The sequence below is a fragment of the Streptomyces sp. NPDC059452 genome (genome assembly GCF_042750035.1).
In the GTDB taxonomy this organism is placed as follows: domain Bacteria; phylum Actinomycetota; class Actinomycetes; order Streptomycetales; family Streptomycetaceae; genus Streptomyces.
The window spans coordinates 1-55,518 of record NZ_JBHYVE010000019.1 but is presented as its reverse complement, the minus strand read 5'-3'; the positions used below and the strand labels follow the sequence as shown (position 1 = coordinate 55,518).

The window sequence follows — 55,518 nt, the reverse complement described above, 5'->3', positions numbered from 1 at the left end:
GGCCCCGGGCGACCCCGGCGCCACCGGCCTCCTCCAAGCCGTACGCAACTCCACCGCCGGACACCTGGACACCGCGCTCACCGCCGGAGCCGCCGACGGCCACGCGGCGGGCGCGACCCAGGTCATCCCGCTCCTGGAGGAGACGCAGCCCAACCCCGTACTCACCGCACCGCAGCAGCCCGGCCGCACCGGCCCCCTCCTGCCGCCCATGCGCCAGGCCGTCGGCGCGTACGACTCCGTCGACGACGAGCCGGACGGCCCCGGCGCGGACGACGACGGCTACGAGGAGAGCCCCGAGACCCGCGCCCGCCGCCACGGCAACGACCCCGTCCGGCACGCGTACTACCCCGGCCACCGGATGAACCTCGGCGTCGTCCTGCTCCCGATGCGGGTCCTGCTCGGCTTCATCTCCATCTACGCGGGCATGGGCAAGCTCTGCGACCCCGTCTACTTCGACGGCGGCGAGCGCGGCTCCATGGTCACGTGGCTGACCTCGCTGCAGCCCTGGGCACTGGCCGAACCGCTCCGCGACTTCGCCCTCGCCCACCCGGTCGGCGCCGGACTGACCGTCGCCTTCCTCCAGGTCGTCGTCGGCGTTCTCACCGTCCTCGGCCTCTGGCAGCGCGTCGCCGCCTCCGTCGGCGCCCTGCTCTCCGCAGCCCTCCTGGTGACGGTCAGCTGGCGCACGGTCGCCGTCTACGACGCCCCCGACATCATCCTCCTGGCCGCCTGGAGCCCGCTGATCATCGCGGGCGCTCCCGTCTACTCCGTGGACGGGCGGCTCGCCGGAGAGGCCTGGCGCACGCTCGGCCCCCGCTCCGAGCTCTGGGACCTCCGCCGCCGCGTCCTGCGCCGCGGAACGGTCGTGGCCTCCGTGGTCATCGGCCTCACCCTCCTCATCGGCTCCGTCCTCGGCGGCGCCGTACGCTCCACCGAGGTCGTCACCGTCCCCGGCCGGAACGACTACCCCACCAACCGCCTCCCCGGGATGCCGCTGCCCCAGGAGTCCACCGGCGAAAGCCAGGCCTCCCGTACCCCCCAGGAGCAGGAGCGCCGCCCCGAGCCCACCAGCTCCGGCGAGGCCACCACCCCCGTCACCGGCCAGGTCACCCCCGGCGCCACCCGCGACTCCGGCGGCGGCCAGAGCGCCGGGGCGGGCACCCAGCCCAGCGAGACCCAGGGCACCGGCCAGGCGCCCCCGCAGCAGACCACCCCCCAGCAGCAACAGCCCCCGCCCGCCGCCACCAGCGCCGGCCCCACCTCCTCCGGCTCGACCGGCGGCGACGGCTCCACCGGCGGCGGCTCGGAGCCGGAAGCCCCGCCCACCTCCGGCGGCGGCGAGGGCACGCCCCCGGGCGGCTCCACCGGCGGCGGCGCCCGCAACCCCATCGGCGGCCTCCTCGGCTGACGCCGACCGGCACCGGACGGAGAAACGGAGAGGGCGGCCCCCACCCGGCATCGGGTGGGGGCCGCCCCTCTGTCTGACCTGCCTGACCTGCCTGGTCTGTCTGGCTTCTCTCTGTCCGGCGCCTCTGCGGGGCAGCTTCTCCGGCGGGTTGTCAGCCCGCCTGAGCGCCCAGTTCGCGCGCCGCCTCGGTCAGGTCCTTCGCGGTGTCGATCGCCCGCCAGTACGCCCCGTGGGGCAGCGGGTAGCCGGCCAGCCGCCGCTCCCGGGCCAGCCGGGGGAAGGTGGTGCGCTCGTGGTCGCCCCGGTCCGGCAGCATCGCCGTGAAGGCGGGGGAGAACACGTACACCCCCGCATTGATCAGATACGGCGAGGGCGGTGACTCGATGAAGTCCGTGATGTGCCCGAACGCGTCCGTCTCCACGGCGCCCCACGGGATACGGGGCCGGGCGAGGGCCAGAGTGGCGGTGGCATCGCGCTCCGCGTGGAACGCGGCCATCTCACGCAACGAGAAACGCGTCCAGATGTCCCCGTTGGTCGCATACCAGGGCTGCTCCGGATCGGGCAGCCGCCCGGCCGCGTACTTCAGCCCGCCGCCACGGCCCAGCGGCTCCGTCTCCACCACGGTGGTGACCCGCAGCGGCAGCACGGCGGACTCCAGCCACTCCTGGAGCACCTCGGCGAGATGGCCGCACGAGACCACGGCGTCGGTGACGCCCTCGGCGGCCAGCCAGGAAAGCTGATGGCCGATGATCGGGGTCCCGGTCCCCGGGATCTCGACCATCGGCTTGGGGCGGTCATCGGTGTACGGCCGCAGCCGCGACCCCTGACCACCGGCGAGGATCACGGCCTGCGTCGGATACGTATGCATGGCAGGCACGATATGCGGTGCCCGCGCGGGGCGGCTTCCGACGCCGGCTCCGTACGGTTCGGGTCAGCTGAACTGCGCGACCCCCGAGGCGAACGAGGTGTCGCAGACGGGACGGGAGAAGCGCTGCGCGCGGGTCGGACCGTACTGCTCGACGGCGGCCTTGCCGAGCGCCTTCGCGATCGACATGCAGTGCTTGGCCAGCGACGGACGCTGCTCCACCGCACGCTGGAGGCCCGTCAGGGCGGTGCCCGGGTCCTTCTCCTGGAGCTCGACAAGCAGCTTGTCGCGCAGGACGTCTTGGGCGGCGCGGGGCTTCGCGGGCTTGGACACGGTCTCCGAGGAGGCGGCCAGCAGCGTGGAGTCGTTGTCCGCCGCCGCCCACTGGACGCTGGAGACCGCGAGGGTCCCGGAGAGCACCATGACGACGGGCAGGACGAGGGCGAGGGATCGGCCGATGCGCCGAGCGGTGTGGGTCACGCAGCGAGCGTAGCGGTCAGTGATGGCTCGGCGACATTTCGTCACTCTCGTGGGTGACGGTTTGACGCGTCCTTTCGCATGCCGGGTTGACGAACCAGGGGGAAATGCCCTGTGTGCCGGGGTATTTGACGCGACCCGGCACCGAAACCCAAACCTGCCGCGCGCCACGCAAACGGCCCCGCGCCGCCCTTGGAAGGGGGCACGGGGCCGAAAACGTACGACAGGCTTCGTCAGTCGGCGAGGCTCAGTCGGTGAGGCGCTCGCAGGTGACGGGGCTCAGTTGGTGAGGCGCTCGCAGGCGACGGGGCTCAGCCGGTGAGGCGCTCGCCGGTCGAGGTGGCGAAGACGTGCAGCTCGTCCGGGCGCGGGACGACGTGCAGCTCGGTGCCCTTCTCCGGCACCTCGCGGCCGCCGACCCGGACGACCAGGTCCTTGTGCTCGCCGGCGACCTGCGCGGCGCCGTAGACGAAGGCGTCGGCGCCGAGCTCCTCCACGACGTTCACGCCGACGGCGAGACCGGCCGGCTCGTCCGAGGAGTCCTTGGAGAGGGACTTCGCGGCGGCGCCACCGTGCTCGACGATGTCGAAGTGCTCGGGGCGGATGCCGACCGTGACGGTCGTGTCACCGCGGTCCGCGGCGGCGGACAGCGCCTCACGGGAGACCGGGACGACGCTGTTGCCGAACTTCACGCCACCGTCGGTGATCGGGACCTCGACCAGGTTCATCGCGGGCGAGCCGATGAAGCCGGCGACGAAGAGGTTGGCCGGGCGGTCGTACATGTTGCGCGGCGAGTCGACCTGCTGGAGCAGCCCGTCCTTCAGCACCGCGACCCGGTCGCCCATGGTGAGGGCCTCGACCTGGTCGTGGGTGACGTAGACGGTGGTGATGCCGAGGCGGCGCTGGAGCGAGGCGATCTGCGTACGGGTGGAGACACGGAGCTTGGCGTCGAGGTTCGACAGCGGCTCGTCCATGAGGAAGACCTGCGGCTCCCGCACGATGGCCCGGCCCATCGCCACACGCTGACGCTGACCACCGGAGAGCGCCTTCGGCTTGCGGTCCAGGTAGTCGGTGAGGTCCAGCATCTTGGCGGCCTCTTCGACCTTCGCCCGGATGTCGGTCTTGTTCACACCGGCGATCTTCAGCGCGAAGCCCATGTTGTCCGCGACGGACATGTGCGGGTACAGCGCGTAGTTCTGGAACACCATGGCGATGTCCCGGTCCTTCGGCGGCAGGTGCGTGACATCGCGGTCACCGATGCGGATCGCACCGCCGTTGACGTCCTCAAGACCCGCGAGCATGCGCAGGGAGGTCGACTTGCCACAACCGGAAGGACCGACGAGGACGAGGAACTCACCGTCCGCGATGTCGATCTCAAGCTGGTCCACGGCCGGCTTCGTGGAGCCGGGGTAGACGCGGGACGCCTTGTCGAACGTGACACTGGCCATGCTGAATCTTCTCCTCAACCGGCAGGAACGTGCCGGACGATCCGAGTAGGGAGTGGTCTGGTCCACTCAGGTGAACCTGCGGTGACGTTACCTGGCGTTCATGTGTCCTGTCAGTAGCCCAGGGCACATGGAAATCGCGAACGGTCCAGGTGCATGGTTGGTTACACTGCTCCGGCACGCCTCCTTAGCTCAGCTGGCCAGAGCAACGCACTTGTAATGCGTAGGTCGTCGGTTCGAATCCGACAGGGGGCCCAGCGTGAAGCCCAGGTCGGATCCTGTCCGACCTGGGCTTCTTCCGTTGGGAAGGGGCGAGGGTGAGGGGAGGGTCAGGGGGTGGTTAAGGCGCTCCTAAGGATCGGGCGACGGGGCTCTCACCGGGTGGCGGCGCGGCTACGTTGATCACCGCCCGGAGCGGTCCTCGGTGTCGTGCGCGGACGCCTGCTTCGGGGGGTGAGAGAGAAGCCCGTCGCAGGTGTGAGAGAAGCCCGTCGCAGGGAGTGCCGTTGTGATCAAGCCGTCCTTTTCCGGTATCGGTCGTCCTGCCGCCGCTGTCGACGCTCTGCCGGACGGCCTCGTGTTCGTCGACGGCAACGGCACGGTGGTCGGCGCCAATGCCAGGGCCCTTGCCCTGTTCGAGGTGTCCGGTGCGGCGGCGGTCGTCGGGCTTGGGCTGCTGGACCTGCTGCCCGACTTCGACTGGCGCGATGCCCCCGGCCCTGGCTCCGGTTCCGGGCCGGGGCCCGTGCGGCGGATGAGTGGGCGGCGTACGGACGGTGGTGTGTTCGGGGCGGAGGTCGTCGCCGTCTGCCTTCCGGGGGCCGAGGCCTCCGACCCGTACGGCCCTGGTGACACCGGGCACCTGCTCATGCTCGTCGTCCGGGACCTCGGTGGGGTCCTGGACGCGGAGTCGGCGCTCGCCGATGCGCGGCGGCAGACCGAGGCCGTGCTGCGGGCCGTGGGGGAGGGGGTGGTCGGTACGGATGCCGAGGGCCGGATCGTCCTGGTCAACCCGGCCGCCGCGCAGCTGATCGGTCACCGCGCGAGCGGGCTCGGGGGCAGGGAGCTCCATCCGCTCGTCCTGCACACCCGTGGTGATGGTGAGCCGTATCCGTTCGACGAGTCGCCGCTCGCGGATACGCTCCGCACCGGCCGCAGACACCGGGTCCAGGGGCAGGTGCTGTGGGCCCGGGACGGGGATCGGCTTCTGGTGGACATGACCACCGCGCCGGTCTGCGAGGGGGAGCGGGTCGTCGGGGCCGTCGTCACGTTCCTCGACCGCGGACCCGACCGGCGGCTCGCGCACCGGCACGCGGCCGAGGTCACCGCCCAGGCCGAGCGCCACGGAGCCGAGCTGCGCCGCCTTGAGCAGCGGTACGAGGAGCTGGCCGGGCGCCACCGGCAGCTGGCCGGGGCCGTCGTCGGCGCCCGGCGGGGGCATCTGGAGGAGCTGCGTACCGAGCTGGTGGCCGTGGCGGCCGACGACGCCTGTCATCTGTGGCCGGAGGCCGGGCGGCTGCTGGGGCGGCTGGCCACCGGGTACACGCGGATGGCCGTGCTGCTCGACGACGTGCTCGATCAGCAGCGGATCGCCGCCGGGGAGGAGGAGCTGCGGCGGGAGGTGGTGGATGTCGGGCGGGTCGTGGACGAGGGGGTGCGGCGGTCGGTGGAGCTTCTGGGGCATGGGCGTACGAGGTTCGCGCTGCGCTGTCCCGGGGTCGAGGCCGAGGTGGACCCGGGGCGGCTGGCGGTGGCCCTCGCTCATCTGCTTGCCGATGTCGCGGGTGGGGACGCCGTCGCGGAGGTGGATGCGTTGACGACCGTGGTGGTGGCCGGGGAGGGGAGCGGCGCCGTCCGTATCGAGGTGCGCGGCCCGTACGCCGGGGGCGACCCCCTTCACCAGTCGGTCGTGAGCGGGATCGTGGGTGCTCATGGCGGGGTGGTGCAGCGGTACGAGGCGCCGGGGGTGGGCGGTGCTGGTGTTGGTGTTGGTGTGGGTGGTGGCGCTGGTGTGGGTGTGTACGTCGTTGAGCTGCCGGGCCGGGACGTGAGCGGCGCGGCGGAGCTGCTGCCCTGCGCGGATGCTCTGCCGGGTGCGGGTGCGGGTGCGGGTGCGGGTGCGGGTGCGGTGCTGTCGTCGGGGCGCCGTCGACGGCGCGCTCGGCATGCGCTGCCCGGCCCCGGGCTCTGAGCGGGCGTCGTGGGTCGGTGTCGGTGTCGGTGCCGGTGCTTGGGTTTGGGCTGGTGGCGGTGCCCGGGTCTGGGCTCTGAGTGGGCGCTGCGGGCCGGGGCCGGGGCTGGGGCCTGGGCCTGGGTCTGGGGCGGTACTTGGGGTTGTGTCGTGCGGGGGTCAGCTTGATGTGACGCCGGGGCGTCTGCGGCGTCGGGTCGGTCTGCGGTCGCGGAGGGTGGGCTGTTCCTCCGGCCGGGCGTTCAGCTGGATCCACACCCGGATCTCCGCCCCGCCGTACATCGAGTGGCCGATGCGTACGTCGCCGCCCGTGGCTTCCGCCATCCGCCGCACGATGTCCAGGCCCAGCCCCGTCGAGCCGTCCCTGTCGCCGTCGTTGCCCCGGGCGAGTGCGGCTTCGGGGTCGGGGATTCCCGGTCCGGCGTCGGAGACGAGGATGATCACGGCCTCCTGGCTGTGGTGCATGTCCAGGGAGAAGGCGGTTCCTTCCGGGGTGTGCTGGAAGATGTTGCCGAGCAGGGCGTCGAGCGCGGCCACCATCTCGGCGCGCGGGACGGGCACGCGTACGGGGGCGTTGACACCGGCGACGCTGATGGGACGCTTCTCGTCCTCGGCGAGGGCCGCCCAGAAGTTCATGCGTTCGTGGATGACCTCGGAGGCGTCGCAGCCGGTGCCCACGGCGGGCCCGGACGTCTGCGGCCGGGCGTCGCGGGCCGCGCGGATGATGGTGTCCACCTCGCGTTCCAGGTGGGCGACGGCGGCCCGGGTCTGGTCGGCGGCGGTGCCCTCGCCGAGTGAGGCCGCGTTGAGCCGCAGCACGGTCAGCGGGGTGCGCAGGCGGTGGGAGAGGTCGGCGGCCAGTTCCCTTTCGTTGGCGAGGAGCTGGACCACCTGGCCGGCCATGGCGTTGAAGGCCACGGCGGCCCGCTGCAACTCCCGGGGCCCCTCCTCGGGGACCCGTACCCCCAGGCTTCCCCGGCCGAGCTGCTGGGCGGCTCCGGCCAGGCGCTGGGCCGGCTGGGTCATCCGTACGCCGAGCCGGTCCGCGACGACGACCGAGCCGGTGATCAGGGCGATGCCGACACCGGCCAGCACCAGCCAGGCCAGGGCCACGCCGCGGCTGAGCTCGTCCTCCGGTACGAACACCTCGACGATGCAGATCTTCCCGGCGCCCAGGGCGAAGGGCTGGAGGAACGCCGAGCCGCCGGGCACCGCGGTGATCCCGGCGTGCCCGAGGTCGCGGGTGACCTCCACCGCTTCGTGGCTCACCCGCACGCGGCCCATCTCCAGCTCCGAGCCGCCCCCGGAGACGGGGAGGTGGAGGGCCATGCGTCCGGCCGCTCCGGCTTCGGTGGACAGGACGGCCTGGAGCAGCTGTTCCCGGTCGGTGGTGATGGAGAGGGTCGGGCCGAGTGCGTTGGCCTGCCGTTCGGCCTGGGAGAAGGCCCGGTCGGAGGCCATCTCCTTGACGACCAGGGCGAGCGGTACGGCGAAGGCGAGGACGACCATGCCGGTGACCGCGAGGCAGACCTTGATCAGGGCCCATCTCACCGCGGTGGTTCCAGTTTGACGCCGACGCCCCGGTAGGTGTGCAGGTAGCGGGGGCTTGCCGCGGACTCGCCCAGTTTCCGCCGCAGCCAGGAGAGATGGACGTCCACGGTCTTGTCGGCGCCGTAGGGCTGGTTCCACACCCGGGCCAGCAGGTCCTTGCGCGAGACGACGGTGCCGGGGCGCCCGGCGAGGTAGGCGAGCAGGTCGAACTCCCTGCGGGTCAGGTCGAGTTCGATGCCGTCCAGGGTGGCGGCGCGGCGCTGCGGGTCGACGGATATCCCGCCGACGCGGATGACCTCGGGTATCGAGGTGTGAGCGGTGCCGCTGCCGACGCCGCCGATGCCGCCCGTACCGGAGCCGGAGCGGGAGCCGGAGCGCCTGAGTACGGCGGCGATGCGGGCGGTGAGGTGCTCGGCGGAGAACGGCTTGGTCAGGTAGTCGTCGGCGCCGTCGTTGAGCAGACGTACGATGCCGGCCTCGTCGTCCCGGGCCGTGGCGATGATGACGGGGACGTCGGCGATGCCGCGGAGCATCTTCAGTGCCTTGGAGCCGTCGAGGTCGGGCAGTCCCAGGTCCAATATGACCACGTCGAAATGGAGTTGGGAGATCTCGCGCAACGCCTCCAGTGCCGTGCCCACACTCCGCACGCTGTGGGAGGCGTCGGTGAGGTGCCTAATGAGGGCAGCGCGAACGAAGTGGTCGTCCTCGACCAGGAGCACACTAGCCATGAGCGGAACCGTACGCTATTCAATGAAACGTTCTGCAGCCACTTCGGCGAAGAATCCTCACCGGTCCATGGACCACGATGCGACGGCTCACGATGCGACGGCTACTGAAACGACTGCCACTGAAACAGGTAATTGCCTGGACGCTGTCCACGGTGGCGGCGGGCATGTTGTCGTGGTGGGGCGTCCATACCGTGATGGAGGCCACCGCCTATCCTCCGCCGGTCGCGGTCGCCCTGACGGAGGAACGGGTGGATGCGGAGTCCCGGTCCACGCCCAGGCCTTCCTACAGCTATCGGCCGAACACCCCGGCGGACTCCCCCGATCCGGCCCCGGCCGGTGAGGAGAGCGAGCCTTCGGGGCGGCCGGAGTCGAAGCCCTCGGAACCCTCAGAGCCTTCAGGGCCCTCAGGACCCTCGGCGGACGCCGGGGCGCCCCCGGTGCCGGAGCGCGGCGGGGCTTCCCCGTCGGGCGGGCCGAGCGGGGGCGCGGTGGCGGACGGGGCGCCGGGGGGCGGGTCCGGGAGCGCCTCGGGGGAGGTCAAGGGCTATGCCGTCGACGGCGGGCGGGTCACCTTCGACATGGGGCGGGACAGCGCGGAGCTGGTCTCGGCGACTCCGAACGCGGGGTGGCGGATGCAGGTTTGGCACCACCCCCAGTGGATTCGGGTGACCTTCACCCGGGGCGAGCGCGAGATCAATGTCTTCTGCAGCTGGCACGAGCATCCGCCGCTCGTGGAGATCGAGGGGCAGTGATGGGGGCCGCAGCCCGTATGGGCGGCGGCGGGCCGCGCGGGCGGCTTCCGGTGCGGCTCCATGCGCGGCCCCCGGCTTGGCTCCTGGTGTGGTGTCGGCTCCCCGCGTCCGTAACGATCCGGAGTCGGCGGCGTTAACCGGGCCTCGTCCGCGTCGAACGGGCCTCGGATCCGGCGGAGGCCTCCGCCATCAGCGGGACTTGTGCCCGTGCATGGCCCGACGCCGTCGTCGGACGTGTCGTGGGGCATGCCGTCGGGTCGCCTCTCTCCCCGCCTTATCGCTCTCTTAACCGGCCGATGAGATCGCGTTAGTAATTCCTTGAAAAGGGCGCCGAAGGCAATGCGAACGCACCCCCTTGTGCGGGGTCGCTCCGCTGCTATGGTCGGCGCCGTGCGCAAGCGAGAAATTACATTCAGAAGAGCAGGCATGGCAGCCGCATTGGCGCTGTCGATCGGTCTCATGGGCGGCGGAACAATAGTTTCTGCCGGTCCTGCATTTGCTGCGGGTGCGTCGAAATCGTGCCCCGCTCCTGGGGAAATTCCGGGCATCGGTCATGCCCCGACTTTCACGGACAACAATATCGCCCTCTTCGCCGGTGGCGATTACACCGTCAAGGGCGGATCGGCGGAGGCCGAGGGGCTTCTCGTCGTCGGCGGGGACGCCCGGTTCGCCAAGAACGGCGGGATCTTCAACATCGGCCGGGTCGGGGCCGGTTCGGGCATCATCCCCGCGTCCGGTGCGGTGATGCTCGCCGTCGGGGGCGATCTGTCGATCGCCGAGGGAGTGACGGTCGATGTCGGACACGGCCTCACCTCCGGTCCCGGGTACGGGGGTTCGGTCCGGGTGGGCGGTGAGCTCGCGGTCCGGGGCAAGCTGGAGACGAACGGCGGCGGCAGCTCGGGCGGGCTGGGCCGGGAGGCGGCTCTGCGCCCGCACGACGGGTTCGGCGGGACCGTCAAGAAGGAGTCGGCCGCCCTGGGCGCGCTGAAGGCGACGGGGACGACGACGGTGAAGGGCGGCTCGGCCACGTTCCGCAGTACGGGGCCGAGCCGGGGCGATCTCCAGGTCTTCGAGATTGCTGCCGCCGACATCGACGGGGTCTCGTCCTTCTCGTTCGAGTCCATACCGGCCGGTTCGTCCGTCGTGGTCAATGTGACCGGTTCCCAGGCCGTCCGGATTTCTCCCATGGCGGTCGGTTTCAATGGCGACCGGGCCGACGTCTACAGCTCGTCGAAATTTGGTGAAGCCGCTTCACGTATTCTCTACAACTTCCAGGACTCCGCCTCGCTGACCCTGGGGGGCGGCGGGAACTTCATGGGCTCGGTTCTGGCCCCCGAGGCGTCCGCGGACATCACCGCCAGCACCAATGGGCGGCTGTACGTCGGCGGGGACCTGACGACCCACGGCACGGGCAACGAGAGCCACAACTACCCCTGGAACGGCACCCCGCCCTTCTCCTGCACCCCGCAGACACCGCCCGCCCCGTCCCCGACCCCCGACCGGCCGGACGAGCCCACGACCCCGGACGAGCCCGCGACGCCGGGTACCCCCGAGACCCCGGGCACGCCCGAGAACCCGCCCGGGACGACCCCGCCGGAGCGGACGGCCCCGCCGACCCCGCCGGCCGGGCAGACCCCGCCCGCCGAGCCCCCGGTGCCGACCGAGCCGCCGTCCCCGTCCCCGTCCGCGTCGACCCCGGGCGGCGGTGGCGGCGACCTCGCCCTCACGGGCGCGGGCCCGACGGTGGCCGTCGCCGTGGCGGCCGCCCTGGTGATCGCCGCGGGTGCGGCCATCACCCTCGTGACGCGCCGCCGCCGTAGCCGCGTCTGACGCGTCGGAGTGGCTGAGCGGCTGAACTGCTCGGGGGCGGGGCGGCGCGCATCGGCGCTGCCCCGCCCTTCCGGGCGAGGCACCCCATGATCGGAGGCACAGTCCCATGACTTCCCGGCATCATCTGCGGACCGACGACAGGCAAGGGCGTCCGGGCGCGCCGCCGCAGGGCACTGTCTGTTTCGCGGCGAGCCCCGTGTTCGGGCATCTCACGCCGCCGGACAGGACCGAGGACACCCTTGAGCAGGAGGTTCTCAACCTCTTCGCGGAGCCGACGCCCCCCGGGGCCCCGCTGCCGTCACCCCGTACCGCCGGGGCCGAGGCCCGTGGTTCTCATCGCCCCCGCCGTCCCCGTCGCGCCTGGTCCGGCAGGCTCGCGGGGCTCCTCGTGTGCGCCGTGGCGGCCGGTGCCGGTTCGCTGGCCGTGCTGTACGGGGTACCCGGCGCCCAGGACTCCGACCGGCTCGTGGCCGTCGACGGGGAGCGGGTGGTGGCCCCGGTGCCGTCGGCGGCCGGGATGTCCGAAGCTCCCGCGCCGGAGCCGACCCCCACCGTCTCCGTCCCCGCGCCACCGCCCACGACGGCCCCGCCCGCCGTACGCGCGCAGAGCCCGAGTGCCTCGCCCGGCGCGGTCACCCCCGCGCCCCCGGCGTCCCCGAGCACCCCTCCGCCCCCGCCGCCACCGTCCTCACCCCCGCCCCCGACTCCGCCCCCGCCCTCGCCGCCGGTCCGGCAGCCGGACATCCCGCCCGTACTGACGCTCGGCAGCACGGGCCCCGAAGTGGCCGAGCTGCAACGCAGGCTGGAGCGGCTGCACCTGTACCACGGGGCGTACGACGGTGAGTACGACCAGGACGTGGCCGTCGCCGTGCACCGGTTCCAGTGGATACGGAACATCGACGAGCCCGCCGGTGTGTACGGCCCCGCCACCCGGGCGGCCCTCCGGGCGGAGACGGGTACCGCGCGGAGGTCCGCATGACCCTCGGCGCGGTGGACCGGGGGGAGGGGCAACGGCCCGTGCGGGGTGCGTGTGAGCTCTGCGGTTCCGTGCTCGCCGCGGGGCCCGCCACCGACCGGCCCCGGAAGTTCTGCGGGGAGGCCTGCCGTCAGACCGCCCACCGCCGCCGCCTGTGCGCGACCCCGACCGCCCAGCCCGCCGCCCCGCGCCCCACACCGACCGGTAGCGCGTCAACCGGCTGCGCGGTGACGGACATCGCGGGGACCGGTAGCGCGGTGACCGGCGTCGCGTCGGCCTGCGTCGTGGGCGAGCGGCGGTTCGTGGCGCCGTTCCGAGGGCCGTCCGAGGAGTCCGTCGCGGAGCTGGCCAGGAGCGTTCGGGAGCACGCTCACGATCTCGTACGCCGACTGCCTTCCGTCGACGACGAGGAGGCTCTGCGCCGGGTTGCCCAACTACGGGAACAGCTCGACGGGCTGACGGCGGCGGTCATCGGGCGGGCCTGCGGGTTCTCCGCCGCCGGGCGTTCAGTCGTCCCGCGCCCCGGGGGTCAGCACGCGCTGCGTGAACTCCGCGAGCCGGGAACGTAGTTGCCCGCGGGGCAGGCCCTCCCGGCCGGTCAGGTGCTCCACCAGGTCGGCGCGGGTGGCGGCCAGGAGGGCGTGGGCGGTCAAGCCGGGGCCGGGGGTGGCGACGGGGGAGCTCAGGCCTTGGCCTCCGACGGCGCGGGAGCCGCAGAGGCCGTCGGAGCCGCAGGACCCCCAGGAGCCGCGGGACCCCCAGGGGCCGTCGGAGATGCAGGAGTTGCCGTAGCTGCCGTAGCAGTCGTAGCCGCCGTAGCTGCCGGAGCTGCCCCTGCAGGCTGAAGCGGTGTCGTCTGTGCGCGTACGGGGATGAGCGCGGCGACCACCGCCGCCGCCAGGCCCACCCCGCAGCCGATCAGCATCGCGACGCGGAAGCCGTTCTCGGAGGCCAGCGGGAAGCCGCCGAAGTCCGTGGTCATCCGGGCCAGGACCACGCCGATCACCGCCGCCGCGAACGACGTGCCGATCGAGCGCATCAGGGCGTTGAAGCTGTTGGCCGACGCGGTCTCCGACTGGGGCACCGCGCTCATGATGAGGGCGGGCATCGCCCCGTAGGCGAAGCCCACACCGGAGTTGCAGACGAGGGTGACCAGCAGCAGGCTCCACGGGGAGCCGGAGCCGATCAGCGGTACGGAGAGGCCGTAGCCGGCGGCGATGAGCAGGCTGCCGACGGCGAGGGTGACCTTGGGGCCCTTGGCGGCGGACAGCTTGGCGCCGAGCGGGGACATCGCCATCATCATCAGCCCGGCCGGGGCCATCCACAGGCCCATCGCCAGCATCGACTGGCCCAGGCCGTAGCCGGTGGCCTCGGGGAGCTGGAGCAACTGGGGGACGACGAGGGACTGCGCGTACATCGCGAAGCCGACCAGGATCGAGGCCGTGTTCGTCATCAGGACCTGGGGGCGGGCGGTGACGCGCAGGTCGACGAGGGGGTCGCGCAGGCGCAGCTCCCACCAGCCCCAGGCGGGGAGGAGGACGAGAGCGGCGGCGAAGAGGGTGAGCGTCGTGGCGCTGCCCCAGCCCCAGTCGGCGCCCTTGGAGACGGCGAGCAGCAGGGCGACCAGGGCGGCGCCGAGGCCGATGGCGCCGGGCAGGTCGAAGCTGCTGCTCCTGCCGGAGGGGCGGTCGGCGGGCACCAGGGCGCGGATCAGGGCGCCGACCGCGAGGGCGAGTACGGCGACCACCCAGAACAGCACACGCCAGCTGGTGTTCTCCGCGATGGCGGCGGCGAACGGCAGGCCCAGCGCGCCGCCCACGCCCATCGACGCGCTCATGATCGCGATGGACGGGCCGAGCCTCTCGGCCGGGACGACGTCCCGCAGCAGGCTGATACCGAGCGGCACCACGCCCATGCCGAGGCCCTGGAGGCCGCGTCCGGCGATCATCGGGACGACCGAGGAGGACAGGGCGCAGACGACCGAGCCGAGGACCAGCGGTACGAGTGAGACGAGCAGCATCCGCCGCTTGCCGTACATGTCGCCGAGCCGTCCGGCGACGGGCGTGGAGACCGCCGCGGCCAGCAGGGTGGCGGTGATGACCCAGGAGGCGTTGGACGCGGAGGTGTCGAACATCGCGGGGAGCTGCGCGATCAGCGGCACCACGAGGGTCTGCGTGAGCGCCGCCACGATGCCGGCGAAGGCGAGGATGCCGACGATTCCTCCGGGGCGGGCCGCGGGTTCCCCCGGGTGGGCCGTTGGTTCTCCCGGGCCCGGGAGGGTCGCTGCGGGTGGTGAACTCTCCACGGGGTGTCTCCTTCTCGCCCTTGCGGGCCTGCCTGCTGTGCCGGTTCTGTCCGAGCGTCATGTCCGACGTCCAGCTGTGCAAGATACATGGAATGTGCATCATGCACACCTTATGTATCGTGCATATCCATCGTGATATACCTGTACGCGTGGACATGCCCCTCGACCGGATCGAACGCGAGACCATGCTGCTCGGCCGCTACATGCACCTGCTCGCCCCGCGCGAGGAGTGGCGGCTCGACCGCAGCGCCTACATCCTGCTGAGCCGGATCGAGGTGGAGGGCCCCATGTCCATCAGCCAGCTCAGCGAGGCCTTCGGGCTGGACGCCTCCACCCTCAACCGGCAGACCGCCGCGATGCTCCGCGCCGGGGTCGTCGAGCGCATCCCGGACCCCGACGGGGGCATCGCCCGCAAGTTCGCCATCACCGACGAGGGCGCGCGCCGCCTCGACAGCGACCGCAACCGGAACGTGGCGGGTCTGGCGAAGGTCATGGCTGACTGGACGCCCGAGGAGGCGGAGCAGCTCGCCGTCTCGCTCGGCCGCCTCAACCTCTCCATCGAGCGCCTCGACGGGCGGCCCTGGCCCCGCGACTGACGCCTCCTGCGCTCCCGGCCGGGTCCTGGTGTACTGGAAGTGCTGGAGGTAGTGCCCCGGGACAGGGATGGGGGATGGATGCTCATGAGCCGCCGCCGCCGCTGCCGCCGTCTTCTTATGCGTACGCGTCTTCTTATGCGTACGCGTGCGCTTCCCAAGGCTTTCGCCTGTGCCGGTGCCGCCGTCCTGCTGACCGTGGGAGCGGCCGCCGCCCCCGCCGACCGCACCGAACCCCGTACCGAGACCGCCGTCCTCGCGATCCCCGCCATCGGCGTCGAGGACCTGGACGTCGTCCCGTACGAGGGGACCACGGACGACCGCCCCGGCAGCCGCATCCAGGACCGGGGCGTCGCCTCCAGTCCGTACGGGGAGGAGGGCGGGGTCGGGCCGGGAGATGTCGGCAACTACCTCGTCACCGCGCACCGGCTGAGCGCGGGCGGTGTGCTGCGGGATCTGCCGGATCTCGGCAAGGGCGACCCCGTGTACGTGACGGAGGACGGCACCCGGTACACGTACAGGATCACCGAGACCCGGAAGACCTCCTTCCGCAGCGAGCGCTCGCTGGCCGAGCAGCGGGCGGAGGTGCCGGGGCGGCCCGGCGTCGAGCCGACCCGGGCGATGATCACGATCTCCACCTGTGCGACGCCCGAGGACGACGCGGCCGGGAACTTCTGGCGGGACGGCCTCGGCAATCCGGAGCACCGGATCGACAAGGTGGGTGTGCTGGTGGCGGAGGAGTCCTCTTAGCCGAGGAGTCTTCTTGAGGGTCAGTGGCGGCCCGCGATGCGGTCCGCCGCCTTCGCGATGGGGTCGGTGCCGGGGCGCGGTGAGGTCGTCTCGCGGCGGTCGGCGGCGCGGTAGGCCGCGTACAGGCCGTGGACGCCGAGCCAGCGGAAGGGTTCCGGTTCCCAGCGGCGGACCTTGTGGTTGACCCAGGGGAGCGTCGTCAGGTCGGTGGGGCCCGCCTGGCCGGAGTCCTGCTGGATCAGGTCGCGCAGGGTGCGGGCGGCGAGGTTGGCGGTGGCGACGCCGGAGCCGACGTACCCGCCCGCCCAGCCGAGCCCCGTGGAGCGGTCCAGGGTGACGGTGGCGCACCAGTCGCGGGGGACGCCGAGGACCCCGGACCAGGCGTGGTCGATGCGTACGCCCGCCGTGGTGGGGAAGAGGCGGACCAGCAGATCGCGCAGGGCGGCGATGGTGGCGGGCTGGGTGCGGCCGTCGTGGTCGGTGGCGGAGCCGTAGCGGTAGGGGTAGCCGCGGCCGCCGATGGCGATGCGGTCGTCGGCGGTGCGCTGGGCGTAGAGGTAGGCGTGGGCCATGTCGCCGAGGGTCTCGCGGCCCTCCCAGCCGATGGTGTCCCAGACGCGGGCGGGGAGCGGTTCGGTGGCGATCATGGAGGAGTTCATCGGGAGCCAGGTCCGCTTGAGCCCCTTGAGGCCCGCCGTGAAGCCCTCGGTGCAGCGCAGGATGTAGGGGGCGCGGACCGTGCCGTACGGGGTGACGGCGTGCTTGGGCTTGATCTCGGTGACCGGCGTCGACTCGTGGATCGTGACGCCGAGCGCCTCCACGGCGTCGGCCAGCCCCTTGACCAGCTTGGCCGGGTGCAGCCGGGCGCCGTGCGGGGTCCAGGTCGAGCCGACGGCCCCGGTGACATGGACGCGCTCGGCGGTCTCGCGGGCGCCGCGCAGGACCCGGTCACTCTCCCCGAAGGCGATCTCGACGCTGTGGAAGTCCTTGAGCCGGGCGAGCTGCGCCGGGGTGTGGGCGATCTCCAGGACGCCGCCCTGGTGGATGTCGGCCTCGATCTTCTCCTCGGCGGCGGCCCGGACGACCTCGCCGACGGTCTCGTTCATCGCCTTCTGGAGCCGTACGGCGGCCTCGTGGCCGTGCAGCTTCGCGTACCGCTCGCGGCCCGCGATGCCGTTGTAGAGCCAGCCACCGTTACGGCCGGAGGCCCCGTAACCGCAGAACTTGGCCTCCAGCACGGTGATGTTGAGGAAGGGGACGGCCTTCTTCAGGTAGTACGCCGTCCAGAGCCCGGTGTAGCCGCCGCCGACGATGCAGACGTCGGCGCTCGTGTCACCGGGGAGGGGTTCGCGGGGGGCGGGGGTGCCCTCCTGCGCGTACCAGAACGATATGCCGCCGTTGACCGTGCCGGCGTTGCTGACGGTGCTCATGATGCCCCTGGGGTCCCTGTCCGGTGTGATGCCGAGCGTACGTGTGGCGGGACGTTACTGCGCGGCGGACCGTTTCGTCCTGCCCGTCTTGCTCGCCTTACTCGTCCTGCTCGTCTTGTGGATGGTGCGGGTGAGGGGGTAGCAGGCCAGGCCGGTCAGTACGGCGGTGAAGTGGCCCAGGTCGGTGAAGGTGCGGCCGTCGGCGATCAGGGGGACGCCGTAGAAGACGAGGACGGCGAAGAGGTAGACGTACCGCCAAGGGTGCGGCACCCGGTGGACGAGGACGGCGACCACCCCGGCGAGGGCGTAACTCACCCCGATGTCCAGCGTGTTCGTGGCGGACTGCGGTGCGTGGCCGTGCCGGACGGCCCAGCCGAGGACCCCTTCGCCGGCCAGGGTGGCCACGACGTGTGCGGCGACCGCGACGGCGAGCCAGCGCAGGGTGCCGAGCCAGTGTTCGGCGGTGGCGTGGAAGACGGTGAACAGGACGGCGTACGGGAGCCAGCGCGCGCCGTCGATCCACAGGGCGCTGGAGAACAGGACGCGGACGGGGTTCTGCGAGAGCTCGTGGAGGTTGGTGGAGCGCTGCCGCAGGAACTCCTCCGCGAAGGCGGGCGACATCCGGTGCAGGAGGACGGTGGTGACGAGGAGGACCGCCAGCCAGATGTACGTGCCGGGGGCGGTGGCGATCCAGTGGCGTACGGCGGTGATCCAGGCGCTTTCGCGGAGGTGGTGGCGGAGGCGGTGGTGGTTGTTGTGGCGGTGGTCGCGGTCGCGGTGGGTGGTGCGGCCCGGCTGATTTCGGGGCATGGTCCGATTGACGCACGTGCCTAGGATCGGTGGCGTGATTGACATCCCGGACGAACTGATCGCCACTCAGTACGCAGACAACGGGGCGGCCGGGCGGGCGTTCGTCGCCGCGCTGCCGGGTCTCGCCGGGCGGTTCCTGGAGGAGTGGGGGCTGCGGCGGGACGGGGCCGCGATGTACGGCCGGTGCGCGCTGGTCCTGCCGGTGGTGCGGGAGGCGGACGGGGTGCCTGCCGCGCTGAAGCTCCAGTTGGTGGACGAGGAGACGGTGGGCGAGCCGGTCGCGCTGCGGGCCTGGGGTGCGGCGGGGGCCGGGGCGGTCGAGGTGCTCGGGCATGACGCGGGGACGGGGGCTCTGCTGCTGGAACGGCTGGATGAGGGGCGGCCGTTGGGTGGGGTGGTGGCCGGGGTCGCCAAGGCTGGTGGGATGGCCGGTGGCGCGGTTGATGTGGCTGGGGCGCGGGACGCGGTCGGCGTGCTCGGTGAGGTGCTGGCCCGGCTGGTGGCGGTGCCCGCGCCGGACGGGCTGCGGACCCTGGGCGATGCGGTGGAGCGGATGCTGGTGGCGGCCCCGGAGGCGGCGGGGCGGCTGGCGGACGCCTCGGAGCGGCGGTTGCTCGCGGACTGCGCGGCGGCGGTGCGGGAGGTGGCGGGCGAGCCGGGGGACCGGCTGCTCCACTGGGATCTGCACTACGACAACGTCCTGGCCGGACGGGCGGACGCGGGGCGTGCGGGGGAGTGGGTGGCGCTCGACCCCAAGCCCCTGGTGGGGGACCCGGGGTTCGAGCTGTTCCCGGCGCTGGTCAACCTGTTCGACGCCGGGGAGGTGGTGTGGCGGTTCGACGCGTTGACGGAGGCGTTGAGCCTGGAGCGGGACCGGGGGAGGGCACGGGCCTGGACGCTGGGGCGGGTGCTCCAGAACGCGGTGTGGGCGGTCGGGGGCGGGGAGCGCGAACTGGCCCCGGAGCACGCGGAGATCGCGCGGCGGTTGCTGGCGGCGCGGTGACCGCACCGGCCACGGCAAGGCGCTGCTCTGCTCTGCTCGCGGAGCTGGCGCGGCTGGGGGCGGTGGGCGGCCGGGTGGGGGTCTGAGGTTCGGCGGCGTGACGACGTGACGGTTTCACGGTTTCACGGTTTCACGGCGTCACGGCGTCATGGCTCCAGCACCACCTTCCCGATCGTGCCGCGCGTCTCCAGTGCGCGGTGGGCGGCGGCCGCTTCGGCGAGCGGGTAACGCTGGACGGCGGGGCGGAGCCGCCCGGCGGCTGCCTCGGCGAGGGCGCGGCTCTCCAGGGTGCGCAGGCCGCCGCCCCGCTCGACCAGCTGCGGCCCGAGGACGGAGGCGGAGGTGATGGCGCGTTCGGCGAGCTCCTCCGGGGTGAAGGTGAGGGGCTGCCCGTCGTGGAGGCCCTCGCCGGACCAGCCGTAGACGATGTGCTGCCCGCCCTTGCCGAGGAGGTCGACGGCGCTGTGGGCGGTGGTTCCGCCGACGGAGTCGTAGACGACGGTGGCCCACAGGCCGTTCGCGTCGAGGAAGGCGCGGGCCTGGTCGGGCCAGTCGGGGAGGGTGTAGTCGAGGGCGAGGTCGGCGCCGTTCGCCTCCGCCCGGGCGGCCTTGGCGAGGCCTCCGGCCAGGGCGATGACGGTGGCCCCGGCGTTCTTGGCGTACTGGACGAGGAGGGTGCCGATCCCGCCCGCCGCCGCCGTGACGACGGCCACGGAGGTGGGGCCGAGGTCGGTGAAGGAGAGGACGCCGAGGGTGGTGCGGCCGGTGCCGATCATGGCGACGGCTTCGGCGGCGCCGAGGTCGTTGGGGAGCTCGTGGAGCCTGTCGGCCTCGGTGACGGTGAGTTCGGCGTAGCCGCCGGGGGCCATGCCGATGTGGGCGACGACGCGCTTGCCGAGCCAGGCGGGGTCGGTGCCCTCGCCGAGCGACTCGACGGTTCCGGCGACCTCGCGGCCGGGGATGGTGGGGAGTTCGGCGGGGGCGGGGAAGGGGCCGGTGCGGCCTTCCCGCAGGGCGGTGTCCAGGAGGTGCACGCCGGCTGCCGCGACGGCGATGCGGACCTGGCCGGGGCCGGGGACGGGGTCCTCGGTCCGTTCGTACGTGAGGTTCTCGGCGGGGCCGAAGGTGTGGAGGCGGATGGCGCGCATGGGCGGTCTCCCGGGCTGGTGGGACGGGCGGTCGCTCCGACCCTCGTACCTCAGGTGCACTTGAGGTCAACCCCGGTGTTTGTCAGTGGTGTGCGTCACGATGGGGTCATGGCAGCGAGTGCGGGCAGGACGACGAGAAGCAAGAAGGACACCAAGGGCTCCAAGGCCTCCAAGGGCTCCACGGGCTCCATCGCGGCGGCTCGGCGCCCGGAGGTGCGGCTGCCGCCGCTCGTTCCGTACGGGGGCAAGGGCCTGGAGCCGGACGGGGACTACGACGGGGTGCGGTTCGACGGGGCGGACCTGACGGACGAGTCGGGGCCGGGCGCCCGGTTCATGGACTGCGCGCTGGACGGCTGCGCCCTCGACCGTACGGAGCTGGCGCGGGCCCGCTTCATCGACTCGGTGCTGACGGGCGTACGGGGCGTGGGCACCGACCTCGCGGGGGCGTCGCTGCGGGACGTGGAGGTGGTGGACGCGCGGCTGGGCGGGGTGCAGCTGCACGGGGCGGTGCTGGAGCGGGTGGTGGTGCGGGGCGGGAAGATCGACTACCTGAATCTGCGGAAGGCCCGGCTGAAGGACGTGGTCTTCGAGGGCTGCGTGCTCTCCGAGCCCGATTTCGGGGACGCGCACCTGGTGCGGGTGGAGTTCCGGGACTGTGTGCTGAAGCGGGCCGACTTCAGCGCGGTGCGGATGGAGTCGGTGGACCTGCGGACGGTGGCCGAGCTGGACATCGCGCGCGGGGTGGACCGGCTGGCGGGCGCGGTGATCAGTCCGGCACAGCTGATGGAACTGGCTCCGGCGTTCGCGGCACAGATCGGGGTGCGGGTGGAGGGGTGAGGGGGCCGGTCCCGGTCAGAGCCGGGGGAAGCGGGCCTGGAGGTCCCAGATCACGGGGTTGTCGGCGAGGCCGTCGTGCATGTCGGCCAGGTCGGCGATCAGGTCGTGCAGGAAGTCGCGGGCCTCGCGGCGCAGCAGGGAGTGGCCGAAGGTGAGCGGGGGCTCGTCGCCGGGCATCCAGTCCGCCTCGACGTCGACCCAGCCGAAGCGCCGCTCGAAGATCATGACGTCCGAGGACTCGGTGAAGTCCAGCTCCGCGTACTGCCGCCGGTGCGAGCGGTTGCCGCGGGGGTCCTGGTCGATCTGCTCGACGATGTCGCACAGCGCCCACGCGAAGTCGAGCACCGGAACCCATCCCCAGGCTGTGGACACCTCGCGGTCCGCCTTGGTGTCCGCGAGGTAGACGTCACCGGAGAACAGATCGTGCCGCAGCGCGCGGACGTCCGCGCGGCGGTAGTCGGTCTGCGGGGGATCGGGGAAGCGCCGGGAGAGGGAGTAGCCGATGTCGAGCACGGATCGATGGTGTCATGCCCGGTCATGGGGGGCCGACACGAACGGGTGAAGGAGACCCGTTATGCCTTGGGCCTACTACCCCGCCCACCTCTACGCGAAGTTCCGGTACCCGCCGGTGCTGCTGGTCGTCTGCCGGGACAAGGGGACGGCGGAATGGGCGGCCGAGCCCATCCGTACATACTGGAAGCGCTCGCCGAGGCCCTCCGGGCCACGGATGCCGACGCCGCGGCGGTCTTCGCCGAATTCACCGAAGCGGGCCTGGGCGCCACCCCGGCCCGTGAGATCTGGAGGAACCTGATGGGCACTGGTCTCAGTCACTTCCGTGGCATCGTCGCCGAAACCTTCCGTGACGAGGGGCGCGACGAAGGCCGGGTCGCGGGCCGGGTCGAGGACATCCTGCGGATTCTTGAGGTGCGCGGTGTCGCGGTGCCCGAGGACGCGCGGCAGCGGATCACCGCCTGCACGGACCTTCCGGTGCTCGATGTGTGGTTCGAGCGGGCCGTTACGGCGATGACCGCCGACGCGGTGTTCGAGGAGAGCTGACCGCCGGGTTCGCCGCAGGGCCCGTGGTCAGTCGGCCATGGCTTCGATGAGGGTGAACGGGGCGGCCGCCGTGAGCGGGGTGACCTCCGTGAGGGTCAGGCCCGCGCGGTGGCACACGGTCGCGAAGTCCTTGCGGGTGCGCTCTCTGCCGCCCACGTTCACCAGCATGTTGAGGTCGCTCAGGTAGGTGGCTCCGCCGTCGGCGGCGTCGGCCGTGATGTCGACGACCTCGGGGAGCACGGGCTCCACGATGAGGACGAGGCCCCCGGGCGGCAGGGCCTTGCGGCAGTTGCTCAGGATCGTGACCGCCTGGTCGTCCGTCCAGTCGTGCAGCACGCTCTTCAGGAGGTAGAGATCCGACCCTGCGGGGACCGCCTCGAAGAAGTCCCCGGCGATCAGGGAGCACCGCCCCTCCAACCCGCGCCGCGCCAATGTGTCCGGCGCCTCGGCCAGCCCCTCCGCCGTGTCGAGAACCACTCCGGTGAGCCCCGGATGCGCGGCGAGCACACCGGCCAGCAACGTTCCGTCGCCCCCGCCCACGTCCGTGACCGACGTGTACCGGCCGAAGTCGAAGGCGTACGGCAGCGCGGCCGCGGTCTCCGAGGTGGCCTGGCTCATCGCCGCGTTGAACGCGGCCGACAGCTCGGGGTGCCGACCCAGGTGGCTGAAGAAATCCGTGCCGAAGACGGTGTCGAACGCGATCTCGCCGGTACGGACGCTGTCGTCCAGGTGCTCCCACGCCCGTACGATCGCGGGCTCGGTGAACATGCTCACGAACGAGGCGAGCGAGTCGGGGCGGCCGGGGTGCAGGAGCGCTCCCGCCGGGGTCACCGTGAAGAAGTCGGGGTCGTGCTCCCGCAGCAGGCCGAGCCCGGTCAGGGCGCGCAGCAGCCGCGTCATGGGCTGGGGTTCGGCCCCGGCGTCGGCGGCCACATCGGCGGCCCGGCGCGGCGTATCGCCCAGCAGCTCGACCACCCCCAGCCGGACCGCCGCGCGCAGGGTCTGCGCTGCCATGCTGCCGAACGCGAGCCGGCCGATCAGATCGCGGTCGGCTGCGTCCGCTGCTGGAGCTTCGGTGTGTGTCACGGGTGATTCCCTCTCTGGACGCTGCTTGTTGTCTTGGTGGGGTTCGGTTTGTTCCGGGGGCTTCCCGCGCGCGGTCAGCCGGCGGATGTGGTTCGGGTGGCCAGCGCGCCCGGTGTGCATCCGGCCAGGGCCAGGACATCGCGGTGGAGGTGCGGCTGGTCGGCGTATCCGCATGTCAGAGCGGTGTCGGCGGCGGAGTTGCCCGCGTGGAGGGCCCGGGCGGCGTGGTCGAAGCGGACGAGTACGGCGGCGCGCTTGGGGGTGAGGCCGATCTGGTCGGTGAACCTGGACCACAGCCGCTTGCGGCTCCACCCGAAGGACGCGGCGAGGTCGTCGACCCGGATCCGGCCCCGGCGGGCCACGATGGTGTCCCAGGCGGCGGCGACCTCGGGCGACATCGACGGTGCCCCCGCAGCCCGCCTCGCGAGGAACGCGTCCGTCAGCGCGAGGCGTTCCTGCCACGTCGTGGCGTCGGTCAGCCGCTCGCGGAGGAGGCGCGCGTGCCGCCCCCAGAGGTCCTCAAGTACGGTGACGGAACCGTCCAGTTCGCGCGGAGGGACCCCCAGCAGCGCATGGGCCGCCCGGGGTGACAGGCACACCTCGACGCACGCGACCCGCTCGCCCCGGATGTGCGCCGGACCGGGCGACAACGGGGCGACGAAGCTCCTCATGGGCCGGGGCCCGGTGGCGCTCTCCACCGTGACGGGGGCGTCCCCGAGCCCGATGACGACGACCACGGCGGGCTGGGGGAGCACCTGCATGTCCAGCCCGACGGCCGCGCGGTCACGGAAGCCGGCCATACGGACCCCGTCGAGCGAGGGGCCCCCGACGAGGTGGGCGACCTCCCAGCCGTCCTCGGTGTCCCGGTCCGGGGGTTCGGGCCCCCTCTGCTGTCTGCGCATGCCTCTACCGTCGCGGACTTCGGCGCGCCTGTCTTGGACGAATGTTCCGTCAGCCCGTCAGCCCGTCAGCCCGTGCCGTCGGCGTCTACGGCGTTTATGGCAGCAGCCGTTGTTCCTTCGCGACCGATACCGCCCCCGCCCGCGTGTCCACGCCGAGCTTGTCGTAGATCCGGCCCAGGTGCGTCTTGACCGTGGCCTCGCTGATGAACAGGGCGCGGGCGATGTCGCGGTTGCCGAGGCCCTGGGAGAGCTGGGCCAGGATGTCGCGTTCCCGGTCGGTGAGGGTGGGGCGGGGGCTGCGCATCCGGGCCATGACCCGGCTGGCCACGGGGGCCGAGAGCGTGGTGCGGCCCTGGGCGGCGGAGCGGATGGCGGCGAAGAGCTCCTCGGGGCGTTCCGCCTTCAGCAGGTAGCCGGTGGCCCCGGCCTCGATGGCGCGGGTGATGTCGGCGTCGGTGTCGTACGTGGTCAGCACCAGGACGTGGACCGTGCCGTCGGCCGCGATGCGGCGGGTCGCCTCGACGCCGTCGATGCCCTCGCCGAGCTGGAGGTCCATGAGGACGACGTCCGGGGTGAGCCGGGCGGCGAGCACCACGGCCTCCTCGCCGCTGCCCGCCTCGCCGACGACCTCGATGTCCGGTTCGCTGCCGAGGAGGGCCAGCAGTCCGGCGCGGACGACCACGTGGTCGTCACAGAGCAGGATGCGTACGGGGGCGGGCGCGGGGGACGGGGTTGCCTCGCCGGTCATGTGGGGTCCTCCGTGGGGTTCTCCGTGGGGTTCTCCGTGGTGGTGGGCGCGAGCGGGATCTCGGCCGAGAGCACCGTGCCCTCGCCCGGGGCCGACTCGATCGTCAGTCTTCCGCCGAGCTGGTGCACGCGGGCCCGGATCGCGGGGAGCCCATGACCTCGTACGGCGTGTTCCTCGCGTGAGCCGGCCCGCTCCACCGTGAAGCCGCGGCCGTTGTCGCCGATGTCCAGGACCACCCGGTCGCCCAGGTGCGTCAGGGTCAGCCCGGCGGCGGTGGCGTCGGCGTGTTCCCGTACGTTGGCGAGGGCCCCCTGGGCGATCCGCAGCAACGCCGACTGAACCCGGTCCGGCAGGGGCGCGTACGGTGTGCCCTCCACGTGGCAGCGGACGGTCAGGACCCCGTGCGCCTGGGCCGTCTCGCGGGCCGCCAACGCGTGCAGGGCCGCTTCCAGGCCGCCGCCCTCCGCGAGGTCGGCCGGGGCCAGGTCGTGGACGAAGCGGCGGGCCTCGGCGAGGTTGCGTTCCGCGATGCCGGTGGCCGTACGGACGTGGCGGCGGGCGGCGTCCGGGTCGGCGTCCCACGTGCGGTCGGCCGCCTGGAGCAGCATCTGCTGGCTGGACAGGCCCTGGGCCAGCGTGTCGTGGATCTCCATGGAGAGCCGCTGACGTTCGGCGAGGGTCCCCTCGCGCCGCTCGGTGGCGGCCAGTTCGCGCCGGGTGCGCAGCAGGTCGTCGATCAGCTCGCGCTGACGGGCGGCCAGTTCCCGTTGGCGTACGGCCTGACGCTGCATATGGACGAATACGGCGGTGGCGACGGCCGCCACGGCGGGCGGGGCGAGCACCAGGTTCGGGTCGAACCCGGTGGCCAGGCGCAGTTGCGCGGCCACCACGAACGCGGTGAGCAGGGCGACCAGGGCGAGGGCCGCGCGCGGCGGCAGGATGCGCAGCCCGGTGTAGAAGAGCGGCACCGCACACCACGCGAAGCTCGGCGCGAGCACGACCAGCACCATCCAGACGGCGACCAGCACCCCGAGCCAGGCCACCCGGCGCGGGGTGGGGCGCGAGCCGAGGACGGGGCCCAGGAGGTAGAGCACGGCCAGGGTGATCGACAGGGCGATGATCCACGGCGTACGGGCCTCGCCCGGGTGCCGCATCAGGAACCGGGTCAGCGAGGCGCCGAGCAGCAGGAAGAAGGCGGCGTGGATGAGGAGCGCGAGCCACCGGGCGTCGGGGTCGGGGCCGGGGCCGACGGCCGTACCGTCCCTCTCCGCGTCCCGCGCACCGTCCCATTCCGTGTCCCGTGCACCGGCCCTCTCCGTGTCCCGTGCACCGGCTCTCCCCAGCTCCCGCGCCCCGGCCCTCCCCGGCTCCCGCGCACCGCTCCAGTACTCCACCCCGTACCTCCTCACATTCCCTCGCTGACCAGCACAGATCCCTCCATGGTGACCCCGTCGGACCACCCGCGCATCAACCGATCGGCCGACAGAGACATCGACCGTCCCGCGCCCCGCTTCCAGCCGGTACGCCGACCGTACGGGGCCGGATCCGCCCGGAGGATCGATGGCAGAGAACGAAACGCCGGGGCCGTCATCGGGACGGCCCGGAAACCACCAGGGAGTCACCATGAAGAAGCTGTCGCTGCGTGCCCGTGTCCTCACCGGTACCGTCGCCGTCGCCGCCCTCGGAGCCGGGACCTTCGGCGCCGTCTCCGCGAACGCCTCCGCCCCGGCCGCCGCCCCCGCCGCCGCCGTCAAGGCCGACACCCACAACCGCAACCTCCAGCAGAGCACCCACCTCACCGTGGCCGCCGCGACCAAGGCCGCGCAGGCCACGCTGGACGCCGCGAAGAAGGAGAACCAGCGCGTCTCGGTCGCGGTCGTCGACCGCAACGGCAACACCATCGTGACGCTGCGCGGCGACGGCGCGGGCCCGCAGTCCCCCGAGTCCGCCGTGAAGAAGGCGTTCACCGCCGTCTCCTGGAACGCCCCCACCTCCGAGCTGGTCAAGCGCCTGGAGCAGGCCCCCAACCTGAAGGACATCCCCGGCACACTGTTCCTCGGGGGCGGCGCCCCGGTCCAGGTCAAGGGCGCCCCGGTGGCGGGCATCGGCGTGGCGGGAGCGCCCAGCGGCGACCTCGACGAGAAGTTCGCCCAGGCGGGCGTCGCCGCCCTCGCCCGGTAGCCACCCCCGTACAACCGCCCGCCCGCCCGGCCTCACACACGCACGCCCGCACGGAAACGGAGAGGTCCATGATCCGCCGGACACCCCCGACGGCCCGCCGCCTCGCGCTCGGCCTCGTCGCGGTCGCCGTGCTCGCCGGGTGCGCGTCCGGCACCCCAAGAGCGCACCCGGAAGCGCACCCAGAAGTGCACCAGGAAGCGGCCCCGCAGGCGGACCCGGCCCCGGAGGCGTCCGCCGCGCCCGGCACCGTACGCACCGCCGACCCCTCCCGTACCCCCACCGGCCGCACCCCCGAAGGCACCCTCCTCGTCGCCGACTTCGGCAGCGACACCGTGACCTTCGTCGACCCCGGCAAGGGCGGCAGCGGCAGGGGCGGCAGCGGCAGGGGCGGCAGCGGCGGAGGCGGTGCTCCCATCGCCTCCGTCGAGGTCGGCACCGCCCCCTACGGGCTGGTCGTCGGCGAGGACGGGCGCGCCTGGGTCGCCACCGCCGAAGGTGTCGCCGTCGTGGACACGCGGCGGCGCACCCGGCTCGCGCTGATCCCGTACGAGACGGAGACCGGCCCGGTCACCACCGGCGAGTACCGGGGCGGCGGCATGGGCATCGCCCTGGCCCCCGACGGCCGGCACGTCTACGTCGGGGTCAACGTGCCCGGCGGCGACGGCACGGTGGAGGTCGTCGACACCGCGACCCGCGAGGTCACCGGTACCGCGCCCGTCGGCCGCCGCCCCTTCGACGTGGACGTCTCGCCGGACGGCCGAGAGGTGTACGCCACCGGCCACGACTCCTTCGACGTGACGGCGGTCGACGCCCGGACGCTGAAGACCCGGCGCATGGAGGTCGCTCCGTACGGCACCGAGGGCGGGCTCGGCTCCTGGCTGAAGCCGCACTACGCCGTCGTACGCCCCCAGGACGGCATGCTGCTCCTGCCGTTCGAGGGGGAGCGGCTCGCGGTCCTCGACCCGCGTACCGGCAGGGTGACGGTCGAGCGGATGACCGCCGACACCCACCAGCACGGTGCGGCGCTCACCCCCGACGGCACCCTCCTCGTCGTCGGCACCGGCCCGATCGGTGCGGCCGACCAGGGCCCCTCGCTCACCGTCCGCACCCCGGACGGCAGGGAGCGTCTCGTCCCGCTGGACGGGCCGCACGAGGACGTGGCGGTGTCGGCGGACGGCCGAACGGCTTACGTGACCGGTGGGTTCACCCGCGACGGGTACTGGAACGGGATCACGGTCGTCGACCTGAACGACGGTGAGAAGAGTCGACCGATCCGCCTCCCCGCAGGCAACCGACCCCTCGGTATCGCCATCCTCTGAGTCGGGAGCCGTCCGCCCGTCCCCCGGGGCGGGCGGCTCCTTCCCGTCCACGGAGTTCGTTCCCCGGGGCGGGCGGCTCTTTCCCGTCCACGGAGCCCGTCCCTCCCGGGGGGCTTCTTCCCGTCCACGGAGCTCGTCCCCCGGGGCGGCGGCTCCCTCCCGCCCAAGGAACTCAAAACCCGGCCCCCGGACCCGGCGCCTAGGATCGACCGGTGAACCTCCGAACCCCGGCCGCCGTCCCCCTCCTGCTCGCCCTCGCCCTCCTCGGCGCGGGCTGCTCCGGCGGGGTCGAGGGCACCCCGGGGGCGGTCGGGCTCCGCGACCCGTACTTCCCGGGGCTCGGCAACGGCGGTTACGACGTCACCCACTACGGCCTGAAGCTCGACCTCGGCCCGTCCGCCGATGAGCTGAGTGGCCCGTCCACCGACGGACCGAGCGGTCCCGCCGCCGACCGGCTGCGCGGTACGGCCACGATCACCGCCCGCGCCACCCAGGACCTCAGCGCCTTCCACCTCGACCTCGCCGGGCTCGACGTGGAGGGCGCCACCGTGGAGGGGCGTCCGGCGGCCGTGAACCGGGCGGGCAAGGAGCTGACGATCCGTCCGGCGGCCGCGGTGGAGGACCGGCTGCGCAAGGGGCGCACGTTCACCACCGTCGTGCGTTACTCCGGCTCCCCGCAGGCCATCACGGACGCGGGCGGCGACAAGGAGGGCTGGCTGCGGACGGCGGACGGCGCGGTCGCCCTCGGTGAGCCGACCGGCTCCATGGCCTGGTTCCCCGGCAACCACCACCCGAGCGACAAGGCCACGTACGACATCGAGGTCACCGTCCCCGATCCGCTGACGGCCGTCTCCAACGGGGAGCTGGTCTCCCGCCGTACGGAGAACGGCCGCACCGCCTACCTCTGGCGCACCACCGAACCGATGGCGAGCTATCTCGCGACCGTCGCCGTCGGCCGCTTCACCACGCACCAGTCGCGCACGCCCGAGGGCATCCGGCTGTTCACCGCCGTGGACCCGGAGTCGGCCGCCGGAAGCCGGGACGTGCTGGCGGAGATCCCGGCGGTGCTCGCGTGGTCGGCGGAGAGGTTCGGCCCGTACCCGTTCCGTTCGGCGGGGGCGATCGTGGAGCGGACGGGCGACTCGACGTACGCCCTGGAGACCCAGAACCGGCCCGTCTTCCCCGGCCCGCCCGACACCGCACTCCTCGTCCACGAGCTGGCCCACCAGTGGTTCGGGAACTCCGTCACCCCCGCGACCTGGCGGGACCTGTGGCTGAGCGAGGGCTTCGCCACGTACGCGGAGTGGCTCTGGGCCGCCGACCACGACGGCGTACCGATCGGGAAGAGCTTCGAGGAGGCGTACGCCGACGATGCCAACTGGGCCTTCCCGCCCGCCGGTCCGCCCGCCGCCGGGGACCTCTTCTCCTCGCCGGTGTACGGGCGCGGGGCCATGGTCGTGCACCGCATCCGGCTGGCCGTGGACGACGACCGGGCGTTCTTCGCGCTGGTCCGGGGGTGGACGAAGGCGCACCGGCACCGGAACGCCGCCACCGAGGACTTCACCGCGTACGTCGAGGAGAGGACGGGCCAGGACCTGACGGAGCTGTGGGACACCTGGCTGTACGGCGAAAGCCGGCCGCCCAAGGAGGGCTGACCGGCTTCCGTAAGTCCTCTCTGGGGCGGCTGCTTGACGTTGACCCGGTCCAGGTGGCCGAGACCGCCTTCAGTTCCTCGCTGTCCGCGCCGAACAGGTCGGTCGGTCGCCGCCTTTTCGGTCGCGACGCGCGCGCCCGCTGGTGCGATTTTGCTGCACAGGGCACACGTGTTGACGGCGCATCACGCACGGGAGCCCCCGGCCGCGTGGATGGCGGCCGGGGGCTCCTGTGGAACAGTCGTGCGCTCGGGTCAGAGGTTGACGCCGAAGTCGCGGGCGATGCCGGTCAGGCCGGAGGCGTAACCCTGGCCGACCGCGCGGAACTTCCACTCGGCACCGTTGCGGTAGAGCTCGCCGAAGACCATGGCGGTCTCGGTGGCGGCGTCCTCGCTCAGGTCGTAGCGGGCGATCTCGGCGCCGCCGGCCTGGTTGAGGATGCGGATGAACGCGTTGCGGACCTGGCCGAAGTTCTGGCTGCGGTTCTCGGCGTCGTAGATGGAGACCGGGAAGACGATCTTGTCCACGTCGGCCGGCAGGCCCGCCAGGTTGACGTTGATCTGCTCGTCGTCGCCCTCGCCCTCACCCGTGACGTTGTCACCGGTGTGCACGATGGTCTGGTCCGGCGTCGACTTGTTGTTGAAGAAGACGAAGTGGCCGTCGGAGACGACCTTGCCCGCCGCGTTGACCGCGATCGCCGAGGCGTCGAGGTCGAAGTCGGTGCCGGTGGTGGTGCGGACGTCCCAGCCGAGGCCGACCGTGACGGCGGTCAGGCCCGGGGCCTCCTTGGTGAGCGAGACGTTGCCGCCCTTGGACAGGCTTACAGCCATGGGAAGTCCCTTTCCTCGTCGTGTGCGGGCATTCGTGCCATCACGAAAGCTACCGCCACCCGTCATAACGCAACCAGCAGACCATGAGGTTCCTGCTCCCTTTACTTTCTTTGCCGAACTTCCTCCTGAAGGGGTCTCAGGGGCAAAAGAAGGTGACGGGACGGGCAGGGAGCGGGGAACATGGGTGACATGTCCGGGCCCTATGTCATCCGCGGCTCGGTCTCCCTGCCGGAGGCCGAGCTCATGTGGCGTTTCTCGCGCTCCTCCGGGCCCGGCGGCCAGCACGTCAACACCAGCGACTCCCAGGTGGAGCTGCGCTTCGACCTCGCGGCGACCGACGCGCTCCCCGAGGTGTGGAAGGCGCGGGCGCTGGAGCGGCTCGCGGGCAGACTGGTGGGCGGAGTCGTCTCCGTACGGGCGTCCGAGCACCGCTCCCAGTGGCGCAACCGCGAGACGGCCGCCGTCCGGCTCGCCGCCCTCCTGGCCGAGGCCACGGCGCCGCCGCCCAAGCCGCGGATCAAGCGCAAGATCCCGCGCGGGATCAACGAGCGCAGGCTGCGCGAGAAGAAGCAGCGCGGCGACACCAAGCGCGGCCGCTCGGGCCGGGACTGGTAGACCCGCCGCCTCCTGTGACGGCGGCCCTCACCCCAGCTGCCGGTAGCGCCCCTTGAAGTACGTCAGCGGGTCCCCGTCCGGGCTCGGCAGTCCGGCCGTCAGCACGCGGCCGATCACCAGGGTGTGGTCGCCCGCCACCACGCGCTGCTCGGTACGGCACTCCAGCGTCGCCAGCGCCCCGCCGATCAGGGGCGCCGCCGTCACCTCGCCCCGTACGTACGCCAGGTCCTGGAACAGCAGCCGGTCGCTGATACGGCCCTTCATGGCGAACCGGCCCGCGATCTGCCGCTGGCCCGCCGCCAGGACGGAGACGGCCCACAGGGGCTGCTCGGAGAGCAGGTCGTCCATCCGGGAGTCGTTGCGCAGACTCACCATCACCAGGGGCGGGTCCAGGGACACGGACATGAAGGCGGTGGCCGTCATCCCGACGTCCTCGCCGCGGCCCTCCTCGTCGAGCGGCGGCTCCTGGGCGGTGACCAGCACCACTCCGGCGGCCAGCCGCGCGAGTGCTGCGCGGAACTCGTCGTTGCTCACCCCCTCAGCATGGGGGATGGGCTCGGGGCGCGGGATGGCGGAAGTCTTCTGCAGCACACCGGAACGCTAACCGCGCGCGCCCGGCCGCCGCATCGGGCCAGGGGACCAGACAGGTCCTAGGACTCCGGTCCGACGGGCGAGGCCGTGGCCGAATGTGTATGGCCGGATTTGCGTTCAGGAAAACGACAGAACGCCCGAAGAGTCACCTCTGACGCAGGGTCATCTGTTGTGACTTGGGTCACAGAGTCCATTTTCTGCTGACCCTGTGTACCGGGTGCACAGCTCACTGTGATTCAGTGGCCGTGACACTACAACAAGTACGTCGATATGAAACCTGGAGTTGCTGTCGAGGTCTCGGGGAGTGCGAGCGATGGAGGCCGAGTCGGAACCCTACGTCCGCCTTGCGACCATGCGGCAGCTGCACCAGGCCGTCGCCGATCTCAACACGGCGCGGAGTCTGGCGGACACGCTGCAGACCGTGGCGGACGGCATCGTCACCGGTCTCGGCTACGAGCTGGGCTGCGTCAACCTGGTCCGGCCCGACGGTGACCTCGTCATCGCCGCCTTCGCGGGCAACGCCGCCGCCGAGGCCCTGATCACCGGCCGGGTCGGCTCCCGCGCCTCCTGGGAGCGCCGGCTCTCCATGGGTGAGGCCTGGGACCAGCTGCGGTTCATCCCGCACACCGAGGGCTGGGTCCTGCTCGACGACGACGTACCGCAGTGGCACACCGAGGGCCCCGAGCCCCGGTTCGAGGACGAGTGGCACCCGCTGGACCGGCTCTACGCCCCGATGTACGCCTCCGGGGGCGGCCGGGACCTCCTCGGGGTCATATCCGTCGACCGGCCGCGCAACGGGCGCCGCCCCGGCGCATGGGGGCGTGAAGCGCTCCAGATGTACGCGTCCCAGGCCGCCATTGCGATCAGCAACGCTCGCTTGCGAGCAAACATGCAACGCGCACTGGTCAGGCTCGAACGGGAACAGCAGGCGCTGCGGGCCAGCGAGGAGTCCTTCCGGCAGGCCTTCGAGTACGCGCCCAGCGGGATGGCCATCGCCGAGATGGGCGGCGACCAGCACGGCCGGCTCCTGCGCACCAACGACGCCCTGTGCCGACTGCTCGGCCGCCCCGCCTCCGTACTGCGCCGCTACTCCTTCGCCGACCTGGTCCACCCCGAGGACATCGGCACCCTCCTGCGCACCTCCGCCGAGGGCGGCCGGGCCGAGCTGCGGCTCGGGCGGCGGGACGGGACGTACCTCTGGGTCTCCCTGCGCAACTCGGTCGTCGCCGACACCGCCGACGGGCCGCGCTTCCTCCTCACCCACGTCGAGGACATAGAGGAGCGCAAGCGCCACGAGCTGAACCTCGCCCACCGCGCCTCGCACGACGCGCTCACCGGCCTCCCCAACAGCGCCGAGCTGAAGTCCCGCCTCAGCGCCCGGATCTGCGAGCGGCCGAACTCCCCGGCCGCGACCGCGATCGAGGCGCTGGACGCGGCGTACGGAGACGTCGAGTCGTCCCTCACCCACGGTTACCAGGCCGACGGGTACGAGGGGGAGGCGGCGCCCGGCGGCGGGCCCTACGACCACCACGTGCACACGGTCGCCCCCGACACGGAGCACGACGACGGCACGAAGGGGCTCGCGGTCCTCTTCTGCGACCTCGACGGCTTCAAGTCCATCAACGACCGCTTCGGCCACCACACAGGTGACGCGGTGCTCATAGAGGTCGCGCGGCGGCTCTCCACCTGCGTCCGGGACGGCGACACGGTCGCGCGGCTCGGAGGTGACGAATTCGTCGTTCTCGCGGACGGCCTCGGGGCAGCGGACGCCGCTGACCTGGCCGTACGTCTGAGAAATGCCATCATTCCGCCCATAAGGGTCGACGGGCGCGCCGTCCGGGTCGGGGCGAGCTTCGGCATCGGCTGGGCCGAGTGCGGGATGAGCGTGGAAGAGGTCCTGCGCTCCGCCGACCAGCGGATGTACGTCGAAAAGCGGTCCCGGTCGAAGGTCCACCGCAGGGCCGGCTGACGTTCATGAACGCTTCCTTCCCCTACCCCGTACCCGTTCCGCCGGGTCCGCCCGGTCCGTGATCGCAATTCGGACTCTGCTCCGTTCGAGGTAGGCTCGGCCGGTCGGCGACGGCTGGCGACATGGTGAGGAGTGACCCAGGGATGACGGCCGGAAACAACGGCGCGAGCAAGCCCGAGGACGACGATCCGTTCGGCTATCTGTACGCGGACGGACAAGCGGCAGGCGCCCAGCCGCCCGGCCAGGGCGGCTACGGCTACCCGGGTCCGGCCGCGCAGCCGGGCGTACCCAGGACGTCGTACAACCAGGTGCGGACCGTCGGCGAGCGGCAGTACGGGCAGCACCAGGCGCCGCCGCAGCAGCAGGGGTACGGCTACCCGCCCCAGCAGCACGGCCAGCAGCCTCCGCCGCAGTACAACCGGCCGAACCCGCAGTACGCGGCCCCCGAGACCTACCCCGGTGGCGCGCCCGCCGCGCAGCACGGCTCGGTGCCGGGCGGCGGCGGTCCCGGCCGGGGCGGCCCGAACACCAAGGCGCTGCTGATCGGGGCGGTCGCCGTGGTCGCGGTCGTCCTCATCGGCATCGGCGTCGCGCTGCTCTCGAACGGCGACGGCGACAAGGACGCCAAGAAGAACAACGAGGCGGTGTCCACGGGCGGCCCCGCCGAGAAGCCCGAGGAGTCCGAGAAGCCGGAGAAGAAGCCGGAGGAGTCCGAGAAGCCGGCCGAGCTCCCGAAGCAGGACGCCGCGACGCTGTCGCTGGGCGGTCCGGCCGGGGTGGAGAGCTCGATCAAGGGGGCCCAGGGGGTCAACGGCTCGTACGTCACCGGGTTCAACAACGTGGGTTCGTCCGTGACCTGGCGGGCCGACATGGAGGACGGCGGCGCCTACCGCCTCGCGGTGCGCTACGCGATCCCGGCCAAGGACGCCGACGCCACCCTGACGGTCAACGGCAAGGCGAACAGCCAGCCGATCGGCCTGAAGAACTTCATCAAGTCCTCCGACGAGGACTGGGAGAAGAACTGGCAGACCACCTGGGCGCCGGTCACCCTCCAGCCCGGACAGAACGAGATCAAGATCTCGTGCGAGGACGGCAATCAGTGTGACGTGATCCTCGACTGGCTTGAGGTCACGCGCGCCACGTCCTGAAGCGGCCCTGACGGCCTTGACCGGCCCTGACGGCCCTGACGAAAAGCCCCTGCCCCCGGAAGCTCGTCCGGGGGCAGGGGCTTTTTCGACCTCAGGGCGTTCGGCCTCAAGGCGTTGGACCTCAGGATGCCCGGCCTCAGGATGCCCGGCTTCAGGGCGCCGGAACGTGCGGTTCCACCCTCACCCGCGGCAGCAGCTCCGCATAGGCCGCCGCGTCGAACTCCCCGGCCGCCGGGGCCAGCACCGTCGCCGTCGACAGGGCCACCGCCCGGGCCAGCCGCTCCGGCCAGTCGAGCCCCTCGGCCAGGCCGGAGAGCAGCCCGGCCACCGCGGAGTCGCCCGCTCCGGTCGGGTTGCCGCGTACGGGGGCGGGCGGGGCGGCCCGCCAGGTGCCCTGCGGGGTGACGGCGAGGACGCCCTCGGGCCCCAGCGAGGCGACCACCGTATGGGCCCCGCGGCGGCGGGCGTCCCCGGCGGCGCGCAGCGGTTCGCGGAAGCCGGTCAGCCGGGCCAGCTCCTCCGCGTTCGGCTTGACCAGGTCGGGGCGGGCGGCCACGCCCCGGCGCAGGGGCTCGCCGCTGGTGTCCAGGAGCACGGGTACGGAGGCGGCGCGGGCGGTCCGGACCAGCTCGGCGTAGGCGCCGACGTGGATGCCGGGCGGCAGGGAGCCGCAGAGGGCGACCGCGTCGGCCGAGGCGACGAGCTCTTCGTACGTGCGCAGGAAGGCGGCCCATTCGGCGGGGCCGACCTGCGGTCCGGGCTCGTTGAGCTGGGTGGTGTCGCCGGTCGAGCGGTCGGTGATCGCGAGGGTGCGGCGGGTGTTCCCGGCGACCGGGACGAGGGCGTCGCGCGGCGGGAGCGGGGCGAGGAGGCCGCGCAGGACGTCTCCGGTGGCCCCGCCGACGAAGCCGGTGACCACGCTCTCGTGGCCCAGCGCGCCCAGCACCCGGGCGACGTTCAGCCCCTTGCCGCCGGGGCGTTCGGTGACCTCGCCGACCCGGTGGCTGGTGTGCGGGACGAGTGCGTCGACGGTGTACGTCACGTCCAGCGCGGCGTTCAGAGTGACGGTCAGGATCACCTGGTCCGCCCCCTCCCTCGATTCCCTCGAACCCCTGACTCTCAGCGGCCCGCGTGACCTTCTTATGGTGACGCGTGCTCAGTCAAGGTGACGCGTGATGCTGGTGATCATGCCAAAGGGAGGGCGGCCGGGCCCAGTCCCGGGCTCCGACCGCCATCTCTTCGTTACGTGCTCAGCAGGAACAGAGGGAGGTGCTCAGGCCGTCTTCGGCTCGATGATCCACTCGCCCTTGCGCATGACGCCCGCCAGGACGAAGTCCTCGTCGAGCACCACCAGGTCCGCGTCCTTGCCCGGCTCCAGCGAACCGACCCGGTCGTCGACGCCCAGGAGGCGGGCGGGGTTGGCCGAGATGGACCGTACGACGTCCTCCACCGGGATCCGGTCGATGGTGACGGCCCGGCGGAACGCGGTGTCCAGGGTGAGGGTGGAGCCCGCGATGGAGCCGCCCTCCACCAGCCGGGCCACCCCGTCGGTGACCTCGACGGCGAGCGGGCCCAGGTCGTACAGCCCGTCGCCGAAGCCCGCCGCGTCCATCGCGTCGGTGATCAGTGCGACCCGGCCCGCGCCCTTGTGGTGGTAGGCCAGCTCCAGGATCGCCGGGTGCAGATGCGTACCGTCGTTGATCAGCTCGACGGTGATCCGGTCGTCCTCCAGGAGCGCGGTGATCGGGCCGGGCTCGCGGTGGGCGATGGGGGGCATCGCGTTGAACAGGTGCGTGGCGACGGTGGCGCCCGCGTCGATCGCCTCGACGGTCTGCGCGTACGTGGCGTCGGTGTGGCCGATCGCGGCGATCACCCCGAGGTCCGCGAGCAGCCGTACGGAGTCGAGTCCGCCGGGCAGCTCGGTGGCGAGGGTCACCATCCGGGCGGCACCGCGCCCGGCGTCGACCAGCTTGCGGACCTCGGCCGGGTCCGGGTCGCGCAGCAGCGCCTCGCTGTGGGCGCCCTTGCGGCAGGGCGAGATGAAGGGGCCCTCGAAGTGGATACCGGCCAGGTCGCCCTGTTCGACGAGCTCGGAGAGGATCCCGGCGCGGCGGGCGAGGAAGTCCATCTCGCCGGTGACCGTGGAGGCGACCAGCGTGGTGGTGCCGTGCTCGCGGTGCGTACGGATGCCGTGGAGGACCTCGTCCACGGTGCCGGAGGTGAAGGAGGCCCCGCCGCCGCCGTGGTTGTGCATGTCCACGAAGCCGGGGACCACCCAGTGGCCGGTGAGGTCGACGATCCGGGCGCCCTCCGGCGCGGAGCCGGAGATCCGGGTGGACTCGACGGCCACCCGGCCGTCCTCGACGGTGCCGGTGGGAAGGACCACCCGGGCACCCGCGAGGACCGTGCTGTCTGCTGCGCGTCCGGCCATCAGGCGGATACCTCCGTGGCGAGTAGATCCCAGGCGAGCAGCCCCGCGCCCAGGCATCCGGCGGTGTCCCCGAGGGCCGCCGGGACGATGTGGGGCAGCTTCTGGAACGTGACGCGTTCCTCGACGGCCGCACGCAGTGGTGTGAACAAGGTTTCCCCGGCCTCGGCGAGACCGCCACCGATGATGAGCGTGCGCGGGTCCAGCAGGGTCAGCGCGGTGACGAGGCCCGCGGCGAGCGCGTCGACCGCGTTCCGCCAGACCTCGATCGCCGCCGGGTCGCCCGATTCGACGGCCTTGGCGCAGTCGGCCGCGTCCGCCTCGGGGTCCCCGGAGGCGGCGGCCCAGGCCCGGGTCACCGCGGAGGCGGAGGCCAGGGTCTCCAGACAGCCGCGCTGGCCGCAGCTGCACTCCAGGCCGTCCGGCCGGACCACGATGTGGCCGATCTCGCCCGCGTACCCGTGGGCGCCCGCCTCGATCTGCCCCGCGATCCCGATGGCCCCGGCGATGCCGGTGCCCAGCGGCACGAAGAGGAAGCGGTCGGCACCCCGGCCCGCCCCGATCCGGCCCTCGGCGAGCCCTCCAGTGCGTACGTCGTGGCCGAGGGCGACGGGGATCCGGCCGAGGCGTTCGCCCAGCAGGGCGCGCATCGGTACGTCGCGCCAGCCCAGGTTGGCGGAGTAGATCGCGATCCCGTTCTCGGCGTCGACGATGCCGGGCACGGCGACCCCGGCGGCCACCGCGCTCTCGCCGAAGTGCTCCTCGCCGTACGCGCGCAGTTCCGCGGCGAACGCGAGGACGGTCTCGACGACCGCGTCGGCGCCGCGCTTCCGGCCGGTGGCCCGCCGCGCCTCGTGGAGCAGCGTGCCGTCGGTCCCGACCAGCGCGGCCTTCATTCCGGTGCCGCCCACATCGAGGGCGATGACATGTCTCACGAGAGACAGTTTCGCCCGCCGACCCCTAAAAGGTCTAGTCCACTAGCGCGGTTTGTTGCGCATCCATACAAAATGATGAACGAGTGAAGGCGGACCGTTTCCTGCCGGAAAGCCACGAAATGGGCATCGGGGGTGAGGGTCCGACCGGTCAATGGTCTGGACCAACATACGGGTTCGGGGCGTCGACTGCCATAGCCTGTAAGCCAGTTGTGGCCCGCAAAGCCCGCATACGTTGCCGAAGCGATACGCCTGTGGTGTAGACCTCCCCCTCCGTAGTGGGGGAAAATCGCAGTTCATCCGGACGGTGGCAGGACGGGTGGCGCCGCCGTGGCCGACAGGAAGTCCGACCGGGAGTCCGCACGACGACGCGACGCCCACCGTCCGCGAGCCAGGTGATCGACGAGGATGGGCGAGGCTGTGCAGCGGCGCTTTACGGTTATGACCGCGGTGGTGGCCGCGCTGGGATTGACGGCAACGTTGTCCGGCTGCGGGGGCGAGAGCGGCTCGGGTGAGGTGACCCTGAAGCTGGTCGCCGCCGACTACGGCACCAGTTCGGCCAACAGCTCCGAGAAGTACTGGAGCGGTGTCGCGGCGGGCTTCGAGAAGCAGCACCCCGGCATCAAGGTCGAGGTCAACGTCTACTCCTGGAAGGACGTCGACCGCAAGGTCGCCGAGATGGTGAAGGCGGGCAGGGCCCCCGACATCGCCCAGATCGGCGCCTACGCCGACTACGCCAAGGCCGACAAGCTCTACAGCGCCGACCAGATGATCTCCATCCCCACCCAGGCGAACTTCCTGCCCTCCCTCACCGACGCGGGCAAGGTCGACGGCACGCTGTACGGGCTCCCGTTCGTCGCCAGCACCCGGCTGCTCTTCTACAACGAGAAGCTCTTCGACGAGGCGGGTCTCGACGCCCCCGAGACCTGGGACGACATCCAGAAGGACGCCACCGCGCTCAAGGCGAAGGGCGTCACCACCCCGTTCGCCCTGCCGCTCGGCCAGGAGGAGTCCCAGGCCGAGACGCTGATGTGGCTGCTCAGCAACAGCGGCGGTTACGTCGACGACGTCGGCCTGTACGACATCGACTCGGCCCAGAACATCGCCACGTTCAGCTGGCTGCGGGACAACCTCGTCGGCAAGGGCCTCACCGGCCCCGTCGAGCCGGGCAAGCTGGACCGGGCCAAGGCGTTCGAGGCGTTCACCAAGGGCGAGGTCGGCATGCTCAACGGCCACCCGACGCTGATGGAGGAGGCCGAGGCCAAGGGCATCAAGGTCGGCATGGTGCCGCTGCCGGGCGCCGAGGGGCCGACGAAGGGCTCGATGGGCGTCGCCGACTGGATGATGGGCTTCAAGCAGAACGGCAACCGCCAGGCGATCGGCAAGTTCTTCGACTACGCCTACTCCGACGAGAACGTGCTCGCCTTCGCCGACGAGTACGACCTGCTCCCGGTGACCGGCAGCGCGTCCGCCGAGATGGAGACGGACGCCAAGCACGCGAAGCTTCGCGAGTTCCTGGCCGCGCTGCCGAACTCCCAGCTGCCCCCGTTCGGCAAGACGTCCTGGGCGACGGTGAGCGAGTCGATCAAGGCGAACATCGGCGAGGCGGTCGCGCCCGGCGGGAGCCCGGAGCGGGTGCTCGGGGCGATAGCGGCGGAGGCGACGAAGGCCGAGAGCGCGGAGTAGGCGGGCGCGGCCGGGAGTGGGGCGGCGCGGTGTCGGCGGGCGCGGTTAGGTTGGTTGTATGACCGCCTCCGACGCCGAGCCCGCACCTCCCCCCCAGGGGCTGTCCGACCGTGACCGGGCGCTGCTCGCGCTGGAGCGGCGGTCCTGGGCGGGTCCGGGGGCGAAGGAGCGGGCGATCCGGGAGGAGCTGGGCATCTCCCCGGTCCGCTACTTCCAGCTCCTCAACGCGCTGATCGAGGACGAGCGGGCGCTGCGGGAGGATCCGGTCACGGTGAACCGCCTGCGCCGGCTGCGAGCGGCGAGGCGCGAGCGGCGCTGACGGCCCATGTCGGGGCGCTGCCACCGAACCCCCGCTCCTCAATCGCCGGAGAGGCTGAAAACGCGCCTGCGCTTTGCGGGCCGTACGCGTCGGTGGCCGAGGCCCGAAAATCAAGCCCCTCCGGCGATTGAGGAGCGGGGTGCGGGGCGGAGCCCCGGGTGGGCCCGGGCCCCCGGTCGGCCGCACACCGCTAGGCTCACCCCATGGGCAGCCACTCCGTACAGCCGCCGATCCCGACCCCGACCACCCCGGCCGGACGCGAAGGACTGGACGCCGTCCTCGCCCGCCCCGACCGCGCGGTCATCGCCCTCGACTTCGACGGCACCCTCGCCGACATCGTCCCCGACCCCGAGCAGGCCCGCGCCCACCCCGGCGCCGTCACCGCGCTCGCCGCACTCGCGCCCAAGGTCGCCTCCGTCGCCGTGATCACCGGCCGCCCCGCAAGCGTCGCCGTCCGCTACGGCGGCTTCGCGGGCGTCCCCGGTCTCGATCACCTCGTCGTCCTCGGTCATTACGGCGCCGAGCGCTGGGACGCCGCGACCGGCACCGTCAAGGCCCCCGCCCCGCACCCCGGCGTCGCCGCCGCGAGGGCCGAACTCCCCGGCGTACTCCACGAGTTCGACTCCTGGCACGGCACCTGGGTGGAGGAGAAGGGGCAGGCCGTCGCCGTCCATACCCGCCGCGCCGACAACCCGCAGGCCGCCTTCGAGACCCTGCGCGGCCCCCTCGGCGAACTGGCCGCCCGCCACGGCCTGATCCTCGAACCGGGCCGTCAGGTACTGGAGTTGCGCCCGCCGGGCATGGACAAGGGCGTCGCGCTCGCCACGTACGTCGCCGAGGTCGACGCCGGGTCCGTCCTGTACGCGGGCGACGACCTCGGGGACCTGGCCGCCTTCGCCGCGGTGGAGAAGCTGCGCGGCGACGGCCCGGACGGCATCCCGGGCCTGCTGGTGTGCAGCGGCAGCGCCGAGGTGCCCGAACTGGCCGAGCGCGCCGACCTGTTGGTGCCGGGCCCGGCCGCCGTGGTGGGCTTCCTGGCGGCGCTGGCGTACCGGCTCTGAAGACCTCTTACTCCTGCCGCAGCGCCTCCAGCTGGTCCAGGAACCAGCGCTGCGGCGGGAGCGCGGTCGCCGCCTCGGCCAGCCGCTTCGTGCGCCCGGTCCGTTCCTCCCCGCTCATCGACAGGGCCTCGTGCAGCGCCTCCGCCGTGCCCACCACGTCGTACGGGTTCACCACGATCGCGTCCGCGCCCAGCTCCTCGTACGCCCCCGCCTCCCGCGACAGCACCAGCGCGCAGCCGTGGTCGGAGACGACGGGGACCTCCTTGGCGACCAGGTTCATCCCGTCGCGGATCGGGTTGACCAGCGCCACGTCCGCCAGCCGGTACGCGGCGAGCGAGCGGGCGAAGTCGTCCTTCACGTGGAGTACCACGGGCGTCCAACTCTCCGTGCCGTACGCCCCGTTGATCTCGGTGGCCAGGGTCTGCACCGCCGCCGTGTAGTCCCGGTAGACCGTCAGGTCCTGACGGGAGGGGTAGGCGAAGGCCACGTGGACCACGCGCTCGCGCCACTCGGGGTGGGCGTCCAGCAGGGCCCGGTAGGCGTGCAGGCCGCGCACGATGTTCTTGGACAGCTCGGTCCGGTCCACCCGGACGATGGTCTTCCGGCCCTCGCCCACCTGCTCCCGCAGCGCCGCCATGCGCTCGTCCACGTCCGCCTCCTGCGACCGCCGCCGCAGGAACTCCGCGTCCGCCCCCAGCCCGTGCACCCCGATCCTGGTCCGGCCCGTCCCGCCCAGGATCTCCGTACAGCAGCCGATGAACGCGTCGGCCCACCGCCGGGTCAGGAACGCGGCCCGGTCCGCCCCGAGGATGCCGCGCAGCAACTGCTCGGCGATGTCGTCGGGGAGCAGCCGGAAGTAGTCGACGGGCGCCCACGGGGTGTGCGAGAAGTGGCCGATCTTCAGGTCCGGGCGGAGCTCGCGGAGCATCCCGGGAACCAGGGCCAGGTGGTAGTCCTGGACGAGGACCGAGGCCCCCGGCTCCGCCTCCTCGGCCAGTGCCTGGGCGAAGGCCCGGTTGTACGTCTCGTAGGCGGCCCACTGCCGCCGGAACTCCGCGTCGAAGACCGGCTCCACGGGGGTCTGGTAGAGCAGGTGGTGGACGAACCAGAGCACGGAGTTGGCGATGCCGTTGTACGCGTCGGCGTGCACCTCGGCGTCGATGTCGAGCATCCGTACGCCCGGCTCACCGACCCCGCGCCGCACCGCCTCGCGGTCGCCGTCGCCGAGGGCCGCGCAGACCCAGAGCTTGTCGTCGACGGCGCTCAGCCCGGAGACGAGCCCGCCCCCGCCGCGCTTGGCGTCGAGCGTGCCGTCCTCGCCGAGCGTGTACGTGATCGGGCCGCGGTTGGACGCGACGAGGACCTGGGCAGTCGAGGAGGGTGCGTGCTCGGAGACCATGTAGCGGAACCTAGCCCGTAAGGGAAGCCGCCAAACGCGCGTCCGGAGGACGGGCCACCACTTTCACGCCGCGTGCCGCTGCGCGTACTCCTCGATCTCCCGCATCGGTGGCCGCTCCTCCGTGTCCACCGCATGGGTGCGCGGTACGAACCCCTCCGCGCCCCGCTCGAACTGCGTCAGCGCGGGCCGCACCAGATGGCCCCGGGAGAGCCGCAGCTGGGCCGTGCGGTAGATCGCCGCCGCCATCCGGCCCAGCGCCTGCCCGTCCTGGTGGCGGTGGCGCCGCACCCCCACGTCGACCTGGCCCAGCGCGTCCAGGCCCACGGTGTGCAGCGCGTCGACCAGGAGCCCCAGCTCCACTCCGTAACCGACCGGGAAGGGCAGCCGCTCCAGCAGGGAGCGCCGCACCGCGTACTCGCCGCCCAGCGGCTGCACGAAACCGGCCAGCTGCGGCCAGTGCAGATTGAGCAGCGGGCGGGCCACCAGCTCCGTGACGCGGCCGCCCTGACCTGCGGTGTCGCCGAGCGGACGGTCGTACATCGCCTTGACGAACTGCACGCCGGGGTCGGTGAGCAGCGGGCCGACCGTCCCCGAGACGAAGTCCGCGGAGAAGTCCTTGAGGTCGGCGTCGACGAAGCAGACGATCTCCCCGCTGGTCACCAGGAGCGACCGCCACAGCACCTCGCCCTTGCCGGGCAGCGCCGGGATCCGGGGCAGGATCGCGTCCCGGTGGACCACCCGGGCGCCCGCCTCCCGCGCGACGGCGGCGGTGGCGTCGGTGGAGCCGGAGTCGATCACGACGAGCTCGTCGACCAGCCGGACCTTCTCCATCAGCTCCCGCCGGATCGTCGCCACGATCGCCCCGACCGTGGCCTCCTCGTTCAGCGCGGGCAGCACCACACTCACCGACGTGCGGTGCGGTTCGGCGTTCCGGGCGTCGGTGAGCCGGGGCAGCGGGCGGTCGGCGGACGACCAGGAACGCCTGGTCAGCCAGCGTTCCACCTCTTCGAGCACGGTCGGCACCCCTCGTATGTGATCCATCTCGCCGTTCGGACGACTATCTCAACCGTCCGCTCCTTCGGTTACAGTCTTGAACAACGCGGATGACCGTCGCATGTCGGGGTACGTCCGCACACAAACGCCTGGATCGAAGATCCAGTGCCACAGAGCTCATCCAGAGGGACTGAGGGAACGGCCCGTTGAAGTCCCGGCAACCCTCCTACCGACCGCGAGGTCACGGTGGGGAAGGTGCCAATTCCGTCTTGTGGCGAAATGCGCCGCAAGGAAGATGAGGAGAAAGGGCCTCCGCCATCATGGCTGTTCAGACCATCGCAGGTAATGCCACCACCGCCTCCGTGGACCTCGGTCCCGCCGCGGCGCTTTCCTGCCGCGAGTGCGGCGAGCGTTTCGAACTCGGCCCCCTTTTCGCCTGTGCGTCCTGTTTCGGGCCACTGGAAGTGGCGTACGACCTGCCCACCGGCTCCCCCGAAGAGCTGCGCAAGCGCATCGAGGCCGGTCCGGACAACATCTGGCGCTATGCCCCGCTGCTGCCGGTCCCCGCCGATGTCGCGGAGAAGCCCAACCTGAACCCCGGCTTCACCAAGCTGGTCAAGGCCGACAACCTCGCCCGTGAGCTGGGCGTCACCGGCGGTCTGTACGTCAAGGACGACTCCGGCAATCCGACGCACTCCTTCAAGGACCGCGTCGTCGCGATCGCCGTCGAGGCCGCCCGCGCCTTCGGCTTCACCACCCTCTCCTGCTCCTCCACGGGCAACCTGGCCGGTGCCGTCGGCGCCGCCGCCGCCCGCGCCGGACTGCGCTCCTGCGTCTTCATCCCGCACGACCTGGAGCAGGGCAAGGTCGTCATGGCCGCGGTGTACGGCGGTGAACTGGTCGGCATCGAGGGCAACTACGACGACGTCAACCGCTTCTGCTCCGAGCTCATCGGCGACCCGCTCGGCGAGGGCTGGGGCTTCGTCAACGTCAACCTGCGCCCGTACTACGGCGAGGGCTCCAAGACCCTGGCGTACGAGATCTGCGAGCAGCTCGGCTGGCGGCTGCCCGACCAGATCGTCATCCCGATCGCGTCCGGCTCCCAGCTGACGAAGATCGACAAGGGGTTCCAGGAGCTGATCAGGCTCGGCCTGGTCGAGGAGAAGCCGTACAAGATCTTCGGTGCCCAGGCCGAGGGCTGCTCCCCGGTCTCCGCCGCCTTCAAGGCCGGGCACGACGTCGTACGCCCCCAGAAGCCGAACACCATCGCCAAGTCCCTGGCCATCGGCAACCCGGCGGACGGCCCGTACGTCCTCGACATCGCCCGCCGCACGGGCGGCGCGGTGGAGGACGTCACCGACGAGCAGGTCGTCGACGCGATCAAGCTGCTGGCCCGCACCGAGGGCATCTTCGGCGAGACGGCGGGCGGGGTGACCGTCGGCGTGACCAAGAAGCTGATCGAGGCCGGCGTGATCGACCCGGCGCTGACCACCGTCGTCCTGAACACCGGTGACGGGCTCAAGACGCTCGACGCGGTCTCCGCGACCTCCCAGGCGACGGCCACCATCAAGCCGAGCCTGGACGCGTTCCGCGCCGCGGGCCTCGCCTCCGCCTGACCATCCCGACCGCAGCAGCCAGAAAGGCGTCCGCCATGAGCGTCAAGGTCCGCATCCCCACCATCCTCCGCACGTACACGGGCGGCCAGGCCGAGGTCCCGGCGGAGGGCACCAAGCTCTCCGAGGTCATCGAGTCCCTGGAGAAGGACCACCCGGGCATCGCCGCCCGCGTCCTGGACGACCAGGGCAAGCTGCGCCGCTTCGTGAACGTGTACGTCAACGACGACGACGTGCGCTTCGAGGGCGGCCTCGACGCGGCCACGCCGGACGGCTCCGGTATCTCGATCATCCCGGCCGTGGCCGGCGGCTGCTGACTCCGCCTCACCCCGTTTGCCCCCTCCGCCCCACAGAGCGGAGGGGGCAATTCTGCATGGTTGAGCACGGTACAGTTGGGGAAACCCCCTTCGCTGCGCGTGCCGCCCGCATATGAGAATGCGCCCGGCCCCGATAAGAAGTAGCCAAAGTGCGTGAACCCCTTGAGGCATAAGTGGCCTTTGCCGGGCCCGACTTGCCCGTAAATCTCAGCAATCCCGCATATTCGGGTGTTCAGCCATGCCCGGAATTCTCGTCCGATTGACCTGTTGCAGAGGGCAGTTGGGCGGATACATTCGGCCGCGGTCGACGCGCTACGGCGCCGCGCACCCTCTCCTGTCGGAGGGTGGGTTCCGACCCGGGGCCGCGAAGTGCGGTCCCGTGCAAGGGCCAGTAATAGGGGAGTTAGGCATGGCTCAGGGCACCGTCAAGTGGTTCAACGCGGAGAAGGGGTACGGCTTCATCGCGGTCGACGGTGGTGCGGATGTTTTCGTCCACTACAGCGCGATCCAGATGGACGGGTACCGCACCCTCGAAGAGGGTCAGCGAGTTGAATTCGAGATCTCGCAGGGCCAGAAGGGGCCCCAGGCCGACATGGTCAAGCTCGCCGTCGGCTGAGGCCGAGCCCGGCGCGGCCGGCCGACGACACACCGCTCACGACTCACGCACGAAGGGCCCGACCCCGGAGAGATCAGGGGATCGGGCCCTTCGTGCGTGTCCGTGCGTGTCCGTGCGTGTCCGTGAGGGGCCGTGACGGGGGTGCGGGCCTGGTCGTGCGGGTCCGTCAGGATGTCCGGGCCGACGGGGTCTCTGTCCGGATCCGGTCCGCATCCGGCCCCCGCCCGACGAGGGACGCTTGCACTCGCAGGGGTCGAGTGCTAATCATTGGCGTTAGCACTCTCCAGGTGAGAGTGACAGAAACTTGGACCGGGCCGGTGAGGCCCGCAGGCGCGGTGGGGCAAGGAACCACCACGCAGGCAGGCCGTCCGTCGCGGGCGCCTCTCGGTCCGGAGAAATCCACCCCTGTCCGGGAGGACCACTTCACATGGCCAAGATCATCGCGTTCGACGAGGAGGCACGGCGCGGTCTCGAGCGCGGGATGAACCAGCTCGCCGACGCCGTCAAGGTCACCCTCGGCCCCAAGGGCCGTAACGTCGTCCTCGAGAAGAAGTGGGGCGCGCCCACGATCACCAACGATGGTGTTTCCATCGCCAAGGAGATCGAGCTCGAGGACCCGTACGAGAAGATCGGTGCGGAGCTGGTCAAGGAGGTCGCCAAGAAGACGGACGACGTCGCCGGCGACGGTACGACCACCGCCACCGTTCTCGCCCAGGCTCTCGTCCGCGAGGGTCTGCGCAACGTCGCCGCAGGCGCCAACCCGATGGCCCTCAAGCGGGGCATCGAGAAGGCCGTCGAGGCCGTCTCCGCCGCTCTGCTGGAGCAGGCCAAGGACGTGGAGACCAAGGAGCAGATCGCTTCGACCGCCTCCATCTCCGCCGCCGACACCGAGATCGGCGCCAAGATCGCCGAGGCGATGGACAAGGTCGGCAAGGAAGGCGTCATCACCGTCGAGGAGTCCCAGACCTTCGGTCTGGAGCTGGAGCTCACCGAGGGTATGCGCTTCGACAAGGGCTACATCTCGGCCTACTTCGCCACCGACATGGAGCGTATGGAGGCGTCGCTCGACGACCCGTACATCCTGATCGTCAACTCGAAGATCGGCAGCGTCAAGGACCTGATCCCGCTGCTGGAGAAGGTCATGCAGTCGGGCAAGCCGCTGCTGATCATCGCCGAGGACGTCGAGGGCGAGGCGCTCTCCACCCTGGTCGTCAACAAGATCAAGGGCACGTTCAAGTCCGTCGCCGTCAAGGCTCCGGGCTTCGGTGACCGCCGCAAGGCCATGCTCGCGGACATCGCCATCCTCACCGGTGGCACCGTGATCTCCGAGGAGGTCGGTCTCAAGCTGGAGAACGCCGGCCTGGACCTGCTCGGCCGCGCCCGCAAGGTCGTCATCACCAAGGACGAGACCACGATCGTCGACGGTGCCGGGGACAGCGAGCAGGTGCAGGGTCGCGTCAAGCAGATCCGCGCCGAGATCGAGAACTCCGACTCGGACTACGACCGGGAGAAGCTCCAGGAGCGCCTGGCGAAGCTGGCCGGCGGCGTGGCCGTCATCAAGGCCGGCGCCGCCACCGAGGTAGAGCTCAAGGAGCGCAAGCACCGCATCGAGGACGCGGTGCGCAACGCCAAGGCCGCCGTCGAGGAGGGCATCGTCGCCGGTGGTGGCGTGGCTCTGCTCCAGGCCTCGGCCGTCTTCGACAAGCTCGACCTCACGGGCGACGAGGCGACCGGCGCCAACGCCGTGAAGCTCGCGCTGGAGGCCCCGCTCAAGCAGATCGCCGTCAACGGTGGTCTTGAGGGTGGCGTCGTCGTGGAGAAGGTCCGCAACCTGCCGATCGGTCACGGCCTCAACGCCGCGTCCGGCGAGTACGTGGACATGATCGCCGAGGGCATCATCGACCCGGCGAAGGTCACGCGCTCCGCTCTGCAGAACGCCGCCTCCATCGCGGCGCTCTTCCTCACCACCGAGGCCGTCATCGCCGACAAGCCCGAGAAGGCCGGCGCGGCCGCCCCGGGTGGCATGCCGGGCGGTGACATGGACTTCTGATCGGCTGCGGAGGCCTCACCGCCTCTCGTCGGACGATCGATGTCCTGAGTACGTCCCACAGGGGCGGTACCTCCGTAACGGGGGTACCGCCCCTGTGGCGTGCCCGGGGACAATGCGGGAACTGAACGAAGCGGAACGGTTGTTACGCGCGCGGGGGACGCGGGCGGCACGCGTGGAACGGGGGCGGGGCGGCCATGACGGGTACGCAGGCGGGGGACGGCGGCAGGCAGGCGACGCAGGGGTGGCAGGGGCGTCGGAGGTGGGACCGGGGGCGGCTCAAGGGCGCCTGGCTCGTCCTCGTGGGGACGGTCCTGTTCGCGGCCGGGGCGTTCATCGTGGTGACCGGGACGGGGCTCTCCGGCGTGTTCGGCATGCGGGTGGAGACCTTCGGCCGGATCGACTGCCACGACACCCGCACCGAGAAGGGGCAGACCGTCTGGCACTGCTTCGGCGAGAGCCCCGCCCAGCAGCGCGCCAACGACGCCGAGCGCGACCGGGTCGCCAAGGAGTCGCTGCGCGTCCATGTGGACGGCATGCCGAAGTCGGCCGAGATCGGGCGTACGCGGATCACCTTCGCGGACCACGACGGCCGGAAGGACCCCGAGAGGATCACCGCGACCCAGGTGTTCGAGGGCGGCCGGTGGTTCGCCCACTCGGGGACGGTCTTCGGGTACGGCATGATCCCGCTGCTGCTGGGCGCGGGCACGGCGGCCTGGGGCGTGTACCGGGTGCGCGAGGCGGGCACCCGGCGCGACTGAGGGCGGCTGAGCGGCGGCTGAGGGACGGCTGAGGGACGGCTGAGGGGCGGAAACCAGGCCCCCCGGGCCGGAAAGGGCCTGCTTGGAGCCCCGGGCCCGACCGGTGCGGGTGATCGGCTTGGCCGAATGGTTACTTGTCGTGCCCCGCACCGTACGGCAGGGCGTGTTCGCCCGGTTACGCCGATGCCGGTGGCGCGCCCGTCGCCCCTGGGGTAAGGCGGGCGGAGAGGCGCCGGAGGGCGGGTGACGGCTGGTTCCCCCGCTCCGCCGACGGCAGCCCGCTCTCTTGCCAGCTCACTGCCCGGTCGCGCCGCCGCCCGCGCTCATTGGTCCAGTCCAGTCACCTTCCAGGGCTCTGCGGTGTGCGACTGCACATGCCGACCGGTCGGTGGGCCGGAGTGCGGCGGTCCGCGCCTCCCCGGCCCCTTCACGCTCTCGCTATCCAGCCAACTTTGCGAGGTAAGTCGGAATGATGCGTACCGCTCTGTCGGCGGGACATGATGGCTCTGGTGTTCACCTGGTGAACACCAGTCGCATGAATAACTCAAGTTATGCAGAAGCTATTTGGGCATAACGGCCGTCAACCGCACAGAAGGGAAGGTGTCATGAAGCAGCAGAAGAAGGCTTACGTGAAGCCGTCGCTGTTCAAGCAGGGCGACTTTTCGAAGAAGACCGCCGGTTACTTCATCGGTTCGTACAAGGAGTTCTGGAGCCGGCGCATCATCTGATCCGCCGACCGGTTCCCTGCGCACTGTGTGAGAACTTCCGAAAGGTGAAGATGCCCGGCCTGCTGCGTGACTACTTCGTCGTCCTGCCGGACAGCGTGGCGGGCCACGCGGTGGCCGGGCGGCTTCCCGTACCGGAAGCGGCCACGGGGGTGGGTGACGCCCTGACCGTCACCCACCCCTCGGGCCGTCCCTGGATCGTCGCCCGCCCGCTGGTCCGCAAGGTCAGCCACCTCGGCCGGGGCGACGACGCCCTCGTCCTCATCGGCCCGGACCGCGTCCCCGAGGCCGTGCTCGCCGGCATCCTGGAGGGCGCCCGCGACCGGACCGGCCTGGAGCGCCGCCTCGCCCGGCTGCCCGGCCTCTACCACGTGGTCGCCCGGCTCTCCGGCGAGATCTGGATGCGCGGTACGGCGTCGGGGCTGCGCCGGATCCACCACGCCCGGCACCCCGAGGCCGGGACCATCGCCTCCGACCGCCCCGCCGTCCTCGCCCATCTGACCGGCGCACCCCTGGACGACGGCGCGCTGGCCCTGCGCCTCCTCGACTTCCTGCCGCACCCTCTGAGCCGACGCGCCCTGTGGCAGGGCGTGCACGAGGCCGGGGCCGGGTACGGACTCGCCCTGCCCGCCGCAGCACCGGGCACGGCCGCCGCCCCCGGCCCCCGCGAGCACCGCTGGTGGGAGCCCCCGGCGCCGGAACTCTCCCTCGCCGAGGGCGCCCGAAGACTCGGGGACGCCGTCGCCGCCTCCGTACGGGCCCATGTCGGCGGCCTGGACCGGATCAGCTGCGAGCTCTCCGGCGGCATGGACTCCACCGCCCTGACCTTCGCCGCCCGGGAGACCGGACCGGCGACGCTGTCCCTGCTGACGGTGGCCGCCCGGGACCGCTACAGCGAGGACGAGAGCTGGGCCCGCCGCGCGGTGGAGGCGGCGGAGAGGCGCGGGCGCACGGCTGCCCCCACCGGCACCGGCACGCCCGGCACCACGCCCGGCACGGCCGCTCCCGCCACCGGCCCGACGACCCTCACCGGCACCGGCCCGACCACCCCCACCGCCACCAGCACCGGCAGCGCCCCCGCCCTGGACCACCACCTCATCCCCGCCGCCGACGCCCCCTACTTCTACGCCGACCTCGCCTCCTTCGCCGACGAGCTGAACGACGAACCGCTCCCCGTCGCCCCCGGCCGGGCCCGCGCGCACCTGCTCCTGAGCCGCGCCCACGCCACCGGCTCCCGCTACCACCTCACCGGCTACGGCGGCGACGAACTCTTCCTCGGCCTGCCCCACACCTACCAGGACCTCTTCCACGGCAACCCGTTCACCGCCTGGAACCGCCTCAGCGGCCTGCGCCACCAGCTCGGCTGGCCCCTCCTGCCCACGGTGAAGGCCCTGCTGGACCGCTCCCCGTTCCCGCGCTGGCTCGCGGGCGCGGTCACCGCCGCCCCGCAGCCCGTCGCCCGCACCCCGCTGCTCTCCTGGGGTGTCCGGCAGTCCCTGCACCCCTGGTTCACCGAGCACGCATGCGCCCTGATCACCGAGGAGTTCCGGGCCGCCGCCGAGCACGCCGAGCCGATCGACCCGTGGCGGGGGCGGCATGTGGACATCGACGCGGTACGGATGGGGGCCCGGCACTTCCAGGCGATGGAGGACATCGGCATGACGATCGGGCTGCCGGTCGCCGCGCCCTTCTACGACGACCGGGTCCTGGAGGCGACCCTCGCCGTACGCCTGCCGGAGCGGATCGCCCCCTGGCGCTACAAGCCGCTGCTCGCCGAGGCGATGCGCGGGGTGGTGCCGGACGAGCTGTTGGCCCGTACGACGAAGGACCACATGGCCTCCGACGAACACCAGGGCCTGCGCGAACACGCCCCGGAGCTGATGGAGTTGTGGGCCGGATCCCGGCTCGCCGAACGCGGCCTGGTCGACGCCCGACAGCTGCGCAGGCTCGCCGCCGAACCCTTCTCGCCGGTCCTGGTCGAGCACTCCGTCAGCTCGACCGTGGCCGGGGAGACCTGGCTCCGCACGGCCGAGAACGCCTGGACCGCACCCCAGTTGACCCCCACGATCAGCGAGGCAACCCCGTGAAGCTCAGAAAAGGCATCGCCGTCACGACGACCGAGTACGGCGGCGTCCTCCTCGACGAAAAGAGCGGCAGCTACTGGCAGTTGAACGACACCAGCGTCATCGTCGTCGAGACCCTGGCCGCCGGACAGGCACCCGAAGCCGCCGTCGAGCGGATCGTCGCCGAGTTCGACGTCGACCGTGCCGAGGCGGAGTCGGACGTCGCCGAACTGACCCGCCAGCTCGTCGAGGCGAAGATCCTGCGCCCATGACCACCGAGATGACCATGCCCCGCCGGGGTGCGGGCCCGGGTGGTCTGCGGCTGCGTGCCGCGATCGCCGCCGCGTTCGTCCTGGCCCCGCTCAAGCCGGGCCGCCTGCGCCGGGTGCTGACCCGGTGCAGCCGGGGTGCGCGCCCGGCCTCGTACGACGAGACGCTGGAGGTGTACGAGGCCGTCATCGCCACCAGCCGCCGCTGCGCGGGCCGTTACGGCTGCCTGCCCCGCTCCGTGGCCATCGCCCTGGCCTGCCGGATGTCCGGCGTCTGGCCCGAGTGGTGCGCCGGGGTCCGGACGGCGCCCCCGTTCGCCCCCCATGCTTGGGTGCAGGCGGGGGGCCGTACGGTTGGCGAGCAGGCAGAAGCGGCCGATCTGCGTCCTTTGATGGTGGTGACGGTTCGCGAAGGGGGCCCGGGTGAGCACGGTGGCAGGGACAGCGGGAACGACAGGGGCGACAGGGACGGGCAGGCCGCCTGAGGGAGCGGGGGCGCCCGCTGCCGAGGTGCCCCAGGGCACACCCCCACCCCCCGCCCCCCCGGAGAAGTCCGGCCCCTCCCCCCTGCGCCTCCTCCTGACCCGGGTCCGGCCCTACCGGGGCGTACTCCTGCGCGCGGGGCTCCTCTCCCTCACCGGGTCGGCGGCCGGGCTCGCGATGCCGCTGATGGCCAAGTACGCCGTCGACGCGTTCGCCGCCGACCGCTCGCCCCTCGCCCCGCTCGTCGCGCTGACCGTGCTCGTCCTCGCCGGGGCCTGCCTCTCCGCGTACGGGCGTTACCTCATGGCCCGTACGGGAGAGGGCGTCGTCCTCGGTGCCCGCGACCAACTCGTGGGCCGCATCATGCGGTTGAAGGTCCCGGCGGTGGACCGGCTCACCCCCGGCGACCTCCAGTCCCGCGTGACCAGCGACACGACCCTCCTCCGGACGGTCCTCTCCAACGGCCTGGTGGAGTCCTTCAACAGCGTGCTGATGCTGCTCGGGACGATCGCGTTCATGGCGTACATGGACCTGACGCTGCTGGGCGTGACGCTGGTGGTGATCGTCGGTGTCGGAGCCATAACCGCCCTTCTCATGCCCCGGATTCAGCGCGCGCAGCTCCGCGCGCAGGAGTCCGTCGGCGCGATGGGCGCGGCCCTGGACCGGGTGCTCCAGGCGTTCCGTACGGTCAAGGCGAGCGGCGCGGAGGAGCGGGAGACGGCGGCGGTCGCGCAGGCGGCACGGCACGCGCACGACCGGGGCGTGACGGTGGCGAAGTGGTCCTCGGTCTCCGACGTCACGATGATGATGTCGATCCAACTGGCCTTCCTGGCCGTGCTGGGCGTCGGCGGAGCGCGCGCCGCCTCGGGCTCCCTGGAGATCTCGTCCCTGATCGCGTTCCTGCTCTACCTCTTCTACCTGATGGGCCCGATCGGCGGCCTGGTCGAGGGCTGGACGGGCCTCCAGAGCGGCCTCGCCGCCGTACGGAGGATCGACGAGGTGGAGTCCCTGCCGGGCGAGCCTTCCGGCGGCGGAACCGGGGGCGGGCTCGGGGCCGTACCCGGGGACGGTGCCCCGCTGGGTGTCACCTTCCAGGACGTGGCCTTCGGGTACGGGGACGAGCGCGCCCCCGCCCACAAGGGCATCACGTTCGACGTGCCGACGGGCGGGCTGTTGGCGCTGGTGGGCCCGTCCGGGGCGGGCAAGTCCACGGTGTTCAGCCTGCTGGAACGGTTCTACGACCACGACTCCGGCACGATCACCGTGGACGGCCGGGACATCCGGGACTGGCCCCTTGCGGAGCTGCGGGGCTCGATCGCGTACGTGGAACAGGACGCCCCGGTCCTGGCGGGCACCCTCCGCGAGAACCTTCTCTTCGCGGCCCCGGACGCCCCGGAGGACCGGCTGGCCGACGCGGTGACCCGTACCCGCCTGGACGCCCTGGTCGACCGGCTGCCGGACGGCCTGGACACGGCGGTCGGCCACCGGGGCGTGACCCTCTCCGGCGGCGAACGCCAACGCATCGCCATCGCCCGCGCCCTGCTGCGCCGCCCCCGTCTGCTCCTCCTCGACGAGGTGACCTCGCAACTGGACGCGGTCAACGAGCAGGCGCTGCGTGACGTCATCCTCGAACTGGCCGAGCAGACAACGGTGTTGGTCATCGCCCACCGCCTGTCCACGGTCCGCCACGCCGACCGCATCGTGGTCCTGGAGGAGGGCCGCGTCCGCACGGCGGGCACGCACGAGGAGCTGATCGCGTCGGACGACCTCTACCGCGAACTGGCCACGACGCAGCTCGCGGCGGAGGTGCGGTGAGGGGTCAGCGTGCGTAGTCCTTGAGCTCCTCGGTGTCCAGGGTGATGGAGACGGGGTGCGGAAGGGTGACCGGGTCCCCGTAGTCGTAGGAGTGCTGCTGCCGGTAGCGGCCCTTGTCGGGCTCGCTGTGGACCACGAGTGTCCCGGATTCGCGGTCGATCAGGAGATACACGGGGATGTCGGCCGCCGCGTGTCCATGAGGCTTCTCGTTACGGTCGCGACGGTCGGTGTCGTGGTCGTAGGAGGTCACTTCCAGGGTCATCAGGACGCCGTCGGCGGGTGCCCACTCTCCTTGTCCCGCGAAGTGCCGACGATGGGCGAGGGCGCCGTCGGGTCGGGCGCGGCCCTGCCGGTACGCCTCCACCATCAGCCCCTGCTCCGGATGCAGGTCGAGGTCGGGACGGTGCTGCATGCACTGGCGGAGCAGCCACATGAAGATGGTTCCGTGGTCGCCGTCAGGCACGGGCTTGACCTCTAGCCTTCCGTTGATGAGCTCAAGCGTCACGGTCTCGGGGGCCGAGCGGGCGAGCTGCTCGAACTCCTCGACCGACATCTGGGCGCGCGGTGCGTGATCGGCGGTGCTGGGGGTCATGGCGTCGCCTCCTCCCCTCCATCGTGCCCTGCCGGATCTGCGGGTGAGCTGCACGGTTATCGGTATGTCCTACCTTTCAAGGCGTGGGTCTGATCTGGTCATTCGTAGGATCGGAGGGCCCAGGGGTTCTGGGTATGGCTGTCATCGGGGCGCCGTTGGCAAGGCTCAAAGGACTTGGCCGCCCGGAGCCCCGCGACGACTCG

General features: G+C 72.0%; 52 protein-coding genes, 1 tRNA gene and 1 riboswitch (1 of these 54 only partly in view). Of the genes, 31 read left to right on the top strand and 22 right to left on the bottom strand.

Translation table 11 applies throughout. The annotated features are described in order from the left end of the window. Positions 1-1,408: the 3' portion of a DoxX family membrane protein gene (locus ACFW9Z_RS23950; protein ID WP_384644236.1), read on the top strand. The gene continues 230 nt to the left of window position 1, outside the view; only the last 1,408 of its 1,638 coding nucleotides appear in the window; its start codon lies beyond the left edge, outside the window; it ends in the stop codon at positions 1,406-1,408. A gap of 151 nt (positions 1,409-1,559) precedes the next feature. Here ACFW9Z_RS23950 and ACFW9Z_RS23945 read toward each other — a convergent pair whose 3' ends face one another. From ACFW9Z_RS23945 to ACFW9Z_RS23935, 3 genes are all read right to left on the bottom strand, one after another. Continuing rightward, positions 1,560-2,276: an NDP-sugar synthase gene (locus tag ACFW9Z_RS23945; protein ID WP_384644234.1), complete on the bottom strand. Its 717-nt coding sequence runs from the start codon at positions 2,274-2,276 to the stop codon at positions 1,560-1,562. A gap of 63 nt (positions 2,277-2,339) precedes the next feature. After that, the gene (locus tag ACFW9Z_RS23940; protein ID WP_384644232.1) at positions 2,340-2,753 is read right to left on the bottom strand and encodes a hypothetical protein; all 414 of its coding nucleotides are present in this window, start codon (positions 2,751-2,753) and stop codon (positions 2,340-2,342) included. Positions 2,754-3,061: 308 nt separating this feature from the next. After that, entirely contained in the window at positions 3,062-4,198 is a 1,137-nt protein-coding gene (locus tag ACFW9Z_RS23935) for an ABC transporter ATP-binding protein (RefSeq protein ID WP_384644230.1), read from the bottom strand. Positions 4,199-4,376: 178 nt separating this feature from the next. Here ACFW9Z_RS23935 and ACFW9Z_RS23930 point away from each other — a divergent pair. Both ACFW9Z_RS23930 and ACFW9Z_RS23925 read left to right on the top strand, forming a co-directional pair. Further along, positions 4,377-4,450 (top strand) — tRNA-Thr (locus ACFW9Z_RS23930). Positions 4,451-4,703: 253 nt separating this feature from the next. Beyond that, positions 4,704-6,386, top strand: a complete 1,683-nt coding sequence (locus ACFW9Z_RS23925; RefSeq protein ID WP_384644227.1) for a PAS domain-containing protein — start codon at positions 4,704-4,706, stop codon at positions 6,384-6,386. A gap of 159 nt (positions 6,387-6,545) precedes the next feature. Here ACFW9Z_RS23925 and ACFW9Z_RS23920 read toward each other — a convergent pair whose 3' ends face one another. Continuing rightward, positions 6,546-7,937, bottom strand: coding sequence for a sensor histidine kinase (locus ACFW9Z_RS23920; RefSeq protein ID WP_384644225.1), 1,392 nt, complete (start codon positions 7,935-7,937; stop codon positions 6,546-6,548). After that, on the bottom strand, positions 7,934-8,665 hold the full coding sequence (locus tag ACFW9Z_RS23915) for a response regulator transcription factor (protein WP_384644223.1): 732 nt from the start codon (positions 8,663-8,665) through the stop codon (positions 7,934-7,936). Before ACFW9Z_RS23915 ends, ACFW9Z_RS23920 begins: the two co-directional genes overlap by 4 nt. Before the next feature lie 92 nt (positions 8,666-8,757). Between ACFW9Z_RS23915 and ACFW9Z_RS23910 the strand changes: the two genes are divergently transcribed. The 4 genes from ACFW9Z_RS23910 (at position 8,758) to ACFW9Z_RS23895 (ending at position 12,792) form a co-directional block, all read left to right on the top strand. Next, a complete protein-coding gene (locus ACFW9Z_RS23910; RefSeq protein WP_384644221.1) occupies positions 8,758-9,417 on the top strand; it encodes a hypothetical protein in 660 nt (219 codons plus the stop codon). A 426-nt stretch (positions 9,418-9,843) separates the two neighbouring features. Further along, positions 9,844-11,247 carry a choice-of-anchor A family protein gene (locus ACFW9Z_RS23905; protein ID WP_384644219.1) on the top strand — a complete coding sequence of 468 codons (1,404 nt, stop codon included), beginning with the start codon at positions 9,844-9,846 and terminating at the stop codon, positions 11,245-11,247. 196 nt (positions 11,248-11,443) lie between these two features. Then, positions 11,444-12,226 carry a peptidoglycan-binding protein gene (locus tag ACFW9Z_RS23900; RefSeq protein WP_384644217.1) on the top strand — a complete coding sequence of 261 codons (783 nt, stop codon included), beginning with the start codon at positions 11,444-11,446 and terminating at the stop codon, positions 12,224-12,226. Then, positions 12,223-12,792 (top strand): hypothetical protein, encoded by a 570-nt coding sequence (locus ACFW9Z_RS23895; protein ID WP_384644215.1) that lies wholly within the window; start codon positions 12,223-12,225, stop codon positions 12,790-12,792. Before ACFW9Z_RS23900 ends, ACFW9Z_RS23895 begins: the two co-directional genes overlap by 4 nt. 113 nt (positions 12,793-12,905) lie before the next feature. On the opposite strand, the gene ACFW9Z_RS23890 is transcribed toward ACFW9Z_RS23895, so the two are convergent. After that, positions 12,906-14,441, bottom strand: a complete 1,536-nt coding sequence (locus ACFW9Z_RS23890) for an MFS transporter (protein ID WP_384644471.1) — start codon at positions 14,439-14,441, stop codon at positions 12,906-12,908. Positions 14,442-14,677: 236 nt separating this feature from the next. Between ACFW9Z_RS23890 and ACFW9Z_RS23885 the strand changes: the two genes are divergently transcribed. Together ACFW9Z_RS23885 and ACFW9Z_RS23880 are read left to right on the top strand one after the other, a co-directional pair. After that, complete coding sequence (locus tag ACFW9Z_RS23885) at positions 14,678-15,124, top strand: MarR family winged helix-turn-helix transcriptional regulator (protein WP_384644213.1); 447 nt, start codon at positions 14,678-14,680, stop codon at positions 15,122-15,124. Positions 15,125-15,259: 135 nt separating this feature from the next. Continuing rightward, complete coding sequence (locus tag ACFW9Z_RS23880) at positions 15,260-15,871, top strand: class E sortase (protein ID WP_384644211.1); 612 nt, start codon at positions 15,260-15,262, stop codon at positions 15,869-15,871. A gap of 20 nt (positions 15,872-15,891) precedes the next feature. Here ACFW9Z_RS23880 and ACFW9Z_RS23875 read toward each other — a convergent pair whose 3' ends face one another. Further along, on the bottom strand, positions 15,892-17,301 hold the full coding sequence (locus ACFW9Z_RS23875) for an NAD(P)/FAD-dependent oxidoreductase (RefSeq protein ID WP_384644210.1): 1,410 nt from the start codon (positions 17,299-17,301) through the stop codon (positions 15,892-15,894). Positions 17,302-17,355: 54 nt separating this feature from the next. After that, on the bottom strand, positions 17,356-18,111 hold the full coding sequence (locus ACFW9Z_RS23870) for a rhomboid-like protein (protein ID WP_384644208.1): 756 nt from the start codon (positions 18,109-18,111) through the stop codon (positions 17,356-17,358). Here ACFW9Z_RS23870 and ACFW9Z_RS23865 point away from each other — a divergent pair. Then, positions 18,110-19,114, top strand: coding sequence for an aminoglycoside phosphotransferase family protein (locus ACFW9Z_RS23865; protein ID WP_384644206.1), 1,005 nt, complete (start codon positions 18,110-18,112; stop codon positions 19,112-19,114). The genes ACFW9Z_RS23870 and ACFW9Z_RS23865 overlap by 2 nt on opposite strands. A 146-nt stretch (positions 19,115-19,260) precedes the next feature. Here the strand turns inward: ACFW9Z_RS23865 and ACFW9Z_RS23860 are convergent, their stop codons facing one another. Further along, positions 19,261-20,262, bottom strand: a complete 1,002-nt coding sequence (locus ACFW9Z_RS23860; protein ID WP_384644204.1) for a zinc-binding dehydrogenase — start codon at positions 20,260-20,262, stop codon at positions 19,261-19,263. Positions 20,263-20,370: 108 nt separating this feature from the next. Here ACFW9Z_RS23860 and ACFW9Z_RS23855 point away from each other — a divergent pair, with 108 nt between their 5' ends. Next, the gene (locus ACFW9Z_RS23855; protein ID WP_384644202.1) at positions 20,371-21,099 is read left to right on the top strand and encodes a pentapeptide repeat-containing protein; all 729 of its coding nucleotides are present in this window, start codon (positions 20,371-20,373) and stop codon (positions 21,097-21,099) included. Between the two features lie 15 nt (positions 21,100-21,114). On the opposite strand, the gene ACFW9Z_RS23850 is transcribed toward ACFW9Z_RS23855, so the two are convergent. Next, complete coding sequence (locus ACFW9Z_RS23850; protein ID WP_384644200.1) at positions 21,115-21,612, bottom strand: hypothetical protein; 498 nt, start codon at positions 21,610-21,612, stop codon at positions 21,115-21,117. A gap of 153 nt (positions 21,613-21,765) precedes the next feature. Between ACFW9Z_RS23850 and ACFW9Z_RS23845 the strand changes: the two genes are divergently transcribed. Then, entirely contained in the window at positions 21,766-22,155 is a 390-nt protein-coding gene (locus tag ACFW9Z_RS23845; protein WP_384644198.1) for a hypothetical protein, read from the top strand. Positions 22,156-22,182: 27 nt separating this feature from the next. Here ACFW9Z_RS23845 and ACFW9Z_RS23840 read toward each other — a convergent pair whose 3' ends face one another. The 4 genes from ACFW9Z_RS23840 to ACFW9Z_RS23825 all read right to left on the bottom strand — a co-directional run bounded on the left by ACFW9Z_RS23840 (position 22,183) and on the right by ACFW9Z_RS23825 (position 26,234). Beyond that, complete coding sequence (locus ACFW9Z_RS23840) at positions 22,183-23,241, bottom strand: methyltransferase (protein ID WP_384644196.1); 1,059 nt, start codon at positions 23,239-23,241, stop codon at positions 22,183-22,185. Positions 23,242-23,315: 74 nt separating this feature from the next. Next, positions 23,316-24,143 (bottom strand): helix-turn-helix domain-containing protein, encoded by an 828-nt coding sequence (locus ACFW9Z_RS23835; RefSeq protein WP_384644194.1) that lies wholly within the window; start codon positions 24,141-24,143, stop codon positions 23,316-23,318. Between the two features lie 94 nt (positions 24,144-24,237). Continuing rightward, complete coding sequence (locus tag ACFW9Z_RS23830) at positions 24,238-24,891, bottom strand: response regulator (protein WP_384644192.1); 654 nt, start codon at positions 24,889-24,891, stop codon at positions 24,238-24,240. Further along, positions 24,888-26,234, bottom strand: coding sequence for a sensor histidine kinase (locus tag ACFW9Z_RS23825; protein ID WP_384644469.1), 1,347 nt, complete (start codon positions 26,232-26,234; stop codon positions 24,888-24,890). The genes ACFW9Z_RS23830 and ACFW9Z_RS23825 overlap by 4 nt, the downstream gene beginning before the upstream one ends. A 280-nt stretch (positions 26,235-26,514) precedes the next feature. On the opposite strand from ACFW9Z_RS23825, the gene ACFW9Z_RS23820 reads away from it, so the two are divergent. The 3 genes from ACFW9Z_RS23820 to ACFW9Z_RS23810 all read left to right on the top strand — a co-directional run bounded on the left by ACFW9Z_RS23820 (position 26,515) and on the right by ACFW9Z_RS23810 (position 30,046). Then, positions 26,515-27,072: a heme-binding protein gene (locus ACFW9Z_RS23820; RefSeq protein ID WP_384644190.1), complete on the top strand. Its 558-nt coding sequence runs from the start codon at positions 26,515-26,517 to the stop codon at positions 27,070-27,072. 68 nt (positions 27,073-27,140) lie between these two features. Beyond that, positions 27,141-28,391 (top strand): YncE family protein, encoded by a 1,251-nt coding sequence (locus tag ACFW9Z_RS23815; protein WP_384644188.1) that lies wholly within the window; start codon positions 27,141-27,143, stop codon positions 28,389-28,391. A 212-nt stretch (positions 28,392-28,603) separates the two neighbouring features. Continuing rightward, entirely contained in the window at positions 28,604-30,046 is a 1,443-nt protein-coding gene (locus tag ACFW9Z_RS23810; RefSeq protein WP_384644186.1) for a M1 family metallopeptidase, read from the top strand. Positions 30,047-30,297: 251 nt separating this feature from the next. On the opposite strand, the gene ACFW9Z_RS23805 is transcribed toward ACFW9Z_RS23810, so the two are convergent. Further along, complete coding sequence (locus ACFW9Z_RS23805) at positions 30,298-30,873, bottom strand: TerD family protein (RefSeq protein ID WP_384644184.1); 576 nt, start codon at positions 30,871-30,873, stop codon at positions 30,298-30,300. Between the two features lie 180 nt (positions 30,874-31,053). On the opposite strand from ACFW9Z_RS23805, the gene arfB reads away from it, so the two are divergent. After that, positions 31,054-31,488: an alternative ribosome rescue aminoacyl-tRNA hydrolase ArfB gene (gene arfB / locus ACFW9Z_RS23800; protein ID WP_084748117.1), complete on the top strand. Its 435-nt coding sequence runs from the start codon at positions 31,054-31,056 to the stop codon at positions 31,486-31,488. A gap of 27 nt (positions 31,489-31,515) precedes the next feature. On the opposite strand, the gene ACFW9Z_RS23795 is transcribed toward arfB, so the two are convergent. Then, positions 31,516-32,022, bottom strand: a complete 507-nt coding sequence (locus ACFW9Z_RS23795) for a flavin reductase family protein (RefSeq protein ID WP_384644467.1) — start codon at positions 32,020-32,022, stop codon at positions 31,516-31,518. Positions 32,023-32,392: 370 nt separating this feature from the next. On the opposite strand from ACFW9Z_RS23795, the gene cdgB reads away from it, so the two are divergent. Then, positions 32,393-34,048 (top strand): diguanylate cyclase CdgB, encoded by a 1,656-nt coding sequence (gene cdgB, locus ACFW9Z_RS23790; RefSeq protein WP_384644181.1) that lies wholly within the window; start codon positions 32,393-32,395, stop codon positions 34,046-34,048. Between the two features lie 143 nt (positions 34,049-34,191). Beyond that, positions 34,192-35,196, top strand: coding sequence for a CBM35 domain-containing protein (locus ACFW9Z_RS23785; protein ID WP_384644179.1), 1,005 nt, complete (start codon positions 34,192-34,194; stop codon positions 35,194-35,196). Between the two features lie 151 nt (positions 35,197-35,347). Here the strand turns inward: ACFW9Z_RS23785 and ACFW9Z_RS23780 are convergent, their stop codons facing one another. From ACFW9Z_RS23780 to ACFW9Z_RS23770, 3 genes are all read right to left on the bottom strand, one after another. Continuing rightward, complete coding sequence (locus ACFW9Z_RS23780; RefSeq protein ID WP_384644177.1) at positions 35,348-36,274, bottom strand: 1-phosphofructokinase family hexose kinase; 927 nt, start codon at positions 36,272-36,274, stop codon at positions 35,348-35,350. 195 nt (positions 36,275-36,469) lie between these two features. Continuing rightward, positions 36,470-37,627, bottom strand: a complete 1,158-nt coding sequence (gene nagA, locus ACFW9Z_RS23775; protein ID WP_384644175.1) for an N-acetylglucosamine-6-phosphate deacetylase — start codon at positions 37,625-37,627, stop codon at positions 36,470-36,472. Then, positions 37,627-38,520 (bottom strand): ROK family protein, encoded by an 894-nt coding sequence (locus ACFW9Z_RS23770; RefSeq protein ID WP_383871598.1) that lies wholly within the window; start codon positions 38,518-38,520, stop codon positions 37,627-37,629. The genes nagA and ACFW9Z_RS23770 overlap by 1 nt, the downstream gene beginning before the upstream one ends. A 444-nt stretch (positions 38,521-38,964) precedes the next feature. On the opposite strand from ACFW9Z_RS23770, the gene ACFW9Z_RS23765 reads away from it, so the two are divergent. The 3 genes from ACFW9Z_RS23765 (at position 38,965) to otsB (ending at position 41,622) form a co-directional block, all read left to right on the top strand. After that, positions 38,965-40,242: an ABC transporter substrate-binding protein gene (locus ACFW9Z_RS23765; RefSeq protein WP_384644173.1), complete on the top strand. Its 1,278-nt coding sequence runs from the start codon at positions 38,965-38,967 to the stop codon at positions 40,240-40,242. 58 nt (positions 40,243-40,300) lie between these two features. Next, positions 40,301-40,561 carry a DUF3263 domain-containing protein gene (locus ACFW9Z_RS23760; RefSeq protein ID WP_384644171.1) on the top strand — a complete coding sequence of 87 codons (261 nt, stop codon included), beginning with the start codon at positions 40,301-40,303 and terminating at the stop codon, positions 40,559-40,561. A gap of 203 nt (positions 40,562-40,764) precedes the next feature. Beyond that, complete coding sequence (gene otsB / locus ACFW9Z_RS23755) at positions 40,765-41,622, top strand: trehalose-phosphatase (RefSeq protein ID WP_384644169.1); 858 nt, start codon at positions 40,765-40,767, stop codon at positions 41,620-41,622. A 7-nt stretch (positions 41,623-41,629) separates the two neighbouring features. On the opposite strand, the gene ACFW9Z_RS23750 is transcribed toward otsB, so the two are convergent. Together ACFW9Z_RS23750 and ACFW9Z_RS23745 are read right to left on the bottom strand one after the other, a co-directional pair. After that, positions 41,630-43,021 carry a trehalose-6-phosphate synthase gene (locus ACFW9Z_RS23750; protein WP_384644167.1) on the bottom strand — a complete coding sequence of 464 codons (1,392 nt, stop codon included), beginning with the start codon at positions 43,019-43,021 and terminating at the stop codon, positions 41,630-41,632. A gap of 63 nt (positions 43,022-43,084) precedes the next feature. Beyond that, on the bottom strand, positions 43,085-44,035 hold the full coding sequence (locus ACFW9Z_RS23745) for a glucosyl-3-phosphoglycerate synthase (RefSeq protein WP_384644465.1): 951 nt from the start codon (positions 44,033-44,035) through the stop codon (positions 43,085-43,087). A 153-nt stretch (positions 44,036-44,188) separates the two neighbouring features. Next, a riboswitch (SAM riboswitch) is annotated at positions 44,189-44,316 on the top strand. An 18-nt stretch (positions 44,317-44,334) separates the two neighbouring features. On the opposite strand from ACFW9Z_RS23745, the gene thrC reads away from it, so the two are divergent. The 10 genes from thrC to ACFW9Z_RS23695 all read left to right on the top strand — a co-directional run bounded on the left by thrC (position 44,335) and on the right by ACFW9Z_RS23695 (position 54,723). Continuing rightward, on the top strand, positions 44,335-45,630 hold the full coding sequence (gene thrC, locus ACFW9Z_RS23740) for a threonine synthase (RefSeq protein ID WP_384644165.1): 1,296 nt from the start codon (positions 44,335-44,337) through the stop codon (positions 45,628-45,630). Positions 45,631-45,665: 35 nt separating this feature from the next. Then, complete coding sequence (locus ACFW9Z_RS23735) at positions 45,666-45,944, top strand: MoaD/ThiS family protein (protein WP_384644163.1); 279 nt, start codon at positions 45,666-45,668, stop codon at positions 45,942-45,944. Between the two features lie 409 nt (positions 45,945-46,353). Continuing rightward, positions 46,354-46,560: a cold-shock protein gene (locus tag ACFW9Z_RS23730; protein WP_003967346.1), complete on the top strand. Its 207-nt coding sequence runs from the start codon at positions 46,354-46,356 to the stop codon at positions 46,558-46,560. A gap of 427 nt (positions 46,561-46,987) precedes the next feature. Continuing rightward, entirely contained in the window at positions 46,988-48,610 is a 1,623-nt protein-coding gene (groL, locus tag ACFW9Z_RS23725; RefSeq protein ID WP_384644162.1) for a chaperonin GroEL, read from the top strand. 194 nt (positions 48,611-48,804) lie between these two features. Next, complete coding sequence (locus ACFW9Z_RS23720; RefSeq protein ID WP_384644160.1) at positions 48,805-49,368, top strand: hypothetical protein; 564 nt, start codon at positions 48,805-48,807, stop codon at positions 49,366-49,368. A gap of 605 nt (positions 49,369-49,973) precedes the next feature. Continuing rightward, a complete protein-coding gene (locus ACFW9Z_RS23715; RefSeq protein WP_107424356.1) occupies positions 49,974-50,096 on the top strand; it encodes a keywimysin-related RiPP in 123 nt (40 codons plus the stop codon). Positions 50,097-50,146: 50 nt separating this feature from the next. Further along, positions 50,147-52,180, top strand: coding sequence for an asparagine synthase-related protein (locus ACFW9Z_RS23710; RefSeq protein ID WP_384644463.1), 2,034 nt, complete (start codon positions 50,147-50,149; stop codon positions 52,178-52,180). Beyond that, positions 52,177-52,428, top strand: coding sequence for a lasso peptide biosynthesis PqqD family chaperone (locus ACFW9Z_RS23705; RefSeq protein WP_384644158.1), 252 nt, complete (start codon positions 52,177-52,179; stop codon positions 52,426-52,428). Before ACFW9Z_RS23710 ends, ACFW9Z_RS23705 begins: the two co-directional genes overlap by 4 nt. Next, complete coding sequence (locus ACFW9Z_RS23700) at positions 52,425-52,910, top strand: lasso peptide biosynthesis B2 protein (protein WP_384644156.1); 486 nt, start codon at positions 52,425-52,427, stop codon at positions 52,908-52,910. Before ACFW9Z_RS23705 ends, ACFW9Z_RS23700 begins: the two co-directional genes overlap by 4 nt. Next, entirely contained in the window at positions 52,849-54,723 is a 1,875-nt protein-coding gene (locus ACFW9Z_RS23695) for an ABC transporter ATP-binding protein (protein ID WP_384644154.1), read from the top strand. The genes ACFW9Z_RS23700 and ACFW9Z_RS23695 overlap by 62 nt, the downstream gene beginning before the upstream one ends. Positions 54,724-54,727: 4 nt before the next feature. On the opposite strand, the gene ACFW9Z_RS23690 is transcribed toward ACFW9Z_RS23695, so the two are convergent. Continuing rightward, the gene (locus ACFW9Z_RS23690) at positions 54,728-55,315 is read right to left on the bottom strand and encodes a Uma2 family endonuclease (protein WP_384644153.1); all 588 of its coding nucleotides are present in this window, start codon (positions 55,313-55,315) and stop codon (positions 54,728-54,730) included. Positions 55,316-55,518 lie beyond the last annotated feature (203 nt).

Excerpts from the sequence above, each read along its gene's own strand:
- ACFW9Z_RS23945 (WP_384644234.1), bottom strand. The coding sequence starts at position 2,276 with ATGCATACGTATCCGACGCAGGCCGTGATCCTCGCCGGTGGTCAGGGG.
- ACFW9Z_RS23935 (WP_384644230.1), bottom strand. The coding sequence starts at position 4,198 with ATGGCCAGTGTCACGTTCGACAAGGCGTCCCGCGTCTACCCCGGCTCC.
- ACFW9Z_RS23915 (WP_384644223.1), bottom strand. The coding sequence starts at position 8,665 with ATGGCTAGTGTGCTCCTGGTCGAGGACGACCACTTCGTTCGCGCTGCC.
- ACFW9Z_RS23910 (WP_384644221.1), top strand. The coding sequence starts at position 8,758 with ATGCGACGGCTACTGAAACGACTGCCACTGAAACAGGTAATTGCCTGG.
- ACFW9Z_RS23905 (WP_384644219.1), top strand. The coding sequence starts at position 9,844 with ATGGCAGCCGCATTGGCGCTGTCGATCGGTCTCATGGGCGGCGGAACA.
- ACFW9Z_RS23895 (WP_384644215.1), top strand. The coding sequence starts at position 12,223 with ATGACCCTCGGCGCGGTGGACCGGGGGGAGGGGCAACGGCCCGTGCGG.
- ACFW9Z_RS23880 (WP_384644211.1), top strand. The coding sequence starts at position 15,260 with ATGCGTACGCGTGCGCTTCCCAAGGCTTTCGCCTGTGCCGGTGCCGCC.
- ACFW9Z_RS23875 (WP_384644210.1), bottom strand. The coding sequence starts at position 17,301 with ATGAGCACCGTCAGCAACGCCGGCACGGTCAACGGCGGCATATCGTTC.
- ACFW9Z_RS23865 (WP_384644206.1), top strand. The coding sequence starts at position 18,110 with ATGGTCCGATTGACGCACGTGCCTAGGATCGGTGGCGTGATTGACATC.
- ACFW9Z_RS23870 (WP_384644208.1), bottom strand. The coding sequence starts at position 18,111 with ATGCCCCGAAATCAGCCGGGCCGCACCACCCACCGCGACCGCGACCAC.
- ACFW9Z_RS23860 (WP_384644204.1), bottom strand. The coding sequence starts at position 20,262 with ATGCGCGCCATCCGCCTCCACACCTTCGGCCCCGCCGAGAACCTCACG.
- ACFW9Z_RS23855 (WP_384644202.1), top strand. The coding sequence starts at position 20,371 with ATGGCAGCGAGTGCGGGCAGGACGACGAGAAGCAAGAAGGACACCAAG.
- ACFW9Z_RS23845 (WP_384644198.1), top strand. The coding sequence starts at position 21,766 with ATGGGCGGCCGAGCCCATCCGTACATACTGGAAGCGCTCGCCGAGGCC.
- ACFW9Z_RS23835 (WP_384644194.1), bottom strand. The coding sequence starts at position 24,143 with ATGCGCAGACAGCAGAGGGGGCCCGAACCCCCGGACCGGGACACCGAG.
- ACFW9Z_RS23830 (WP_384644192.1), bottom strand. The coding sequence starts at position 24,891 with ATGACCGGCGAGGCAACCCCGTCCCCCGCGCCCGCCCCCGTACGCATC.
- ACFW9Z_RS23820 (WP_384644190.1), top strand. The coding sequence starts at position 26,515 with ATGAAGAAGCTGTCGCTGCGTGCCCGTGTCCTCACCGGTACCGTCGCC.
- ACFW9Z_RS23815 (WP_384644188.1), top strand. The coding sequence starts at position 27,141 with ATGATCCGCCGGACACCCCCGACGGCCCGCCGCCTCGCGCTCGGCCTC.
- ACFW9Z_RS23805 (WP_384644184.1), bottom strand. The coding sequence starts at position 30,873 with ATGGCTGTAAGCCTGTCCAAGGGCGGCAACGTCTCGCTCACCAAGGAG.
- arfB (WP_084748117.1), top strand. The coding sequence starts at position 31,054 with ATGGGTGACATGTCCGGGCCCTATGTCATCCGCGGCTCGGTCTCCCTG.
- cdgB (WP_384644181.1), top strand. The coding sequence starts at position 32,393 with ATGGAGGCCGAGTCGGAACCCTACGTCCGCCTTGCGACCATGCGGCAG.
- ACFW9Z_RS23785 (WP_384644179.1), top strand. The coding sequence starts at position 34,192 with ATGACGGCCGGAAACAACGGCGCGAGCAAGCCCGAGGACGACGATCCG.
- nagA (WP_384644175.1), bottom strand. The coding sequence starts at position 37,627 with ATGGCCGGACGCGCAGCAGACAGCACGGTCCTCGCGGGTGCCCGGGTG.
- ACFW9Z_RS23770 (WP_383871598.1), bottom strand. The coding sequence starts at position 38,520 with ATGAAGGCCGCGCTGGTCGGGACCGACGGCACGCTGCTCCACGAGGCG.
- ACFW9Z_RS23765 (WP_384644173.1), top strand. The coding sequence starts at position 38,965 with ATGGGCGAGGCTGTGCAGCGGCGCTTTACGGTTATGACCGCGGTGGTG.
- ACFW9Z_RS23760 (WP_384644171.1), top strand. The coding sequence starts at position 40,301 with ATGACCGCCTCCGACGCCGAGCCCGCACCTCCCCCCCAGGGGCTGTCC.
- otsB (WP_384644169.1), top strand. The coding sequence starts at position 40,765 with ATGGGCAGCCACTCCGTACAGCCGCCGATCCCGACCCCGACCACCCCG.
- ACFW9Z_RS23750 (WP_384644167.1), bottom strand. The coding sequence starts at position 43,021 with ATGGTCTCCGAGCACGCACCCTCCTCGACTGCCCAGGTCCTCGTCGCG.
- thrC (WP_384644165.1), top strand. The coding sequence starts at position 44,335 with ATGGCTGTTCAGACCATCGCAGGTAATGCCACCACCGCCTCCGTGGAC.
- ACFW9Z_RS23735 (WP_384644163.1), top strand. The coding sequence starts at position 45,666 with ATGAGCGTCAAGGTCCGCATCCCCACCATCCTCCGCACGTACACGGGC.
- ACFW9Z_RS23730 (WP_003967346.1), top strand. The coding sequence starts at position 46,354 with ATGGCTCAGGGCACCGTCAAGTGGTTCAACGCGGAGAAGGGGTACGGC.
- groL (WP_384644162.1), top strand. The coding sequence starts at position 46,988 with ATGGCCAAGATCATCGCGTTCGACGAGGAGGCACGGCGCGGTCTCGAG.
- ACFW9Z_RS23720 (WP_384644160.1), top strand. The coding sequence starts at position 48,805 with ATGACGGGTACGCAGGCGGGGGACGGCGGCAGGCAGGCGACGCAGGGG.
- ACFW9Z_RS23715 (WP_107424356.1), top strand. The coding sequence starts at position 49,974 with ATGAAGCAGCAGAAGAAGGCTTACGTGAAGCCGTCGCTGTTCAAGCAG.
- ACFW9Z_RS23710 (WP_384644463.1), top strand. The coding sequence starts at position 50,147 with ATGCCCGGCCTGCTGCGTGACTACTTCGTCGTCCTGCCGGACAGCGTG.
- ACFW9Z_RS23700 (WP_384644156.1), top strand. The coding sequence starts at position 52,425 with ATGACCACCGAGATGACCATGCCCCGCCGGGGTGCGGGCCCGGGTGGT.
- ACFW9Z_RS23690 (WP_384644153.1), bottom strand. The coding sequence starts at position 55,315 with ATGACCCCCAGCACCGCCGATCACGCACCGCGCGCCCAGATGTCGGTC.